66 protein-coding genes, 1 pseudogene and 2 riboswitches (1 of these 69 cut by a window edge) are annotated in these 56,002 nt (G+C 41.4%); of the genes and pseudogenes, 55 read left to right on the top strand and 12 right to left on the bottom strand.

All coding sequences use genetic code 11. The features are described from left to right. On the bottom strand, positions 1-1,121 hold the 5' portion of the coding sequence (locus tag AOQ70_RS15460; RefSeq protein WP_059377165.1) for a CoA-disulfide reductase. Its footprint begins 208 nt before the window's first position; 1,121 of the gene's 1,329 nt are visible here — the first part of the coding sequence; it begins with the start codon at positions 1,119-1,121; its stop codon lies off the left edge, out of view. 188 nt (positions 1,122-1,309) lie between these two features. Between AOQ70_RS15460 and coaA the strand changes: the two genes are divergently transcribed. Next, the gene (gene coaA / locus AOQ70_RS15455) at positions 1,310-2,269 is read left to right on the top strand and encodes a type I pantothenate kinase (protein ID WP_059377161.1); all 960 of its coding nucleotides are present in this window, start codon (positions 1,310-1,312) and stop codon (positions 2,267-2,269) included. 34 nt (positions 2,270-2,303) lie between these two features. On the opposite strand, the gene AOQ70_RS15450 is transcribed toward coaA, so the two are convergent. From AOQ70_RS15450 to AOQ70_RS15435, 4 genes are all read right to left on the bottom strand, one after another. Then, positions 2,304-3,539: an MDR family MFS transporter gene (locus tag AOQ70_RS15450; RefSeq protein WP_059377158.1), complete on the bottom strand. Its 1,236-nt coding sequence runs from the start codon at positions 3,537-3,539 to the stop codon at positions 2,304-2,306. A gap of 194 nt (positions 3,540-3,733) precedes the next feature. Then, positions 3,734-4,078 carry a YolD-like family protein gene (locus AOQ70_RS15445; RefSeq protein WP_047202242.1) on the bottom strand — a complete coding sequence of 115 codons (345 nt, stop codon included), beginning with the start codon at positions 4,076-4,078 and terminating at the stop codon, positions 3,734-3,736. A 15-nt stretch (positions 4,079-4,093) separates the two neighbouring features. Beyond that, on the bottom strand, positions 4,094-5,326 hold the full coding sequence (locus AOQ70_RS15440; protein WP_059377155.1) for a DNA polymerase IV: 1,233 nt from the start codon (positions 5,324-5,326) through the stop codon (positions 4,094-4,096). Between the two features lie 152 nt (positions 5,327-5,478). After that, positions 5,479-5,928: a YfmQ family protein gene (locus tag AOQ70_RS15435; RefSeq protein WP_024422888.1), complete on the bottom strand. Its 450-nt coding sequence runs from the start codon at positions 5,926-5,928 to the stop codon at positions 5,479-5,481. A gap of 274 nt (positions 5,929-6,202) precedes the next feature. Here AOQ70_RS15435 and AOQ70_RS15430 point away from each other — a divergent pair, with 274 nt between their 5' ends. The 5 genes from AOQ70_RS15430 (at position 6,203) to AOQ70_RS15410 (ending at position 9,874) form a co-directional block, all read left to right on the top strand. Next, the gene (locus AOQ70_RS15430; protein WP_024428048.1) at positions 6,203-6,682 is read left to right on the top strand and encodes a GNAT family N-acetyltransferase; all 480 of its coding nucleotides are present in this window, start codon (positions 6,203-6,205) and stop codon (positions 6,680-6,682) included. Further along, the gene (locus AOQ70_RS15425) at positions 6,679-7,647 is read left to right on the top strand and encodes a GNAT family N-acetyltransferase (protein ID WP_059377151.1); all 969 of its coding nucleotides are present in this window, start codon (positions 6,679-6,681) and stop codon (positions 7,645-7,647) included. The genes AOQ70_RS15430 and AOQ70_RS15425 overlap by 4 nt, the downstream gene beginning before the upstream one ends. A gap of 85 nt (positions 7,648-7,732) precedes the next feature. Next, positions 7,733-8,059, top strand: a complete 327-nt coding sequence (locus tag AOQ70_RS15420; RefSeq protein WP_047202238.1) for an iron-sulfur cluster biosynthesis family protein — start codon at positions 7,733-7,735, stop codon at positions 8,057-8,059. A gap of 12 nt (positions 8,060-8,071) precedes the next feature. Further along, complete coding sequence (locus tag AOQ70_RS15415; RefSeq protein ID WP_024422884.1) at positions 8,072-8,311, top strand: YqkC family protein; 240 nt, start codon at positions 8,072-8,074, stop codon at positions 8,309-8,311. A gap of 300 nt (positions 8,312-8,611) precedes the next feature. After that, positions 8,612-9,874, top strand: coding sequence for a response regulator aspartate phosphatase (locus tag AOQ70_RS15410; protein ID WP_024428051.1), 1,263 nt, complete (start codon positions 8,612-8,614; stop codon positions 9,872-9,874). 26 nt (positions 9,875-9,900) lie between these two features. Here AOQ70_RS15410 and AOQ70_RS15405 read toward each other — a convergent pair whose 3' ends face one another. Beyond that, the gene (locus tag AOQ70_RS15405) at positions 9,901-10,827 is read right to left on the bottom strand and encodes an alpha/beta hydrolase (RefSeq protein ID WP_059377149.1); all 927 of its coding nucleotides are present in this window, start codon (positions 10,825-10,827) and stop codon (positions 9,901-9,903) included. A gap of 123 nt (positions 10,828-10,950) precedes the next feature. Here AOQ70_RS15405 and AOQ70_RS15400 point away from each other — a divergent pair, with 123 nt between their 5' ends. Together AOQ70_RS15400 and AOQ70_RS15395 are read left to right on the top strand one after the other, a co-directional pair. Next, positions 10,951-11,175 (top strand): YqkE family protein, encoded by a 225-nt coding sequence (locus AOQ70_RS15400; RefSeq protein ID WP_059377147.1) that lies wholly within the window; start codon positions 10,951-10,953, stop codon positions 11,173-11,175. A gap of 176 nt (positions 11,176-11,351) precedes the next feature. Continuing rightward, positions 11,352-11,756 (top strand): antimicrobial peptide LCI, encoded by a 405-nt coding sequence (locus AOQ70_RS15395; protein ID WP_231730883.1) that lies wholly within the window; start codon positions 11,352-11,354, stop codon positions 11,754-11,756. Positions 11,757-11,870: 114 nt separating this feature from the next. Here AOQ70_RS15395 and AOQ70_RS15390 read toward each other — a convergent pair whose 3' ends face one another. After that, the gene (locus tag AOQ70_RS15390) at positions 11,871-12,791 is read right to left on the bottom strand and encodes an aldo/keto reductase (RefSeq protein WP_059377190.1); all 921 of its coding nucleotides are present in this window, start codon (positions 12,789-12,791) and stop codon (positions 11,871-11,873) included. Between the two features lie 168 nt (positions 12,792-12,959). On the opposite strand from AOQ70_RS15390, the gene AOQ70_RS15385 reads away from it, so the two are divergent. The 23 genes from AOQ70_RS15385 to lysA all read left to right on the top strand — a co-directional run bounded on the left by AOQ70_RS15385 (position 12,960) and on the right by lysA (position 31,119). After that, entirely contained in the window at positions 12,960-13,517 is a 558-nt protein-coding gene (locus AOQ70_RS15385; protein WP_034622377.1) for an NUDIX hydrolase, read from the top strand. After that, complete coding sequence (locus AOQ70_RS15380) at positions 13,514-14,695, top strand: TIGR00375 family protein (protein WP_059377145.1); 1,182 nt, start codon at positions 13,514-13,516, stop codon at positions 14,693-14,695. The genes AOQ70_RS15385 and AOQ70_RS15380 overlap by 4 nt, the downstream gene beginning before the upstream one ends. Next, on the top strand, positions 14,682-15,134 hold the full coding sequence (locus AOQ70_RS15375; protein WP_059377142.1) for a GNAT family N-acetyltransferase: 453 nt from the start codon (positions 14,682-14,684) through the stop codon (positions 15,132-15,134). Before AOQ70_RS15380 ends, AOQ70_RS15375 begins: the two co-directional genes overlap by 14 nt. A 272-nt stretch (positions 15,135-15,406) precedes the next feature. Then, positions 15,407-15,628: a hypothetical protein gene (locus AOQ70_RS15370; protein ID WP_039179694.1), complete on the top strand. Its 222-nt coding sequence runs from the start codon at positions 15,407-15,409 to the stop codon at positions 15,626-15,628. A gap of 111 nt (positions 15,629-15,739) precedes the next feature. Beyond that, complete coding sequence (locus AOQ70_RS15365; protein WP_082700864.1) at positions 15,740-16,870, top strand: S8 family peptidase; 1,131 nt, start codon at positions 15,740-15,742, stop codon at positions 16,868-16,870. A gap of 116 nt (positions 16,871-16,986) precedes the next feature. Next, positions 16,987-17,631 carry a stage II sporulation protein M gene (spoIIM, locus tag AOQ70_RS15360; protein WP_039179689.1) on the top strand — a complete coding sequence of 215 codons (645 nt, stop codon included), beginning with the start codon at positions 16,987-16,989 and terminating at the stop codon, positions 17,629-17,631. Positions 17,632-17,741: 110 nt separating this feature from the next. Continuing rightward, positions 17,742-18,194: a ferric iron uptake transcriptional regulator gene (fur, locus tag AOQ70_RS15355; protein WP_003215577.1), complete on the top strand. Its 453-nt coding sequence runs from the start codon at positions 17,742-17,744 to the stop codon at positions 18,192-18,194. Between the two features lie 117 nt (positions 18,195-18,311). Then, positions 18,312-18,539 (top strand): YqzK family protein, encoded by a 228-nt coding sequence (locus tag AOQ70_RS15350; RefSeq protein WP_024422871.1) that lies wholly within the window; start codon positions 18,312-18,314, stop codon positions 18,537-18,539. A 6-nt stretch (positions 18,540-18,545) separates the two neighbouring features. Continuing rightward, positions 18,546-19,436 (top strand): site-specific tyrosine recombinase XerD, encoded by an 891-nt coding sequence (gene xerD / locus AOQ70_RS15345; protein ID WP_039179686.1) that lies wholly within the window; start codon positions 18,546-18,548, stop codon positions 19,434-19,436. A 153-nt stretch (positions 19,437-19,589) separates the two neighbouring features. Further along, complete coding sequence (deoB, locus tag AOQ70_RS15340; RefSeq protein WP_059377139.1) at positions 19,590-20,774, top strand: phosphopentomutase; 1,185 nt, start codon at positions 19,590-19,592, stop codon at positions 20,772-20,774. An 11-nt stretch (positions 20,775-20,785) separates the two neighbouring features. Continuing rightward, positions 20,786-21,598, top strand: coding sequence for a purine-nucleoside phosphorylase (locus AOQ70_RS15335; RefSeq protein ID WP_047204125.1), 813 nt, complete (start codon positions 20,786-20,788; stop codon positions 21,596-21,598). A 158-nt stretch (positions 21,599-21,756) separates the two neighbouring features. Further along, entirely contained in the window at positions 21,757-22,911 is a 1,155-nt protein-coding gene (locus tag AOQ70_RS15330) for a D-alanyl-D-alanine carboxypeptidase family protein (protein ID WP_371412183.1), read from the top strand. 161 nt (positions 22,912-23,072) lie between these two features. Then, positions 23,073-23,426, top strand: a complete 354-nt coding sequence (gene spoIIAA / locus AOQ70_RS15325; RefSeq protein ID WP_024422866.1) for an anti-sigma F factor antagonist — start codon at positions 23,073-23,075, stop codon at positions 23,424-23,426. Then, positions 23,423-23,863 (top strand): anti-sigma F factor, encoded by a 441-nt coding sequence (spoIIAB, locus tag AOQ70_RS15320; protein WP_024422865.1) that lies wholly within the window; start codon positions 23,423-23,425, stop codon positions 23,861-23,863. The genes spoIIAA and spoIIAB overlap by 4 nt, the downstream gene beginning before the upstream one ends. A gap of 13 nt (positions 23,864-23,876) precedes the next feature. Beyond that, a complete protein-coding gene (sigF, locus tag AOQ70_RS15315) occupies positions 23,877-24,644 on the top strand; it encodes an RNA polymerase sporulation sigma factor SigF (RefSeq protein ID WP_024422864.1) in 768 nt (255 codons plus the stop codon). 114 nt (positions 24,645-24,758) lie between these two features. Then, positions 24,759-25,379: a stage V sporulation protein AA gene (locus AOQ70_RS15310; RefSeq protein WP_059377134.1), complete on the top strand. Its 621-nt coding sequence runs from the start codon at positions 24,759-24,761 to the stop codon at positions 25,377-25,379. Then, complete coding sequence (locus tag AOQ70_RS15305; protein ID WP_039179670.1) at positions 25,369-25,785, top strand: stage V sporulation protein AB; 417 nt, start codon at positions 25,369-25,371, stop codon at positions 25,783-25,785. The genes AOQ70_RS15310 and AOQ70_RS15305 overlap by 11 nt, the downstream gene beginning before the upstream one ends. 20 nt (positions 25,786-25,805) lie before the next feature. Continuing rightward, the gene (spoVAC, locus tag AOQ70_RS15300) at positions 25,806-26,258 is read left to right on the top strand and encodes a stage V sporulation protein AC (RefSeq protein ID WP_059377133.1); all 453 of its coding nucleotides are present in this window, start codon (positions 25,806-25,808) and stop codon (positions 26,256-26,258) included. 12 nt (positions 26,259-26,270) lie between these two features. Then, a complete protein-coding gene (gene spoVAD, locus AOQ70_RS15295) occupies positions 26,271-27,287 on the top strand; it encodes a stage V sporulation protein AD (RefSeq protein ID WP_058837982.1) in 1,017 nt (338 codons plus the stop codon). After that, positions 27,287-27,637: a stage V sporulation protein AE gene (gene spoVAE, locus AOQ70_RS15290; protein ID WP_007501045.1), complete on the top strand. Its 351-nt coding sequence runs from the start codon at positions 27,287-27,289 to the stop codon at positions 27,635-27,637. The genes spoVAD and spoVAE overlap by 1 nt, the downstream gene beginning before the upstream one ends. A gap of 6 nt (positions 27,638-27,643) precedes the next feature. Further along, a complete protein-coding gene (locus AOQ70_RS15285) occupies positions 27,644-28,252 on the top strand; it encodes a stage V sporulation protein AE (protein ID WP_059377131.1) in 609 nt (202 codons plus the stop codon). After that, a complete protein-coding gene (locus tag AOQ70_RS15280) occupies positions 28,206-29,678 on the top strand; it encodes a spore germination protein (protein WP_047204120.1) in 1,473 nt (490 codons plus the stop codon). The genes AOQ70_RS15285 and AOQ70_RS15280 overlap by 47 nt, the downstream gene beginning before the upstream one ends. 115 nt (positions 29,679-29,793) lie before the next feature. Beyond that, the gene (gene lysA, locus AOQ70_RS15275; protein ID WP_059377130.1) at positions 29,794-31,119 is read left to right on the top strand and encodes a diaminopimelate decarboxylase; all 1,326 of its coding nucleotides are present in this window, start codon (positions 29,794-29,796) and stop codon (positions 31,117-31,119) included. A gap of 38 nt (positions 31,120-31,157) precedes the next feature. On the opposite strand, the gene AOQ70_RS15270 is transcribed toward lysA, so the two are convergent. Beyond that, positions 31,158-32,042 (bottom strand): DUF1002 domain-containing protein, encoded by an 885-nt coding sequence (locus tag AOQ70_RS15270; RefSeq protein WP_024422856.1) that lies wholly within the window; start codon positions 32,040-32,042, stop codon positions 31,158-31,160. A 321-nt stretch (positions 32,043-32,363) separates the two neighbouring features. On the opposite strand from AOQ70_RS15270, the gene AOQ70_RS15265 reads away from it, so the two are divergent. Next, positions 32,364-32,801, top strand: a complete 438-nt coding sequence (locus AOQ70_RS15265) for a peptidylprolyl isomerase (protein WP_008359679.1) — start codon at positions 32,364-32,366, stop codon at positions 32,799-32,801. A gap of 31 nt (positions 32,802-32,832) precedes the next feature. Here AOQ70_RS15265 and AOQ70_RS15260 read toward each other — a convergent pair whose 3' ends face one another. Beyond that, a complete protein-coding gene (locus AOQ70_RS15260) occupies positions 32,833-34,032 on the bottom strand; it encodes an MFS transporter (protein WP_059377128.1) in 1,200 nt (399 codons plus the stop codon). 271 nt (positions 34,033-34,303) lie between these two features. Between AOQ70_RS15260 and AOQ70_RS15255 the strand changes: the two genes are divergently transcribed. The 7 genes and pseudogenes from AOQ70_RS15255 to AOQ70_RS15225 all read left to right on the top strand — a co-directional run bounded on the left by AOQ70_RS15255 (position 34,304) and on the right by AOQ70_RS15225 (position 38,653). After that, positions 34,304-34,885, top strand: coding sequence for a TetR/AcrR family transcriptional regulator (locus AOQ70_RS15255; protein ID WP_059377126.1), 582 nt, complete (start codon positions 34,304-34,306; stop codon positions 34,883-34,885). 209 nt (positions 34,886-35,094) lie between these two features. Continuing rightward, the gene (locus tag AOQ70_RS15250; RefSeq protein WP_039179646.1) at positions 35,095-35,331 is read left to right on the top strand and encodes a DUF2164 domain-containing protein; all 237 of its coding nucleotides are present in this window, start codon (positions 35,095-35,097) and stop codon (positions 35,329-35,331) included. Positions 35,332-35,561: 230 nt separating this feature from the next. Further along, complete coding sequence (locus tag AOQ70_RS15245) at positions 35,562-35,906, top strand: hypothetical protein (RefSeq protein ID WP_034623431.1); 345 nt, start codon at positions 35,562-35,564, stop codon at positions 35,904-35,906. A 105-nt stretch (positions 35,907-36,011) separates the two neighbouring features. Further along, positions 36,012-36,153: riboswitch (FMN riboswitch) on the top strand. Between the two features lie 253 nt (positions 36,154-36,406). Next, a complete protein-coding gene (gene ribE / locus AOQ70_RS15240; protein WP_039179642.1) occupies positions 36,407-37,057 on the top strand; it encodes a riboflavin synthase in 651 nt (216 codons plus the stop codon). Between the two features lie 11 nt (positions 37,058-37,068). Then, positions 37,069-37,665, top strand: a pseudogene (ribB, locus tag AOQ70_RS15235) (3,4-dihydroxy-2-butanone-4-phosphate synthase); the annotation flags it as partial. Between the two features lie 56 nt (positions 37,666-37,721). Beyond that, positions 37,722-38,186 (top strand): 6,7-dimethyl-8-ribityllumazine synthase, encoded by a 465-nt coding sequence (gene ribH, locus AOQ70_RS15230; protein WP_029706184.1) that lies wholly within the window; start codon positions 37,722-37,724, stop codon positions 38,184-38,186. A gap of 113 nt (positions 38,187-38,299) precedes the next feature. After that, a complete protein-coding gene (locus AOQ70_RS15225; RefSeq protein WP_039179637.1) occupies positions 38,300-38,653 on the top strand; it encodes a GNAT family N-acetyltransferase in 354 nt (117 codons plus the stop codon). Positions 38,654-38,677: 24 nt separating this feature from the next. Here AOQ70_RS15225 and AOQ70_RS15220 read toward each other — a convergent pair whose 3' ends face one another. Next, positions 38,678-39,202 (bottom strand): DUF309 domain-containing protein, encoded by a 525-nt coding sequence (locus AOQ70_RS15220; RefSeq protein ID WP_039179635.1) that lies wholly within the window; start codon positions 39,200-39,202, stop codon positions 38,678-38,680. A 90-nt stretch (positions 39,203-39,292) separates the two neighbouring features. Beyond that, on the bottom strand, positions 39,293-39,385 hold the full coding sequence (locus AOQ70_RS19405) for a YjcZ family sporulation protein (RefSeq protein ID WP_012010430.1): 93 nt from the start codon (positions 39,383-39,385) through the stop codon (positions 39,293-39,295). Between the two features lie 209 nt (positions 39,386-39,594). Here AOQ70_RS19405 and AOQ70_RS15215 point away from each other — a divergent pair, with 209 nt between their 5' ends. The 15 genes from AOQ70_RS15215 (at position 39,595) to AOQ70_RS15145 (ending at position 53,415) form a co-directional block, all read left to right on the top strand. Next, positions 39,595-40,353 carry a segregation/condensation protein A gene (locus AOQ70_RS15215; protein WP_024422848.1) on the top strand — a complete coding sequence of 253 codons (759 nt, stop codon included), beginning with the start codon at positions 39,595-39,597 and terminating at the stop codon, positions 40,351-40,353. After that, positions 40,343-40,936, top strand: a complete 594-nt coding sequence (gene scpB / locus AOQ70_RS15210; RefSeq protein ID WP_024422847.1) for an SMC-Scp complex subunit ScpB — start codon at positions 40,343-40,345, stop codon at positions 40,934-40,936. The genes AOQ70_RS15215 and scpB overlap by 11 nt, the downstream gene beginning before the upstream one ends. A 113-nt stretch (positions 40,937-41,049) precedes the next feature. Beyond that, the gene (locus AOQ70_RS15205) at positions 41,050-41,529 is read left to right on the top strand and encodes a YpuI family protein (RefSeq protein ID WP_039179631.1); all 480 of its coding nucleotides are present in this window, start codon (positions 41,050-41,052) and stop codon (positions 41,527-41,529) included. Positions 41,530-41,642: 113 nt separating this feature from the next. Further along, positions 41,643-42,794, top strand: a complete 1,152-nt coding sequence (locus AOQ70_RS15200) for a D-alanyl-D-alanine carboxypeptidase family protein (protein WP_041085973.1) — start codon at positions 41,643-41,645, stop codon at positions 42,792-42,794. Next, the gene (locus AOQ70_RS15195; protein WP_039179626.1) at positions 42,782-43,369 is read left to right on the top strand and encodes a nucleoside recognition domain-containing protein; all 588 of its coding nucleotides are present in this window, start codon (positions 42,782-42,784) and stop codon (positions 43,367-43,369) included. Before AOQ70_RS15200 ends, AOQ70_RS15195 begins: the two co-directional genes overlap by 13 nt. A gap of 4 nt (positions 43,370-43,373) precedes the next feature. Further along, entirely contained in the window at positions 43,374-43,910 is a 537-nt protein-coding gene (locus AOQ70_RS15190) for a spore maturation protein (protein ID WP_039179624.1), read from the top strand. Between the two features lie 135 nt (positions 43,911-44,045). Next, positions 44,046-44,780 carry a 23S rRNA pseudouridine(2605) synthase RluB gene (gene rluB, locus AOQ70_RS15185; RefSeq protein WP_024422842.1) on the top strand — a complete coding sequence of 245 codons (735 nt, stop codon included), beginning with the start codon at positions 44,046-44,048 and terminating at the stop codon, positions 44,778-44,780. A 90-nt stretch (positions 44,781-44,870) separates the two neighbouring features. Continuing rightward, positions 44,871-45,401 carry a thiol-disulfide oxidoreductase ResA gene (resA, locus tag AOQ70_RS15180; RefSeq protein ID WP_039179621.1) on the top strand — a complete coding sequence of 177 codons (531 nt, stop codon included), beginning with the start codon at positions 44,871-44,873 and terminating at the stop codon, positions 45,399-45,401. A 1-nt stretch (position 45,402) separates the two neighbouring features. Then, entirely contained in the window at positions 45,403-47,082 is a 1,680-nt protein-coding gene (resB, locus tag AOQ70_RS15175) for a cytochrome c biogenesis protein ResB (protein WP_039179616.1), read from the top strand. Continuing rightward, positions 47,066-48,244 carry a c-type cytochrome biogenesis protein CcsB gene (ccsB, locus tag AOQ70_RS15170; RefSeq protein WP_059377123.1) on the top strand — a complete coding sequence of 393 codons (1,179 nt, stop codon included), beginning with the start codon at positions 47,066-47,068 and terminating at the stop codon, positions 48,242-48,244. The genes resB and ccsB overlap by 17 nt, the downstream gene beginning before the upstream one ends. A gap of 86 nt (positions 48,245-48,330) precedes the next feature. Beyond that, a complete protein-coding gene (locus AOQ70_RS15165; protein WP_003215596.1) occupies positions 48,331-49,053 on the top strand; it encodes a response regulator transcription factor in 723 nt (240 codons plus the stop codon). Further along, positions 49,050-50,831, top strand: a complete 1,782-nt coding sequence (locus AOQ70_RS15160; protein ID WP_039179612.1) for an ATP-binding protein — start codon at positions 49,050-49,052, stop codon at positions 50,829-50,831. Before AOQ70_RS15165 ends, AOQ70_RS15160 begins: the two co-directional genes overlap by 4 nt. 202 nt (positions 50,832-51,033) lie before the next feature. After that, complete coding sequence (sigX, locus tag AOQ70_RS15155; protein WP_039179611.1) at positions 51,034-51,642, top strand: RNA polymerase sigma factor SigX; 609 nt, start codon at positions 51,034-51,036, stop codon at positions 51,640-51,642. Continuing rightward, a complete protein-coding gene (locus tag AOQ70_RS15150) occupies positions 51,554-52,663 on the top strand; it encodes a hypothetical protein (protein ID WP_059377119.1) in 1,110 nt (369 codons plus the stop codon). The genes sigX and AOQ70_RS15150 overlap by 89 nt, the downstream gene beginning before the upstream one ends. A gap of 104 nt (positions 52,664-52,767) precedes the next feature. After that, positions 52,768-53,415, top strand: a complete 648-nt coding sequence (locus AOQ70_RS15145; RefSeq protein WP_059377117.1) for a M23 family metallopeptidase — start codon at positions 52,768-52,770, stop codon at positions 53,413-53,415. A 35-nt stretch (positions 53,416-53,450) separates the two neighbouring features. On the opposite strand, the gene serA is transcribed toward AOQ70_RS15145, so the two are convergent. Then, positions 53,451-55,025, bottom strand: a complete 1,575-nt coding sequence (gene serA / locus AOQ70_RS15140) for a phosphoglycerate dehydrogenase (protein ID WP_024422834.1) — start codon at positions 55,023-55,025, stop codon at positions 53,451-53,453. A 287-nt stretch (positions 55,026-55,312) separates the two neighbouring features. Further along, positions 55,313-55,443: riboswitch (FMN riboswitch) on the top strand. A gap of 183 nt (positions 55,444-55,626) precedes the next feature. Here serA and AOQ70_RS15135 point away from each other — a divergent pair. Continuing rightward, positions 55,627-56,002: ECF transporter S component (locus AOQ70_RS15135; protein WP_231730884.1), on the top strand; the 376-nt coding region annotated here is incomplete at its 3' end.

Here is a 56,002-nt window from a genome sequence, read left to right as displayed (position 1 = left end):
TTCATTTTCTGCGCTTCTGGGTAATACCCTGCGTGATCCGTACTATCAATGGTGATCACGGAGAAAGGAATGTCCGCTTCTTTTGCTTCTTTTTCTGATAAGCCTGTTCTTCCCGCTGTCAAGTCCATAAATTTCATGATGGCTGTTCCAGTCACGCCTTGAAACGCCCGGTTTGTTCCTGTCATATGAAAGCCTGCGATTCTCCCTTGTTTATTCGCAGTTGTGCCAAGCGGAATATAATCCAATGATTTTTTGATGCGGTGATAGGTCGCCGCGCAATCACCAGCAGCATAAATGTCTTTTATATTGGTTTGCATGTATTGATTTACTGCAATAGCGCCATTTTGAAGACGCTTGATTCCGGTATGATGTAAAAAGGAGGTTTGCGGAGTGACACCGATGGCCATGATGACCATATCTGTTTGAATGGTTTGTTTGTCTGTGATAACAGCTGTAACATGTGACTTGCCTTCTAATTGCTGCACTGTTTCTCCAAGTGATACGTGAATACCCTTGGCGTCAGCCTCTTCTTTAAGATATTTTGCCATATCGGAGTCAAAGCCCGGGCCGAGTGCTGCTCCCCGCTGAATGATATGTACGTTTTTTCCGAGCGCTTTTAAATTTTCAGCCATTTCAAGGCCGATATATCCACCGCCAATGATCGTGATATGTGTGATGTCCTTTTCTAAATGTTCTAAAATGGACAGCGCATGCGGGATGGTTTTTAATACGTGTACGCCTTCTAATGGCTGGCTGTCTAAATCCAGTGTGACAGGGCTTGCTCCTGTCGCAATTAAAAGACGGTCATAGTTTTCTGTAAAAGGTTCTTTTGTTTTTGTATGATGACCCGACACTGTTTTTTGCTCTGGGTCAATGGAGGTCACTTCGTGTAAGCATCTGGCGTCAATTCCATATTTCTCACGAAAAGTTTCAGCACTGCGTGCGATCAGCTTTCTGTGATGATCAATGAGACCGCCGATCAAGTAGGGGAGTCCACACTGTCCATATGAGAAAATCTCTCCTTTCTCAAAAGCGACAATGTGTGCATTTGGATCCTCTCTATATATTTGCATAGCGCAGCTCATTCCTGCTGCATCTCCGCCAATCATCACATATTTCATTTGGTGTGCTCCCTTCTATCTATCGTACTGAATACTCTTATTTACCCTCATATCCCTTTTTTTAATGCTTTTTTTTGCAAAAGAAGCAAACTTTAGTTGAAAAATAAAGACAGCGCCTTCATTTTAAGCTACAATCGGATTATCGTCTTTTTGGGTTACGAGTTTAGTGAAGATTGGTGGGAAAGACTTTGAGTGACACGCGACTAGATTTTAATACGTTATACACGCGCCATACGAGAGAGGCCTGGGCCGCTCTTGGAGAATATATGCCGGTATCTGTTTCAGAAGAGGAAGCGAGAGCGCTGCAAGGGCTAAATGACTATTTATCGCTCGAAGAAGTTCGAGATATTTACATACCGCTTATTCGTTTTCTGACATTACATGTCTTTGCAGAAAAACAAAAAAACCAGCATGTGAATGCCTTTTTAAACTACCCGCATCATGCCAAAATTCCCTTTTTAATTGGGATTGCTGGAAGTGTAGCTGTCGGGAAAAGCACAACGGCTCGTATCATTGAAACGCTTTTATCGAGGCTTGGAGATGGGCTGAAGGTAAGTCTTGTGACAACAGATGGCTTTTTATATCCTCAAAAAGAATTAAAGGATCGAGGGCTGATGGAAAAGAAGGGATTTCCAGAAAGCTACGATGTCAAAGCCCTGCTGTCTTTTTTAAATGAATTAAAATCAGGTAAACAAACTGTGCATGCCCCGGTATATTCGCATCTGACCTATGATCGGCTTGAAGGGGTGTATGAAACAGTAGAGGATGCAGATATTGTCATTATTGAAGGAATCAATGTGCTCCAATCACCAGAGCTGGATGATCTGAAGGATGAACCGCGTGTGTTTGTATCAGATTTCTTTGATTTTTCGATTTATGTAGACGCCGCTGAAACGCAAATTCAATTATGGTATAAAGAACGGTTTCGTTTGCTAAGAGAAACAGCCTTCCAAGACCCTGAATCCTTCTTTCATCAATATAAAGATTTGACGGATGAAGAGGCAGATCAGATGGCAAGCACGATTTGGAATACCGTGAATCGGCCTAATTTATATCAAAATATTTTGCCGACAAAATATCGAGCTGATCTCATTTTGAAAAAAGGTGATCAGCACAAGGTGGAAGAGATCGCCATCCGCCGGGTATAAAGAAAAAACCGCTCAAACGAGAGAGCGGTTTTTTTTAATGATCTCCACTTACTTTAACAGCTACGGCCGCTGCCGATCGCTTTTTTAAACGGTAATATCCTATGAGTAAGAATGGAACGCCTGCAACGGTGATCATCGACAAGACCGTAAAAATGGAGAGGGGATGGGCTGCGCCAAAATAGTCAATGCACAGTCCGCCGACAAATGGTCCGATGACGCTGCCGAGCTGAGAAAATCCCATCGCACCAAAGTAAGATCCCTTCACTTCAGGCTTTGCAATATTGTCTACAAAAAGATCCATCATCGCAAACAGCAGAACCTCGCCAATCGTAAACACGACAATGATGAAAGCAAGCATGCCGAGACTTTGTGAAAAAGCAATGGCAAACAAACTGCCGGCAAGGAGAATATTCCCGGTGGTCAGCGACAAAATGGTGGAGTAGCGCTTCGCAATCATGATGAGCGGGTATTGTACGACAATGACAACCACTGCATTTAAAGACAAAAGATATCCAAACAGTTTAGGACCATCCTCAATCATAGGTGACGCTGATAAGTATTGAGGCAGTGTTGAGCTTAAATGCGAATACCCGAACGAACATAAGGTAACGCCGATGAGGATGATGCTAAAGACCGTATCTTTTTGAATAATGGAAAGGGCTTTTTTGACGCTGATTTGTTTTGTGCTTTCTGGAGCAGCAACTGGATGTTTTTGAAATTGCCAGGCCAGTGTTAATCCGTATAACAAATAAATGAAGGCAGCGACAAGAAATGGAAACGTTGTTTTCGATGACCCGAGATATAAGCCAAGCAGCGGGCCGAAGATTACACCAATATTAATGGCCGTATACCGTAAATTAAAAACAAACAACCGAATACTTGATGGGGTGACATCAGATAAGAGTGCTTTAGACGTCGGTTCAAACAGTGCCCGGCACAGTCCATTTAAAGCGTTCATGAGGAAGAAGACCCAAATGGCATCTGCAAACGCAAAGCCAACAAAGACAAATGACCAGCCAAAGATGGATAGAAGCATGACTTTTTTTCTGCCGATTCGGTCAGAAACATAGCCGCCGTAAAAACTCGCAAGGATCCCAATAAGGGAGCTGACGGCAATGATTAACCCAGCTGAAGAAGCTGAAGCCCCTTTGACTTGTGTCAAATAAACGGCCAAAAAAGGAATGCTCATGGACGTCGCCATTCGGCCGAATATGGTGCCGATGATGATCGTCCAACTAAGTGGATGTAAAGTACGTAAATTATTTTTCATGCTGTTTCTCCCCTGAGTGTTAAGATGTTCCAATCATACATGAAAAATTGTGCAAATTAAATACACAATTTGATGGAGGAGACATCCACCATATGACAGAGGAGCTCCGAATAGCCCGCAAATTTGGAGAGCATGTTTTTTCTGCCGATGCTTCTATGTTTTTTTGCTGATTCGTACGATCACTTAAAGACCATTTAATCCAGATCAATCGCGGCAATTTGCTGCAAGGACAGGTGGAGAACATCTTCATCATTGACGATTTTTATGCGCTGCGTTTCATAATGAATGGCTTTCACCCAGCCCCAAAACTGCTGTTTCATACCTGCTGCAGCATATGTCACGCAAATCGCTTGATCCTCTGTAATCGACTGTGTGATCAAAAAATTCATTTCCTCTAGCTGATCAGTGCTCAGCGGAGGAGGCGTGTATTCTTTTTTCTTCCGTTTTTGAGCAAGCAGCTGTTCACGGTGCTCTGGGAGCATCATTCGGCTTGATTCCCACATGATGTTGTATCCAGGTGTTAATTTATTGGGATTCATGGCTGTTCGCCTCCGTTATTTGTAATGTCCACCAATTTTTTCGGCGCGGTGATACGCCTGCCCTGCGCTTGTTAGTGACGAAGCGTGCAAGAGCGCAGCAGGTCCATACTTCATATGGATGGCATCAAATACTTTGCTGAGTCTGTCTTTTTTTAAATGGTGATCAAATAAACTCAGCTGATATTGGCTGTCAGGCTGCAGCTGCGAAAGAGTAATGCCTACACTGCGAATGGGCTGGCCGTCCCAGTGCTGCTGACATAGCCGAATGGCTGCATCTGCAATATCTGTCCCGTACTGTGTGGGTGAATGGAGCTTGATTTGTCTATGAAATCCAGTCGGATGAGAAAAATCAGCGCCTCTTACGCCAACAGACACCGTTTGCCCAACATAATGCTTAAAGCGCGCACGTCTTGCCACTTCTTCACTCAATTCAAGAAGGGCGACTTTGATGTCCTCAAAGGACGCATAATCATGGGGAAGGGTCATATGATGCCCAACCGCTTTTTGCTGATCATGTGTGTGAAGAGTGACCGGGGAAGGGTCGTGTCCTAAAGCAGTTCGCTGCAGAAGCTCCCCGTTGATTCCCCAGCGCTTTTTTAGCCGGTCTAACGGATAAGTAGCAAGTGTCCCAATGGTACTGATGCCCATTCGTTTTAAATGGTGCTCCATTCGTTTACCGACGCCAAATAGTTTTCCAACCGGAAGCGGCCATAAATCAGCCGCCACCCGGTCTGCACGAAGCTCATAGATGCCAGATGTGTTTTTTTTAGCAAAATGGTCACAGGCCATTTTAGCGAGCACTTTATTAGGACCAATGCCAACGCGTGCGTAAATGCCCGTCTGGTTCATAATAGTCGTTTGTATATTTTGGGCGATCTCGCGGGGTGAACCGAGTAGTGTCACACTCCCCGTAATATCGAGAAACTGTTCATCAATTGAATAGGGTTCGACAAGATCTGTGTATTGTTCAAGCAGTTCTGTCATCATGACAGAAACATCAAGGTAGCGCTGCATACGTGGACGTACGACGACGGCTTCAGGGCATTTCTCCTGTGCTTCCCATAATCTTGATGCATTTTGTACGCCCCGTTTTTTAGCGAGCGGGCAGGCGGCAAGTACGACCCCGCTCCGCCGCTCAGGATCTCCTGAGACGATGAGCGGCACATCCTTCAAATGAGGAGCCTCCACTTTTTCGACCGACGCATAAAATGACTGCATATCCACAAGCAGAATGGCTCGTTCATTCATCATTTTCACCTCTTAGAACGTATGTTCTGTATATATTTTAACCGCCAGAAGGTGAAATTGATACTGGTAAATCATTCAAAGAGAAGAGTGTAAATCCATACAAAAAAGACGAAGTGTCTCCACTTCGTCTCATCTGTGTAAAATGAGTCATTTTAAGCATGTGCCAAGTTATTGGATGTTTGGAGCGGCTCAGAACGCAAACGATAGGCCGTTAGTTTTTTCTTAGGCTTATGGGTAAACTGCCGCACCACATCCACGTGGTCATCGTAATGATACAGATAAAGGGTCACATCATGCTTGCCAAGCTTTGTTTGCATGGTAAGCGGCGCTGGTCCTTCCTGCGGATGAAGAAAACGCTCTTCGTCACCAGGATAAATATAATAACGTTCAATAAAGATCGCATCATTAAAATGTTGAATAATTTCAGATGTTTGCTGATCATCAAGTGGACGTCCTTGAAACGTCATCGTTGTTTGATCACTTGTTACTTTTGCATGCACCGCATAACGACTAAAAAGGCGTTCAACAACACCAGAAGGCAGCGAAGTGACAAGCAACTTTAAAAGACTAAACACAACAAGTGAAGTAACAATCCAAACCAATATCATCATCTCCAATAAACTTTTGTTCCATTTCTTATATGAACAATTTTAACATAACAAAAGAATGGATCTTTCGCACAAAAAGTGAACTTTTTGAAATAAGTGTGAAGATTTAAAAGGAGATGACGGCGAAAAGACGAAGAACCAACAAAGCTGAAGGAAAAAAGGCTGATACATCACCTTTACAAACAATTGATCAGACAGGTAGACTATTGAAACAGTTGATTTTTTGTGAAACGGTACAGCTAAAAATGAAAAGGGGCGAGAGGCCATCATGATACGTCAAGTGAAGCCGTCAGATTTTTATGCGGTCACATCCGTCATTCAAAGCTGGTGGGGAGGCAGAGATTTGCGCGCAAAATTGCCAAAGCTATTTTTCGAACATTTTCAGCAAACAAGTTTTGTCGTTGTTGAAAAAGGTGAACTGATCGGCTTTTTAGTCGGTTTTTTATCGCAATCGCATTCAGATGAAGCGTATATTCACTTTGTGGGGGTACATCCAGACCACCGAAAATTAAAGATTGGCAAAATTCTCTATCAAGCGTTTTATGAAGCGGCTGAAAAGGAAGGAAGAACAACGATTAAGGCCATCACAGCTCCTGTCAATAAAGTCTCGATTGCTTACCATACAAAGCTCGGTTTTCAGATAGAAAAGGGAGATAAGACGGTCGATGGCATTTCAGTTTTTTCAGATTACGACGGCATTCATGAAGACAGGGTGCTGTTTGTGAAAAAGCTGGAGGCGAAAGCATGATCATTAGACTGGATCAAAAAAATAAAGAACAAGCAAAAGAGCTGTTACATATCCAATTGGCTGCATATCAGCGGGAGGCAGAGCAAATTGGCTATCAAGATTTACCGCCCTTAAAAGAAACGGTGAAAGACATAATAGAAACAAATGAGATTTTCATAGGATTTGAAAAAGAGGGGCATTTGTTAGGGATCGCTTCATATGAACTGCATGACGACCGAATCATCCTCAGCCGGTTAGCTGTGCACCCTCATCATGTCAATCAAGGAATCGGGACAGCGCTCCTGCAATCCATCATCCAGCATCAAAAAACAATTGAGCTCACAACAGCGGAAGCAAATATACCAGCAATCAAGCTTTATGAAAAACTAGGGTTTAAACAGAAGGATCGTTTGCAGGTGGAAAACAATCTGATGTTAACAAAGATGGAACGTTTGATGCTTCGAAAAGTGGAAGTGATTGAATACCAAGCGAGCTGGCCAAAACAATTTCAAGATGAGCATGACAAGCTGAAAAAGATAGTTGGCGACAACTGGGTATATGGTCACCATATTGGCAGTACGTCAGTCATAGGAATGGCGGCTAAGCCAATTATTGATATATTGCTAGAGGTGAAGCATATCAGTCGCTTAGATGAATGTAACCACCTGTTTCGTCAGCTTGGATATGAACCGCTCGGAGAAAATGGACTCAAGGAAAGACGTTTTTTTAGAAAAGGCGGCTTGAATCGAACACATCACGTTCACGCCTATGAAGCTGGACATGATGATGTAAAAAGGCATTTGGTGTTCCGAGATTATTTAAAAGCTGCACCTGATCGTGCCAAAGCCTATGCCGATAAAAAGCGTCAATTGGCAAAAGCATATCCTGAAGATATGGCAAGTTATATGAAAGGAAAAGATGGGCTCATTAAAGAAATTGAACAAGAAGCGTACAATTGGTCAGAGCAGTTAAAGAAAAACGATTAGACATAAGAGCTGGCAGGACGTGAACATGTTTAATTGATGACTAATATGTTACAATGTAACAATCAACGAAAAAAGGATGTTCGGCATGTATATTCATATAACAGAACCAGCAGCAGCGTTCCTAACAAAACAACAAGCAGCGCATGAAACAAAAGAACTGCTCCTTCGATATGATTCAGATGGGTGCGGCTGTGCGGTAAGCGGTGTCCCAATGATTTGGCTCACAGGTGAAAGAACAGGCGAATGGGAAGAGCTCAAGCATAATCAGCTCTTTAAGCTGTACATACACACAGCACAAAAGGTCTTTTTTGACGAGGAAATGACGATTGATTTTAATGAAAAAGCCAACACACTTATGTTGAAAAGTCCTCAACAAATACTCAGCCCGAGAATGGGTATACTTGTAAAGTAAGGTGGAAATGTAGTGGATCAAAAGCTAAAAGTGATACAAAATACGGCACAAAATAAAACATGGGTGTCGTTTTTAAATAACAATCATCCCTATAGCCTTTTGCACTGGTCAATAGGTGGAATGGATTCGGTGAAAAAGGACGTTTGGCTTCTTCAAGATGAAGTCACATTTGAAACGGAAGAATTTCCAACGCTCGAATTAGCTGTCAATTGGATCAAAGAGAATATGGACCAAGTAACAGATGTATTATAAAAGCCCTTTTTCGAAAGGGTTTTTTCGTGCGTTTATCATCTCATCAAACGGCACGGTTGTCTAATCTGAAAAATGATCTTTTGAAGCGAAAAAAGCAGTTTTTCAACAAACAATTCGACAAAATGAGCAAGCTGGAAATAAAAAAATAATGGCTGTAAATGCCGAAAAATAGGCATTCGCAGCGTTTATTGCGGGATACCGAAAACTTTGCGAAAAATGACATTTCATATTTCTTCCATTCGAGGAAATGTGATAGAATACAACATGTATCGTATATGAGAAGGGAGGTGCTAAAGTGAATTGAAGCTCAAGCTGTCATCGCCTCAGGTTGGAATCAAAATAAACGAATGGTATAGGCAGATTTGCGGATTTCATGTAATGAAAGCAGAGAAGCTGAAGGCGGAGATCGAGCAGGAAATCCTGGAGATGGAGCAGGATCAAAACTTGTTATTGTTTTACCAGCTGATGGATTTTCGCCACAAGGTAATGCTTGAATATTTTGAACCGGCAAAGAAAGCCTCGAATGATGAAGAGATTAAGAATTTGCTAGAAACGATCGAACATTCACAAACGAAATTAACGGATATGCTTGAATACTATGTTCATTTTTTCACAGGAATGTTTGAATTTGAACAGAGAAACTACTTAAGTGCCATTGCTTATTACCGCTCAGCAGAAAAAAAGCTCAATCTCATATCAGATGATATAGAAAGAGCAGAATTTTACTTTAAATTAGCAGAAATTTACTACCACATGAAACAAACCCACTTTTCGATGCACTATGCCTTGCAAGCGTTAGATACGTATTCTGCCTACAGAACGTACACGCTGAGAATCATCCACTGTGAATTTGTCATTGGTGCAAACTATGATGATTTGAAATGCTATGAACATGCATTGCCCTACTTTAAAAATGCTCTAAAGCGAGCACGCTCAATTGGAAACCCTCGAGTCATAGGTTCGGCCCTTTTCAACTTAGGTAACTGTTATTATCAAATGAACGATCTTGCGGAAGCAAGCCGTTATCTGAAAGACTCTATTGAAGTGTTTGAAAAGGAGAATTTAACCCATCTTAATCGCTCTCTAGACCCACTATTTATGCTGACACAAATCCTGTTTAAACAAAAACAAATAGAAGAGTCGTTAACCCTCTATCAACAAGGTATTATGAAGGCCTGTGAATTAGAAGATGAAATTTACATCTGCAAATTTCAGTTCTTAAAAGCATTGTACGTTGATGCAGACATAACAATCATAGACGATACATTAGACCTGCTCGAGGACAAGCGCTTATACCCAGATATTGAGGAATTGGCACTTGATGCGGCTCATTATTACAATGAGCTTGGACTGTTTGAAGTATCTACCCGGTTTTACGAAAGGAAAATTCAAGCCATATCAAAAATTCAAAATGGGGGTCATTTATATGAAAACGAGTTTGATAGTTCTTTTATTGGCAGCAACTGCAGGATTATCGGTCATGAGTCAGCAGCAATCGGAAGAGAGCCATATGGAGCTTGCGGGCAGACACCATACAACAGTGGTGACTATCGCATAAGTTAGCTCAAAAAGAGGGGACGAACTGCTGTTCATTCTCCTCTTTTATTTTCATTCAATTCAAATCTTTGAAGAAATGCTTGAATTTCTTGCTCATAAGCTTCCTTATTTTCGCTAAAAGACATTGCATGCGCACCATGTGGCGCAATAAACAACTGTTTGTCACCCTTTTTTCGTGCATATAACTGCTGACTTTGCTCACAGGGGATATAGTCGTCATGGCGGCTATGAATAAAAAGTACAGGTTCTTTCACATGATCGATCACATCAAGAGGGGAAACTTGCCGGATGCGGTATCCGTCCCGCCATTTTAACACTTGATCACTTAGTGGAAGAATCCATTGCCCTGAAAGGCGAAAATCTGTTTTTAATCGATACAGAAGCTGGTCCTCAAAAGAAGCAAAAGGGCAGTCTGCTATGTAAAAATTGGCGGTTGCTTCCGGCTTCGCAGCATATAACAAGGTCGTGACTGCACCCATTGATTCTCCGTGTATCCCAATGATGGCACTTTCTCCGAGTTTTTGTCTGAGCCACTTTACGATCTTTGCTAGATCTTCTTTTTCATAATATCCATAACTCGTGGTTTTCCCGCCGCTCATCCCGTGTCTTCTATGATCATAAAGCAGCACATTCCATCCGAGCTTTTGGAATAATTTCATATACTTAACGGAATTAATCAAACTGACTGTCACACCGTGGCAAAGTACGATTGTGCGTGTTGTATGAGGATGCGGCACAAAATAGCCATGTAGATTATAACCAAATGCTGAAGGAATACACACTTTCTCTTTCTTAAGCTCCTGAAATTCCTCGTGATGATAATGGCCTCCATCTGATTCTCGTTTGATGAGCTCTTCATCCGTTAATTTTCGAATATACATCATTTTATTGGTGAAAAAAATGCCGATGACAGCGAGTGGACATAATATGAAGGCAAATATAGCGAACCATTTCTTCATCTAGCCGATTCTTCCTTTCCGAAGTTTTTTCTATGACGATCATACCACATCTTGGTAGATTGGCGTGCCTCTTGCTCAGAAAATAAAACGGATGATACACTAAGTCAAAAGGAGAGAGGCACAATGAAAAAGATCAAGCAGGATCAAGCGAAATTAAAGGACGGCATAAAGGACGATGTCAAACAGCAGCTTCTTCAAATGAAACAGAACCTCGCCGTTGAAACAGAAAAAAGAGAAGAACAAAAACGACAAGACCTCCTTCGGCAGCAGAAAGAAAAAGAAAAAAACAAAAGCTTTTCAGAGCTGCTAGATGAAAGCCATTTAGACTGGAGAAAGTATAAAAGCTAAAAAAGGGAGCAATGATGCTTCCTTTTTTTCATGTCATCATCCTTGAGATAGATCCACAGAGAATAAACATAGGTCCATAAAGAGAAAAGCATTTCATATCACTTCATTTCAGAATCGCGACAGTATGATTTTTTAAACGAAATCCCATAGCTTATGTTTGAAACAGAAATAAAAAGGTGAGTATTGATTTATTTAAATTCCTTTTTATTGAAAATATGGTTATTAAGACCCTTTTGGTAGAAGGTCGTTCTTCTTATAATGAAGGTGTGTTACAAAATTTGGGAATGGGGATGATTCACATGAAATTGAGAAAAACAATGGCTGGAGTCGCTTTATCTTTAGGATTGCTTTTACCTGTTTCTGGACAAGCTCTTGCAACAAATGAGTTAACGAATGCAGATGTGAGTACAAAGGCTACTTCAATTGTAGATTGTTCTGTAACTCCTTTTAAAGGTGCAAGTAATCGATTATGTATGCATTCAGATAATGGTTCTTTTGCAAATAGTTTCAGTCGTTTTGGTACCACATTTTATCTTAAAGGCAAATCTGGAAATTATGCATATTACGAAAGTGCAAGATAAGACAACGGGGCTTTTAGCCCCTCCTTATTTTATATAGAGAAAAACATAAAAAAATGTAGAAAAACATGAGTTTTTCTACATTCTGACGAGATCAAATGATGTGATTTTTTCTTATTAGGATCGGTGCGCTTCATACATAAACGGTTTTGTATAGTAAGTTACTGCTTTGACTTCTTGGTCACTTAAAGAACGTGCATTTGCTGCTGCTATGTTTTCTTTTAACTGATCCACCGAGCTCGCGCCAAATACAACGGAACTGACCGCAGAATGTTTCAGTACATATTGAATGGACAGTTCGGTGAGGGACAGGTCATAAGCGACTTTCTTTAAAGAAGGAATGATCTGCTGGAGCTCTTCAAATGAATATTGAAGATAGCCGTTTTTTTGAATCGCTGCACTTGCTTGAGAAAGTGGTTTTTCAGTTAATAATCCTTTCGCTAAAGGACCTCTTGCGACGACGCTAATGCTTTGTTCTTCAAGAAGAGAGAACCATTCTTCCGGGCGGCGGTCGAGTAAGCTATATTGCATCATCACGCTTACGATATTGGACTTTTTGGCATATTCTTTAATGACATTTGGGCGGATAGATGAAATGCCATAATAGCGAATAACGCCTTCCTCTACTAATTCTTCAAAAGCCTCAATCGTTTCATCAATGGGGTCATCAATCGTGCCTCCATGCAATTGATATAAATCAATATAATCTGTTTGAAGCCGCTTGAGGCTTTGTTTTACTGCTTCCTTTATGTACGCCTTTGAAGGGTCCCAGTCCCAGCCTGGTTTGCCTTTTTCAAAGCGGTTGCCGCCTTTTGTCGCCAAAATCAAATCTTGCCGTCTATTTTTGATGGCTTCCCCAACAATTTCCTCATTTGTCCCAAAATCATATAAATCGGCTGTATCCAAATAGTTAATTCCGAGATCAATGGCCTCATCTAATAAAGAGAGCGCTTTTTCTTTATCAGTCCCAAGAGACATGCATCCTAGTGCCGCCTCGCTCACTAAAAGATCTGAGGTGCCAATACGTCTTTTTTTCAATTCCATCACACTCCTATCCTTTCACATTAAGTGAAAAAAATCAGGAATTCAAGCTAGGTGATTTCAAATGGCGCATTGAAGCAAGCGTTTCGCTTTTCGCTTCTCTTAAATCATCTATGTTAAAATAAATGAAGTAAAAAGTGAAAGTAGAACGAGGAGCTGACAAAATTGAAGGACTTTGAAGAAAAAACATTATCGTCGAAAGAATTATACAACGGAAAAATCATTGATTTGGTACTTGAAGATGTAGAATTGCCTAACGGAAAACAAGGCAAACGCGAAATCATTAAACATCCTGGTGCAGTAGCTGTCATTGCACGTACAGACGAAAATAAAATCATCTTGGTCAAACAATACCGTAAAGCACTAGAGAGAGCCATCGTTGAAATTCCGGCTGGAAAACTAGAAAAAGGGGAAGAGCCGGCACATACAGCATTAAGAGAATTAGAAGAAGAAACAGGATATACAACTCAGCAGCTTCAAAAGCTGACGGCCTTTTATACATCACCTGGTTTTGCAGATGAAATTGTTCACATTTATCTAGCAGATCAGCTAGTTCCGCTTGAAGAAAAAAGAGAGCTGGATGAAGATGAATTTGTCGAAGTAATGGAAGTTTCATTAGAAGAAGCCTTGCACCTCATTGAACAGCAGCATATTTACGATGCAAAAACAGCCTATGCCATTCAATACTTACAACTGCAAGAGGTACTTGAGTCAACAAAATGAAGGAATTTTTTGCAGACATCCATATTCATATTGGCAGAACAAGAACAGGCAGAGCTGTCAAAATTACAGGTGCAAGGTCATTGACAATTGACCAAATTCTCATTGAAGCAGCGGAAAGTAAAGGGATGGGGATGATTGGTGTGATTGATGCACAATCTCCAGAAGTCTTAGAAGAGTTAATAGAGGGTGTAGAGGAAGGCCGGTACACGGAACTAAATGACGGCGGTCTATCATTTGGACCGACAGTGCTGCTTTTAGGCAGTGAATTAGAGATCAATGATGACCATTCAAAGGGTCCAATTCATGTGCTGGCATTTATGCCCACACTACACAAAATGTCTGAGTTCTCCGCATGGCTTTCGCTTCATATGAAAAATGTGCATTTGAGTTCACAACGCCTCTATGTTGATGGGAAAACACTTCAGCGCAAAGTAAAAGAGCTAGGAGGATTGTTTATTCCTGCTCATATTTTTACGCCGCATAAAAGTCTATATGGCAAAGGGGTCAGCACTTCTTTAACGGAAGTATTTGATCCTGACCTTATTGATGCTGTTGAGCTTGGTCTTAGCTGTGATACGTCAATGGCGTCCCAGCTGAGTGAGCTGAACCGGTATCCCTTTTTAACGAATTCAGATGCTCATTCTTTAGGGAAAATCGCGCGAGAATATACCAAAATCAAAATGGATCATGCCTCTTTTGCCGAATTCAAGCTAGCCCTTGAAGAAAAAGATGGTAGAGCTGTCACAGGAAATTATGGACTTGCTCCACGGCTTGGGAAGTACTATCATACGACCTGCGAGAAATGCGGGGTAAGACCTCACGCATCAGATCAGGAAGAGTGCCACGAATGCGGACATACCCGGATGACAAAAGGAGTAAGTGAGCGTTTAAAAGAGCTTGCTGACCAAGAAAGTGAAAAAAGAATGAGACCTCCTTATGTTCATCAGCTCCCGCTTCAGTTTATTCCGGGTGTTGGACCTAAAACGCTGGAGAAGCTAAAAGCCGTGTTTCACACAGAGATGAATATTCTGCATCAAGCAACAGAACAAGAACTAAAAGCCGTTTTGCCAGAAAAGATAGCGGGCTACATCATCAAAGCAAGAAAGGGCGAAGTCGGACTAATCGCTGGTGGAGGCGGAGTGTACGGTAAGGTGGATATCAATCATGAGTCACATTAAATGGACATGTCAAACGTTTGAACAATTGTCAAAAGAGGATCTTTACTTGATTCTTATGGAAAGAGTCAACGTGTTTGTTGTAGAACAAACATGCCTTTACCCTGAAATTGATCACAGGGACCAAGAAGCAATTCATCTCATCGCAAAAGAGAATGGCACCATTGTGGCTTATTGCCGAATTTTTCAAAACGGGATCGTGTACAAAGAGGCGTCCATCGGCCGCGTTCTTGTGACGCAGGCCGGCCGGAAAAAAGGGTATGGAAAGATGCTGCTCATCAAGGCTTTGGAAAAGCTTAGTGAACTAGGTGAAACAAGTGTCAAAATACAGGCGCAGGCCTACCTGAAGTCATTTTACGAATCATTTGGTTTCAAGGCCGTCTCAGATGTTTATGATGAAGATGGGATTCCGCATCTTGATATGGTAAAAACAGAAAGATAGACGTATTTACGTCTATCTCAGCGTGTAGACAAACCCTTGCATTCGTTGTCAGGTCTGCGCTCCGGTGCTCACGAATGTCAAATTCGCTCCGCTCCAGTGCTCGTCCTTCCTAGACTTCAAAGGTTTTCTATCACGCTGAAGATGAAAGAAGACAAAGGGCTAAAATAAAGATCATTTTAGCCCTTTGTCAACAATCTGAGATAGACGTATTTACGTCTATCTTTTTTATGTAACATCGTGTATCATAACGTCAACGAAAGGGGTTTTGCCAAATGGGAAAAAGCAAAGCAAAGAAAAAACGAGAGCATATCCAAAGACAGCACAGCCGTAATCCAGAACTGTCGAGAGGAAACATGCCGCATTTTAGCACACACGAAAGGAAGACAAAAACAAAACAAGAAGTCTTGCAGCACATGATGAAAAAACATAAAGGACGAAATGCTTATGATCACTATCAAGAGGATCATAAGCATTTTTATTTTGCTTTTTTGTGAAAACTAGATCAAATAAATGGAAAAATTTTTAAAAATAGGACAAACGGTCGTTTCTTTTTGTCTAAAAATGTAGTTAAATGACAAAAAGAAACGAAAGGGAGAGTGAGTATTGTGAACGTCAAGTCATTTGGAGCAGGGCTTTGTATGGCAAGTGTGCTTGTGGCATCGGTCATGTTTGGCGCGTCAGATATTTCTGCAAAGGAACAAGCAAAAAAAGAGTACATGATCGGCTTTTCTTCTTCCGTTCAAGACAAAATACAAAAACAGCTTGTAGAAGAAGCTGGCGGGCATGTGAAAGAATCCATAGAGCAAATAGATATGATGAAAGTGTCGTTGAATGAGACATCAAAAAAGAAACTGAATGAAGCAAAAGAAGTGACCTTCATTGAGGAAGACCAAAAAGCAAAAACAAGCAGTCAAACTGTTCCATATGGCATCAAAAGCATCAAAGCACAAAAGGTACATAAACAAGGATACGCTGGACAGAATGTCAAAGTAGCAGTTCTTGACAGCGGTATCGACGGCAAACATGAGGATTTACATGTCACCGGCGGGGTGAGCTTTGTACCGACAGAGTCCGATCCGCTTGTAGATCCGCATAAACATGGGACGCATGTGGCAGGGACAATTGCCGCTTTAGATAATAAGGTAGGTGTCGTTGGTGTTGCGCCAAAAGCCTCTATCTATGCTGTTAAGGTGGCAGATGAAAATGGTGACGGTTACTATAGCTGGATCATAAAAGGGATTGAATGGGCCATTGAGAATGACATGGATGTCATCAATATTAGTATGGGGGGAGCAAGTGAATCTGAGGCGCTGAAAGAAGCGGTAGATCGAGCGTATGATAAAGGGATTCTCATTGTGGCTTCTGCAGGGAATGAAGGAAGTTATGGCTCTCTCAATACGATTGACTATCCGGCTAAATACAGCTCCGTGATGGCTGTTGCCTCTGTTGACCAAAAAAAGCAAAGAGCTTTTGATTCATCTGTTGGCGAAGAACTGGAAGTCTCAGCACCAGGCGTTTCAACGCTGAGCACCATTCCTCATAACGAATACGGCTACATGAGCGGAACGTCAATGGCATCACCGCATATAACGGGCGCTGCGGCTGTCATTCTATCAAAACATCCGAATCTGACAAACGATGAAGTGCGTGAGAGACTGTCAAAAACGGCGACAAAACTTGGAGAACCTTTTTATTACGGTGCCGGGCTTGTGAACGTACAAAAAGCCGCACGATAAATGAAAAAGAGAAAGCAGTGAGCAGGCTGCTTTCTCTTTTTTCTTTCAATAAAACTGTCATGTTTCGTAATCTCTCTCATAGAATCTAGTAACCTTACGATTTGGGAGGAAGACACATGCGGAAAAAGTCTTGGAAGGAGCATCTTCTTCAGCACGTAAAAGATCATCTCTCGATTTATTTATTTGTCTCTGTACTCTTTTTAATGGGTGTGATCTTCGGTGCCATCATTGTCAATAGCATGACATTCAGCCAGAAAGAGGATTTATTCTATTATTTAAATCAATTTTTTGGTCAGCTGACGAATGAGAAAGCAGCAGAATCAAAAGAAATGTTTTTACAAAGCTTCCTGCATCATATGAAATATTTAGGCCTTATGTGGATACTGGGAATATCCATCATTGGTCTGCCGCTCATCTTTCTCATGATCTTTTTAAAAGGAATTGTTGTTGGATTTACTGTTGGTTTTCTCGTGAATCAAATGGGGCTGAGTGGATTTTTTCTCTCGTTTGTATCGGTGCTTCCGCAAAACATTCTGCTTATTCCAGCCTATTTAGTGATTGGCACCTGTGCGATTGCGTTTTCCATCCGTCTCATTGGACAGCTCTTCATGAAAAAAACCATCAGTCAAGCACCCGTCCAGTGGTTTGGCCGGTATGCATCGGTTCTGCTGATGATTTTAGCGCTTGCTGCACTTTCATCTTTTTTTGAATCGTACATATCATTCATGCTGATGAAAAAGCTGGCAGGTATTCTTTTATAATTGTTATTAATTAATAATCAATTTATTTATCAATTTAAAATGATTATAGTTGGCTCTCAGCACATCATTTGATATAATGATCAAGTAATGTGGCGTAGGAGGGAAAGTCAATGGAAAATAGGATTGATCGAATTAAGAAACAGCTTCATTCTTCCAGCTACAAGCTCACGCCACAGCGTGAAGCCACAGTAAGAGTACTGCTTGAGAATGAAGAAGACCATTTAAGTGCAGAAGATGTATACCTCCTCGTAAAAGAGAAGTCTCCTGAAATTGGTCTTGCTACTGTTTATCGGACGTTAGAATTGCTCACTGAACTGAAAGTTGTTGATAAAATTAACTTTGGAGACGGCGTTTCGCGATATGATCTTCGCAAAGAAGGAGCCGCTCACTTCCATCACCATCTTGTCTGCATGGAATGCGGAACAGTCGATGAGATAGAAGATGATTTATTAGAAGATGTCGAAGAGATTATTGAACGTGACTGGAAATTTAAAATTAAGGATCATAGATTGACATTCCATGGTATTTGCCACCGGTGTCATGATGATGAATCCGGCAAATAATCCGAATTGGAACCTTTTCATTTAAGATGAAGAGGTTTTTTGCATTTTCGCTGTATATTCCTTGTCCTACCTGGCATATGCTGAAGTAATGAGAAGGTGAGAAAGGACTTGAAGATCATGGGAAAATGGCTCAAAACAACAGGTGAAGTGATCAAAGTATTTATCTTGTTCACAGGTTTTACCGTCCTGTTCTATTATGCTATGATATGGATAAATTCAGAATATGAAAGCTACCATCGTTATGATAAACCAGAGGGTGCAGCAATTAAAGTGATGGAAATGGATCAGCCGAATCAAGACAATTGGCAAGACCGATTGATTTATTTTTATCAAAACGGGGAGTAGAAATCATTGAACGATCAATTATCCGACTTTATTCATTTTATGACCGTAGAGAGAGGACTCTCTGAAAATACCATTGTTTCTTATAAAAGAGATTTGCAGAACTACTTGTCTTTTTTAATGACACATGAACAGCTGACGGATATTAGCGATGTCACGCGCCTGCATATCATTCATTATTTAAAGCAGTTAAAAGAGGAAGGGAAATCGAGTAAAACGTCTGTACGGCATCTATCATCGATCCGTTCCTTTCATCAATTTTTGCTTCGGGAAAAAGTGACAACGGATGACCCGTCATGGAACATTGAAACGCAAAAAACAGAGCGGACATTACCGAAAGTTCTATCATTAGGGGAGGTCGAAAAACTGCTTGATACACCAAATCAGCACACTCCCTTTGACTACCGAGACAAAGCAATGCTTGAGCTCTTATATGCAACAGGCATTCGCGTCAGTGAAATGCTGGATCTGACCCTTGCAGATGTGCACCTCACAATGGGCTTTATCCGCTGTTTTGGAAAAGGAAGAAAAGAGCGAATTGTGCCAATCGGTGAAGCTGCCGCAAGCGCAATTGAAGAATATATCGAAAAGGGAAGAAGCAAGCTGTTAAAAAAACAGCCGTCCGATGCCCTGTTTCTCAATCATCACGGGAAAAAAATGTCGCGCCAGGGCTTCTGGAAGAACTTAAAGAAACGAGCCATTGAAGCAGGGATTCAAAAGGAGCTGACGCCTCATACGCTCAGACATTCATTTGCTACACACCTGCTTGAAAACGGTGCGGACTTAAGAGCTGTACAGGAGATGCTCGGACATGCCGATATCTCAACAACACAAATTTATACACATGTGACGAAAACAAGACTGAAAGATGTGTATCACAAATTCCATCCAAGGGCATAAGTAAAGCATGACACGATGAACGGGTGTCATGCTTTTTCATCTTTACACCGTTTATGGTTGTCAACTGGCTTGTAAACGGTTTATACTTGAGATGTCTGACCTCTTACTGTTTGTAAGGTCAAAAGACAAGAATATTGAAGGAGGCGCTTTTTAATGCCTGATTATCAGTATAAACGCATTTTCCTCGTCGTAATGGATTCAGTAGGGATTGGGGAAGCACCAGATGCTGCTGATTTTAATGATGTAGGTGCAGATACACTTGGACATATTGCTGAAAAAATGAACGGGCTTCATATGCCGAATATGGCGAAGCTTGGGCTGAGTCATATTAAAGAAATCAAAGGAATTCCAGCGGATGAAAAACCGCTTGCGTATTATGGAAAAATGCAAGAAGCATCAAATGGTAAAGACACAATGACAGGGCACTGGGAAATCATGGGTCTTTACATAGACACACCGTTCAAAGTCTTTCCAGACGGATTCCCAGATGAACTATTAAATGAATTAAAAGAAAAAACTGGCCGAGGTATTATTGGAAATAAACCTGCGTCTGGTACGGAAATTTTAGATGAGCTTGGCGAAGAGCACATGAATACAGGCGATTTAATCGTTTATACATCTGCAGATTCTGTGCTGCAAATTGCTGCGCACGAAGAAGTTGTGCCATTAGATGAGCTTTACCGTATTTGTGAAATTGCCCGTGAACTCACATTAGATGAAAAATATATGGTTGGACGGATTATCGCTCGTCCGTTTGTCGGAGAGCCTGGTGCTTTTGTTAGAACGCCAAACCGTCATGATTATGCGTTAAAACCATTTGACCGTACAGTCATGAATGAACTGAAAGATGATGGGCTCGATGTCATTGCGATCGGAAAAATCTCTGATATTTATGACGGCGAAGGAATCACATCATCTCTTAGAACAAAATCGAACATGGATGGAATGGACAAGCTGGTCGATACACTTAAAACAGACTTTACAGGACTCAGCTTTTTGAACCTTGTTGATTTTGACGCTCTTTACGGACATAGAAGAGATCCAGAGGGTTATGGAAAAGCATTAGAGGAATTTGACGCACGTCTTCCTGAAGTGTTTGACCTGTTGAAAGAAGATGATCTTCTTGTGATCACAGCAGATCATGGAAATGACCCGATTCATCACGGAACAGATCATACAAGAGAATACGTTCCGCTCATTGCTTACAGCAAAAAGCATCAGGAAGCAAATGAACTGCCAACAGCAAAAACGTTTGCTGATCTTGGGGCAACCGTTGCAGATAATTTCAAATCAGCAATGCCTAAATACGGAACAAGCTTTTTATCTAAACTCAAATAGGGGGAAATCTCGTGGGAGCACAGTTTTCAGAAGCGGCGGCATATATTAAACAAGCATCGACATATGTACCAACAGTTGGATTGATTTTAGGATCAGGGCTTGGCATTTTAGCAGATGAGATTGAAAATCCAATCAAAATAAAATATGAAGATATTCCCGGATTCCCTGTTTCAACAGTAGAGGGACATGCAGGGCAGCTCGTGATCGGAACGCTGAAAGGCACTGTCGTTTGCGCGATGCAAGGACGTTTTCATTTCTATGAAGGGTATGATATGAAGCAAGTGACGTTTCCTGTCCGTGTGATGAAAGAAATTGGTATTGAAACATGCATTGTCACAAATGCAGCCGGCGGAGTGAATACTTCATTCCGTCCAGGAGACCTCATGCTGATCACAGATCATATCAATATGATGGGAACCAATCCATTAATTGGCCCAAATGACAGTCAAGGCGTTCGTTTCCCTGATATGTCTGCACCGTACGATAAAGAATTGCTGGCACTTGCAGCAGAAACAGCCCAGCGTTTAGGTATATCTGTACAGCAAGGGGTTTATGCAGGGATGACAGGCCCTTCATATGAAACACCTGCTGAAGTTCGTTTCCTTAGAACGCTTGGAGCAGATGCGGTAGGAATGTCGACTGTTCCAGAAGTCATTGTTGCGCGTCATGCAGGAATCAAAGTACTTGGCATTTCATGCATTTCCAATGCGGCATCTGGTATTTTGGATCAGCCGCTGTCACATGATGAAGTGATCGAAGTAACGGAAAAAGTGAAAGCAAGTTTTCTTGATTTAGTAAAAGACATTGTCAAACAACTTTCATAGCATGTGCCAAGAGCCTTCTGCTACCCAAGCAGAAGGCTTTTTTTATTTGCAATCATACGATCTCTGAATAAAACAGCCTGTATGAGGAAAAAATAGAAAGGATTACGATAATGGAGGTCTGCCACTTGAAACGTCATATATGTGCATTGTTTATTTTAATGATCCTTATCTCAATGGTTTCACCATCAGCGACAGCAAAAGAAAAGATTGAAAAACCAGGAGAAAAACAAACATCAGAATTGGCACACGAAGCCAAATCAGCGATCTTAATAGAACGTGACACAGGAAAGGTGCTTTACAATAAAAACAGCGATGAAAAGCTTGCACCCGCAAGTATGACCAAAATCATGACGATGCTTCTCATCATGGAAGCCCTTGATCAGGGTAAACTGAAAATGACAGACAAGGTCAGAACGAGCGACTATGCAGCGTCCATGGGAGGGTCGCAAATCTTCCTTGAACCAGGAGAAGAAATGACCGTGAAAGAAATGCTGAAAGGCATTGCGATTGCTTCGGGAAATGATGCTTCAGTTGCCATGGCAGAGCATATTGCAGGATCTGAAGAACAGTTCGTAGAGCAGATGAACAAAAGGGCGAAAGAGCTTGGCCTCAACTCAACAATCTTTCAAAACCCAACAGGACTTCCTGAAAAAGATCATTACAGCACAGCTCACGATATGGCAATAATGGCAAAAGAGCTGTTGAAATATGAACAAATCACCAAATTCACAGGTGTCTACGAAGACTATCTACGGCAAAACACAGATAAAAAATTCTGGCTTGTAAACACAAACCGTCTGATTAAATTTTATCCAGGTGTCGATGGGGTGAAAACCGGTTTTACAGGCGAAGCGAAATACTGTTTAACTGCATCTGCTAAAAAAGGCAACATGCGCGTCATTGCGGTTGTCTTCGGTGCAAGCACCCCGAAAGACAGAAACGCTCAGGTAGTCAAAATGCTGGACTACGCATTTAGTCAATATACGACTCATCCGCTTTACAAACGAGGGCAAGATGTGGCGGAGGTCAAAGTGAGCAAAGGGAAAAAGAAAAATATTCAGCTCGTTACTTCTGAACCGATCTCCCTTCTAACGAAAAAAGGCGAAAATGTGGATCAGATCAAAAAAGAAATCAAATTGTCTCATGATGTCAAGGCTCCATTTTCAAAAGGAACGGAACTTGGTACGATCGTCTTGAAAAAAGACGGAAAAGTGCTGCATGAAAGTCCTGTAGAAGCAAAAGAAGGAATGGAAAAGGCAGGCATTTGGACTTTCTTCAAACGAGCAATGGCTGATTTTGTAAAATGGAAATAAAAGGAGAAAGGCTGCTGAAATGGGCAGTCTTTTTGCTATGAGGAAAAAGAAAAGAACATCTAAATGTGACGAATGGTCACTAGTTTTGTCATGGTGAAGGATTTACTTCATATAAAAGAGAAACACTCTTTATCCGAAATAGAGCAAGGAGGAATAAAAAGATGAGCCTTGGTATTGATTTTCAAGTAAAAGAGAGCGTACTTTGCATTCGGTTAACAGGAGAGCTCGATCATCACTCCGCAGAAACATTGAGACAAAAGGTGACGAATTATTTGGAAACAGAGGACATTCGCCACATTGTGCTGAATCTGGCTGATTTATCATTTATGGACAGCTCTGGACTCGGAGTGATTTTAGGAAGATATAAAGAGATTAAGCAGCTTGGCGGAGAAATGGTCGTCTGTGCCATCTCGCCAGCAGTGAATCGGTTATTTGATATGTCTGGTTTGTTTAAAATCATTCGTATGGAGCCTTCAGAGCAAACGGCTTTGCAAACATTGGGGGTGGCGTCATGAGAAATGAAATGAATCTGACTTTTTCGGCATTAAGCCAAAATGAATCGTTTGCGAGGGTGACAGTCGCGGCGTTTATCGCTCAGCTTGATCCGACTTTAGATGAATTAACAGAAATCAAGACCGTCGTATCAGAGGCAGTGACAAACTCCATCATCCATGGCTATGATGGGAATCCAGATGGCAAGGTGCATATCCATGTCACATTAGATGACCATGTCGTCTACCTCACCATCCGTGACGAAGGCATGGGTATTACCGATCTTGAGGAAGCAAGACAGCCGCTTTTTACAACAAAACCAGACTTAGAGCGCTCTGGAATGGGCTTTACCATCATGGAGAATTTTATGGATGATGTCATGGTGGATTCATCTCCAGAAATGGGCACGACCATCCGTTTAACAAAGCATCTATCAAAAAGCAAAGCGCTTTGTAATTAAAGGAGCTGCTCATATGGATGTGGAGGTAAAAAAGCAAGCTAAAAAAGCCCAGCTGTCAAATGATGAAGTCAAAGAGCTCATCAAAAAAAGCCAAGACGGTGATCAGCAAGCAAGAGACCTCCTCGTAGAAAAAAACATGCGTCTTGTTTGGTCCGTTGTTCAGCGCTTTTTAAATAGGGGATATGAACCAGATGATCTGTTTCAGATTGGCTGTATTGGACTGCTGAAATCTGTGGATAAATTTGATTTGTCATATGATGTAAAGTTTTCAACGTACGCCGTCCCAATGATCATCGGGGAAATTCAGCGATTCATTCGGGATGATGGGACGGTCAAAGTGAGCAGGTCATTAAAGGAACTCGGAAATAAAATCCGGCGGGCAAGGGATGAGTTGTCTAAGTCTCATGGAAGAATGCCGACCGTTCAAGAAATTGCCGAATACCTTGATATCACACCAGAGGATGTCGTCCTCGCCCAAGAAGCGGTCCGCTCACCATCATCCATTCATGAAACAGTGTATGAAAATGATGGGGATCCGATAACATTGCTTGATCAAATTGCCGATCATTCTGAAGAAAGATGGTTTGACAAAATTGCTCTGAAAGAAGCGATCAAGGAATTAGAAGAAAGGGAAAAACTCATTGTGTATTTAAGGTATTATAAAGACCAGACACAATCTGAGGTTGCAGAAAGACTTGGCATTTCACAGGTGCAAGTCTCACGGCTTGAAAAGAAAATTTTAAAGCAAATCCAAATGCAAATGGATCAAAAAGACAGCTAGCCAATTCGGCTGGCTTTTTTTGTGTGGTAATTACCGGTAAATCAAGTTCTATCAGTATGAGAACCATTTTTCACCACATACTATTTTTAACCCCTCGTATAGGAAGTGACTTGGATGGACGGACAAATCTTTATTCGGCTGCGCCATCGAATCAAGACTGGAATAGATCAGCTCATTTATTTAGAGGATGTCGCCCAAATCACTGGTGATGAGTTTGCTGTGCAAAAGCTTAGCAAAATGCCGGTGTATCATGTCAGCAAAAAGGATCGTCACATCGCCGTTCTTGATATCATGCATGTCGTCAAAACGATCAAAAAAACGTGGCCGGATATCGACATTCAAACCGTTGGCGGCTCTGAGGCCATTGTTGAAATTGATACAGGCAAACGCCAGCTTTCTCCCGTTTTATTTGTGTTTGTATGGCTTCTATTATTTGTCGGAGCGGCGCTTGCCATTATGAATTTCCACGAGGATGTCAGTATGCGGCTCGTTCATATCCGCCTATATGAAATGATCACAGGGAAAACGGTTGAGCATCCGTATTTATTACAAATTCCATATAGCTTTGGACTCGGCCTTGGGATGATTTTGTTTTTCAATCATGTATTTAAAAAGCGTTTAAATGAAGAACCAAGTCCGCTCGAAGTGGAAATGTTTAAATATCAGCTCGATCTCGATCATTATGTCGCACTCAATGAAAATAAAGAAACATTGAAGGATATCCATGATCGGTAAATGGCTTTTTGTCGTACTCGTTGGACTTGGCGGCGGTTTAACAGTCGGAGCAGGATTTGTGGCATTTCTTACAGTGCTTGGCATCATTCCCCGCTTAATGCAATTAACCAAAACGCAGCGCTTCATACAAGGGTACGAGGCGGCAGTCATTAGCGGGGCGGTTGTTGGCGGCTGGGCCACCTTAAGTCAAATACATCTGCATTTAACCAAATGGCTGGCGCTGCCGGTCGGTCTTTTATCAGGCATCTTTGTCGGCATGCTTGCAGCTGCACTTACTGAAGTATTAAATGTACTTCCTATATTAACGAAAAGAATTGGAATGGACGGGAAAATTGTTTTGCTGCTCATGGCCATCGTCTTAGGAAAGATATTTGGTTCACTATTTCATTGGCTTATTTATATTTAAGAAATTGGAGGGAACAACACGTGTCGAGTTTAAAAGAGAACTATCCATCTAAGGTGAAAACATATCAGCCCAAACCTCCTTATGTCCTCAACTGCATCAAGGCGTTTTTAGTTGGCGGCTTAATCTGTCTAATAGGAGAGGGGCTGCAAAATTTCTATATCCACTTTTTTGATTTTAATGAAAAGACAGCAGGGAACCCGACGGTGGCAACCCTCATTTTAATTTCTTCTATATTAACTGGAATCGGTATTTACGATAAGATCGGCCAGTTTGCTGGAGCGGGATCAGCTGTACCGGTAACAGGCTTCGCTAACAGTATGACAAGTGCTGCCCTTGAGCATAAAAGTGAAGGGCTTGTTTTAGGTGTTGCCACAAATATGTTTAAACTAGCTGGGAACGTCATTGTGTTCGGTGTCGTCTCGGCATATATCGTAGGGATCATTCGATACATCTTCGAAAAGATGTTTTCGTAGGAGGAATGAAAGGTGAAACTAACAGGTAAACAATCTTGGGTATTTGAGCACAAGCTTTATGTCAATGCAGAAGGAACTGCTGCAGGACCTAAGGAAAAAGAAGGTCCAATTGGACATTTAATTGATAAAACATACGATGAAATGCACTGTGATCAAAAGAACTGGGAAATGGCTGAAAGGAAGCTCATGGATGATGCGATATCAAGTGCTTTATCAAAAGCAAATTTGCAAAAAAGCGATATTGATCTGTTGCTGGCTGGAGATTTACTCAACCAGAACGTCACTGCAAACTATGTGGCAAGAGAGCTGAAGATCCCGTTTCTCTGCTTATTTGGAGCATGCTCGACCTCAATGGAATCGGTCGCCATTGCGTCAGCACTCATTGATGGCGGCTTTGCAAATAGAGCCATCGCAGCAACAAGCAGTCACAATGCGACCGCAGAACGCCAATTTCGAAACCCGACCGAATACGGCGGACAAAAGCCAGATACAGCAACAAGTACCGTAACAGGGAGCGGAGCCGTTATTATCAGCCAAGAGCCCTCACAAATTCAAATTACAAGTGCAACGGTAGGCAGGGTCATGGATCTTGGCATTACAGATCCATTTGATATGGGATCGGCCATGGCACCGGCCGCGGCAGACACCATCAAGCAGCATTTAGAAGACTTAGGAAGAACAGTAGATGATTACGATTTGATTTTAACTGGAGATTTATCAGGCATTGGTTCACCGATTTTAAAGGATCTCCTGAAAGAAGAAGGCATCCAGCTTGGGCGAAAACACGATGATTGCGGTTTAATCATCTATACACCCGATCAAAACGTATTCGCTGGAGGCAGCGGCTGTGCTTGTTCAGCTGTTGTGACATTTAGTCATATTTTTCAAGAAATGAAAGCAGGGAATCTGCAAAGAGTACTCGTTGTCGCAACCGGGGCGCTACTCAGCCCAATGATGGTTCAGCAAAAAGAGACCATTCCAACCATTGCGCACGGTGTCGTATTTGAGCGTGCAGGAGGAGAGAGCTAATGGATTATCTTATCGCTTTTGTGGCAGGCGGACTTATTTGTGTCATTGGCCAGCTTTTGCTAGATGTACTCAAACTCACGCCGGCACATGTCATGACTACTTTTGTTGTGGCAGGTACCATTTTAGACGGATTCGGTATTTATGATAAATTTATTGAATTTGCAGGTGCGGGCGCAACCGTACCAATCGTCAGCTTTGGTCATAGCTTGCTTCATGGGGCAATGCACCAGGCAGATGTACATGGATTCATCGGCATCGGTATCGGGATTTTTGAATTAACCTCGGCTGGAATATCAGCTGCGATTTTATTCTCATTTATTATCGCACTGATCTTTAAACCGAAAGGATAACCGAATATGGGGCAAAGACGGAAAATCATTTTAGTGACAGACGGAGATATATATGCTGCCAAAACCATTGAGCTCGCCGCTAAAAACGTCGGCGGACGATGTATTTCCAGCTCAAAAGGAAATCCAAGCAAACGGACAGGACCTGAACTTGTTCAGATGATTTTAAAAACACCGTATGATCCAGTCTTTGTGATGTTTGATGATTCTGGACTGACCGGTGAAGGAACAGGCGAGACGGCGATGAAACATGTAGCACGCCACCCTGAAATCGAAGTCATTGGCGCGATTGCAGTTGCATCTAAGACGCACCAAGCCGAATGGACAAAGGTCCATGTCTCCATTGACCGGGAAGGTGAACTGACAGAATACGGTGTCGACAAACACGGTCTTCCCGAAATGGAGCCCCATAAAATGAGCGGGGATACAGTGTATTGTCTTGACTCCCTCAATCTCCCGTTCGTTGTCGGGATTGGAGATATTGGCAAGATGGGACGGAAAGATGATCTGAGCAAGGGATCTCCAATCACGATGAAAGCAGTGGAATTAATATTAGAAAGGAGTGGCTTCCATGAAGAAAGACAAGGTAAACGTGTACCGAGACCCGAAGAAAAATGAAGATTACTTCAAAGAAAATGTCGGAATGGGTCTCAGCTTTGACCTTGGTGTTCGGAAAATTTATATACACGATCAGGAAATCCAGCTTTACTATGTAAACGGATTGTGTGATACACAGTATGTCATCTACTTATTAAAAGAACTAATCGAAATCAATGACAACGAACCAGAATCAGATGATCTTGCACATGTAGTCGAGAACCGCCTTGTCAATCAGCAGGTCTCCAAGGTAGAAACGCTGGATGAAGCGGTGGATCAAGTGCTGTCCGGGCTTGTAGCAGTTGTTGTAGAAGGTGAAAACTACGCCTTTATCATTGATGTTAGAAGTTATCCTGGCAGAATGCCTGAGGAGCCGGATACAGAAAAGGTTGTCAGGGGAGCAAGAGACGGTTTTGTTGAAAACATTATTGTAAATACAGCGCTTATTCGAAGAAGAGTGCGGGATGAAAAGCTGCGATACAAAATGCTCAAAGTAGGCGAACGTTCCAAAGCCGATGTTTGTGTTTGCTATATTGAAGATATTGCAGACCCAGATCTTGTAGATATTATAGAAAAAGAAGTATCAGGAATTAAGGTCGATGGGCTGACGATGTCTGATAAAACGATTGAAGAATTTATTATTAAGCAAGGATATAATCCCTTTCCGCTAGTGCGTTATACCGAGCGTCCAGATGTCGCCGCTAACCACATATTAGAAGGGCATGTCATCATCATTACGGATACATCCCCTAGTGTCATCATTACACCAACCACTATTTTTCACCACGTTCAGCATGCAGAAGAATATCGCCAGGCACCTGCCGTTGGTACATTCCTAAGATGGGTACGCTTTTTAGGCATTTTATGTTCTACCTTTCTTTTGCCGATTTGGTTTCTTTTTATCCTTGAACCGAATCTTTTGCCTGACAATTTAAGCTATATTGGGTTTAACAAACCTTCTCATATCCCTGTGATTCTCCAAGTGTTCCTTGCTGATTTCGGGGTGGAATTTTTAAGGATGGCAGCAATTCATACGCCAACCGCCTTGTCGACCGCCATGGGACTGATCGCGGCTGTTTTAATTGGACAAATCGCTATTGATGTCGGTTTGTTTACACCAGAGGTCATCTTATACGTTTCACTGGCGGCTATCGGTACCTTTACAACGCCAAGCTATGAACTGAGTGTCGCCAATAAGATTGTCAGGCTCATCATCCTAGCACTAGTGGCGATCTTCAAGCTGAATGGACTCATCATTGGTTTTACGTTATTACTCATTTATTTAACTTCCATTCGTTCATTGCAGACGCCTTATATGTGGCCGTTCCTCCCTTTTAATGGGAAGGCTCTGTGGCAAGTGCTGATTCGGACGTCTGTTCCTGGCTCAAAAGTAAGACCGAGCATCGTTCACCCTCAAAACAGATCAAAAATTCCGCCAAATTCTTAAGGCTCATTGAAAGTGGCTGAAGATTGTGATATTGTATTTTTAACTTTGAGACAAGGCAAAAGGCAGCTCACGCAGCTGCCTTTTTTCAGCCGAAGCGGAGAAAGAGGGAATGACATTGTATTTACACGGCACTTGCAGACAAAATGAACTCGGTCATTTAGAAATCGGTGGTGTTGATGCCGTTTCTTTAGCTGAAACGTATGGGACACCACTTTATGTATATGATGTGGCTTTAATACGGGAGCGCGCAAAAAGCTTTCAAAAAGCATTTATAGAGGAAGAATTAACAGCGCAGGTAGCATACGCGAGTAAAGCATTTTCTTCCATCGCCATGTTTCAGCTTGCTAAAGAAGAAGGATTATCTCTTGATGTTGTCTCAGGCGGTGAGCTTCACACAGCCATTTGCGCTGGATTCCCAGTAGAAAAAATTCATTTCCATGGCAATAATAAAAGCAGAGAAGAATTAAAAATGGCTTTAGAGCATGGGATCGGCTGTATAGTTGTGGATAATTTCTATGAAATGAAGCTCATTGAACAGCTTGGTCAAGAGCTGTCAAAAAAAGTGAAAGTATTGCTCCGCATCACGCCTGGTGTCGAAGCGCATACGCATGATTACATTACGACAGGTCAAGAGGATTCAAAATTTGGCTTTGATCTTCACAATGGACAAGCAGATGAAGCGGTGAAACAAGTGCTTCGTTCAGAAGTGATTGAGCTTTTAGGTGTTCATTGTCATATCGGTTCACAAATTTTTGATACGGCTGGTTTTGTCCTTGCGGCAGATAAAATCTTTTTGAAGCTGGATGAATGGAGAGAATCATTTGGTTTTATTTCTACAGTGTTAAACTTAGGCGGCGGCTTTGGGATTCGTTATACAGAAGAGGATGAACCACTTCCTGCGACAGAATATGTCGAGAAAATAATCCAAGCTGTGAAAAAGAACGTGGCCCGCTATGAGTTTGATATGCCGGAGATTTGGATAGAACCAGGCCGTTCTCTCGTTGGAGATGCAGGGACGACTCTTTATACGATCGGATCATCAAAACACGTACCTGGCATCCGCGATTATGTTGCGGTAGATGGCGGAATGAGTGACAACATTCGTCCGGCTTTATATCAAGCGAAATATGAAGCGGCAAGTGCCAATAAAATGAGTCAAACGCATGATCAAACCGTTTCAATTGCCGGTAAATGCTGTGAAAGCGGAGATATGCTCATTTGGGATATCGATCTGCCAGAGTTATCACAAGGGGATTTATTGGCTGTCTTTTGTACCGGAGCTTACGGCTATAGTATGTCAAACAACTATAACCGCATTCCGCGCCCAGCGGTTGTGTTTGTAGAGGACGGGGAAGCGCAGCTTGTGGTTGAGCGTGAAACCTATGAGGACATTGTCAAACTTGATTTACCGTATCAATCAAAAGTGAAAACATCTAATTAAAAAAGCTGCCTGGGGTACAGGCAGCTTTTTTTCATGGATTATTTTCCTCCAGTGAATACAGAGACGATCGCGTTCCAGATGGAGACAAAGAAATCCCAAATCTTTTGAAGAAGGTTTTTCCCTTCATCTGATTCTATGAATTTTGTAATCTTGTCTTTTGCTTTATCAATTTGAGACCCTACTTGATTCCAATCAATATTGATGTTTTTCATTTTATCAAATAACGAGACAAGCTGATCTTTTTGATCCTGCGTCAGATTTAAGTTCAAATCAGAAGCCGCCTGATCGACTTTTTCTTCTACTTCTTTTGTGGTTTTAGGGACACCGTTTTTTGCAATGTCATCTTTGATTTTTGCAATAAGGGCAGAAGCGTTGTCTTTCCCGATGGAGTCACCCAATTTAGAAGTTGTCACAAGCTCTTCGTTCGCCACCTGCTTCACATCTTCTGGAATGGCTTTGTCGCTTGACACTTCATACGCTTTAAGTAAGCCCGTCAGTGCGGCTGTACCAGATACTTCAAATGGAGCAGTGACGACAACCTTGGCATCCTTGACACCTGCTGTCATTAAAGCATTTAAATACATCTCATCTGTAATGGTCTTGATGTTGTGTGTATCCACAGTCAGACCAGTACCTGATTTCTCAATGGTGATAGATGAAGATGATAATGCTCTCGTCCCGATAGAAGAACGAGGGATATACTTTCCTAAATATTCGTGCTCTTCTTTATTGGTTACTTCAATTTTTGTCGCATTTTCAGGTGGATTCAACTCGTCAAGCACCTTTTGTCGATCAGCTGGTGTTAAGTCTTGCCCGAGTGTGACGATGACATCGCCGACAGCTGCATCCGCTAAGCTGACTTTTGGCGCACCAATTAGGAAAAGGAGCGCTGCCATCATACCAAGCATCATTTTTTTAAACATGTTGACCTCCTTCAAGTCGAAAGCGTTCCTCTTTCAAGAGAAACTCAGCTTTTGAGTACACGTACAGAAATGCACTCCATCATATAGACGTAACAAATTGACTCGACGTTTCAATTTTCTTTTTAAGATGTGTTCCTTTTCCAATAAATGAAGACATGTCATTTCGTCACATATCATTTTATGAGGAAAAAAGAATCAAGCAATCCTATTTTATCAATCATCAGTTAAGAGGTAAATGACAATCGAAGAGCAGGGGATGTTTAACATCACCGAAAATGTGCTATAATGAGCGTTGTTTAACCTGAAAGGAGAATGTGAAAAATGGCGAAAAAAGGATACATACAATTAACGAATGGAAAGAAAATTGAGTTTGAACTTTACCCAGAGGCTGCTCCAGGTACAGTAGCAAACTTTGAAAAATTAGCGAATGAAGGCTTCTACGATGGATTGAAGTTCCACCGCGTGATTCCAGGCTTCGTCAGCCAAGGCGGGGACCCAAACGGCAATGGAACGGGTGGTCCTGGTTACACAATTAAATGTGAAACAGAAGGAAATCCACATCAGCACGAAAGAGGTTCATTATCAATGGCACATGCTGGTAAAGACACAGGCGGCAGCCAATTCTTTATCGTACATGACCCGCAGCCGCACTTAAACGGTGTTCACACTGTTTTTGGCAAGGTAACATCTGGTATCGAGGCTGTACTTGATATGGAGCAAGGCCAAGGCATGGAAAAAGTTGAAGTTGTGGATGCGTAATCCAAAACACCGCTTAATCGCGGTGTTTTTTTTATTTTGTTTCTGAGTCAAATGTGATTTGTTTCGTTAGGCGATAGGTGATGATCCAATACAAAATGGCTAAAGCGCTGATAGAGGCACCAAAAAGACATACTCCGCTCCAGCCATAGGCTGCGTATATGCTGGTTGAAACAATTGAACCGGTCGCACTGCCGATGGAGTAAAAAATCATGTAAGCAGCCGTAAGCCGGCTTCTCGCCTCAGGCCGCACTGTGAAAATCATAGTCTGATTCGTTACGTGTACTGCCTGCACAGATAGGTCAAGAATGATAATGCCAATGACTAAGGCAATAAGTGAATGTTCAGTCAAACTGATGAAAAACCATGAAATGAATAATAGGACAAGGGCTATACCGCTTGTGAACTGTCCAAAACCTCGATCAGCAAGGCTGCCAGCCCGAGCAGCCCCTAATGCTCCGGCTGCTCCAGCAAGACCAAATGCGCCAATAGCAGTATGTGAAAGAGAGTGTGGCGCAGTACTGAGAGGCAGCACGAGTGAAGTCCATAACGTACCAAAGACGATAAAAATCAGAAGAGCTAGAATCCCGCGGATACGCAGGATTCGTTCTTGTATGAACAATACAAACATTGAACGAAGCAGATGAGCATAAGATAATGACTCTCTTTTGCTGTCATCACGCGGGAGCACTCGGAACAATACGCCAGTTAGGATCAGCATGATGACGGCAGAAACAAGATATACAGACCTCCAGCCAGCAAAATCGGTTAATACACCAGCAAAGGTTCGGGCGAGAAGAATACCGATGACGATTCCACTTTGCACCAAGCCGACGATACGGCCGCGCTCTTCTGGAGCAGCCCAACTTGCTGCAAACGCAACGAGTACCTGAGTGACTACAGCGAGCAGTCCGACCAATGCTAATCCTATAAATAGGACGGTGACGATAGGAGCGATGCCGACTAGAATAAGGGCAAGCACAGATAAAAGCATCTGACCAATGATGAGCCGGCGTCGATTCAACAGATCACCAAGTGGTACGATCAGTAGCAGCCCCGCCGCATAACAAAGCTGAGTAATCGTAATGACAATACCGATGGATGAATACGTGATATCGAACTCGGCTGCCAGTGAATCTAGTAACGGTTGTGCGAAGTATATGTTTGCAACAGCCATCCCGCAGGCTGCTGCAAAAAGTAGTGCCATATAGTGAGTCATTTTATCTTTAACCATTCATTGCATCCTCTCCTTTTTATACTAAAAAGAATAATATACTAATCGGTACAAAATGATTCCTGTTAAGGATAACCATCAAAATGTTTTAAAGTCAAGAATTTATTCTGTGTTAATCTTGAAAGAAGAAAGACGGTTTGACAATTTTACCTGAACAAAATACAATCATAATGTACTGATTAGTAATGAAAAGAAAATGATATCCTGATAAATAAAGAAATAGACAATTGTTATCGTGAAAGGATTTTATTGTTGAAAAGAGGAATTGATGATGGTTCGACAGCGTGAGTTTGATGAGGAAAAAGCGTTGAATGATGCAATGATGCTTTTTTGGGAAAAGGGGTATAGAGCTACAACGTTAAGCGATTTGACTGCAAAAATGGGAATACAGCGGCCAAGTTTATACGCAGCCTTTGGAGATAAAGAGGAATTATTTGAGGCTGCATTACGCACATATACAAAGCAGCATGCAGCCCGTATTCGAACAAAACTTCAAAACAATCGATCTGTAAAGGAAGCATTTCATCTATTATTGACAGATGTAGTGGAAGAGGAATATGGAGATGGCCCAAGTAAAGGCTGTTTTTGCATTAATACAATAGTGGAACTTGCTCCACACGAAGAGAAATTTGAAATTTTGACAAGAGAGCATCAGATGTATCTTTCGGTCATTTTTGAAGAAAAGATCGTGCAAGGTATTCGCTCAGGTGAGCTCGAAAGCGGCTTAAATGCTAAAGCCTTAGCACAGACACTGGTCGTTTCTTTCATCGGGCTCACCGTCCTCATGAAGTCACGTCCAGAGCGTTCATTTGTAGATCATTCTATAGCGACGATCCTATCTATTTTAAAATAAAATGGATAACACGCTATGACAGCTTCTGTGAAAAAATCATACAAAATAGTGAAGCGTATTTTGATCCATTACATTAAAATACGCTTTTTCTTTTAGGGCAGTCATGCACAGAATCTTTTTTTATGATATGATAAGAGAACAAACATTCGTATTTGTGAAATGCAAGCACATCCAGCTGCAAATGAAGAAAATAGAAAGAAGGGGAGACTTTGAAACCACTCACTAAAGAAGAAAAAAATCAAATGATGATGGCCATTCAGCGTTACTTTGCCGAAGAACGAGAAGAAGAGATTGGTGAATTAGCAGCCATTAATATACTAGAATTTATCACAAAAAACCTTGGAAGCTACTATTATAATCAAGGGGTTCGCGACAGCCGCAGCATCGCTGTTCAGCGGTCACAATTGTTAGAGGAAGACTTATTCGCACTCGAAAAAAGAATATAATCGAAAAGCCTGCAGTATCGTGTGGGACGAACTGATAAATAGGAAAAAGACCCCCTTAATAAAGAACGCATATTCGTATCATATGTAATGATTAAGAGGTGGAACCAAAGGGCCATCTGAATCGTTATATAAGTAACCATTAATGAAAATCAGCTTTTTTGGTTTTATTTCAATAAAAGAAGGAATAAAACATACAAATAGGCGAAGTGCAGATGATGGAGGTTCTAAATATGGGGAAAATTAAATTAAAAATGGCAATCTTATTTGTTTTACTGCTTTGTTTAGGCGCAGGTTATTTATACATGAATGGCATGAAAATTGAAGATGTGCCAACAGCCATTGGCGAGAGCTTAACAAATAATGATAAAGATTACACTATCTATGAATATACCATTACGAAAATTGATGGAGATGAATATTACGGTCAAGCAAAGAATGGCACCAAAATCATTTTTAATGGAAAGAAATTTGAAGATGATGTGGCCGATCTGAAAAAAGGCGATCGTATTAAAGCCTACTTTAGTAATGAAAAAAGAATAGATGGACTGATAAAAGTAGTAAAAGTCGTTAATTAACATGTCTCCTTTCCTATAAGGAGGCTTTTTTTGTGAAGAATCATGATTGTTGCATTTGAAAACAAGTATCGCTATAATAGCTCCTAAGGACAGCTAAATATCGATTGTATCCTTCGGGGCAGGGTGAAAATCCCGACCGACGGTAATAAAGCAAATGCTTTAAAGCCCGTGACCCGTTAATTTATTAACGGTTGATTCAGTGAAAAGCTGAAGCCGACAGTGAAAGTCTGGATGGGAGAAGGATAAAGAAAGCTATGAACGAAAAATATTTGTTGATCATAGTCTTATTTCTGATGCAAAAAAACCACAGCCCCGGAATTTTTTCCGGGGCTTTCTGTATGTTTTTGTTGTTAATAGACGCATGCAGTGTTTATTAGGTGATCCCTCATCTACCTTGTATGGACCATAAAAAGCGACGAAGGTGCTCAATCGATCACATGTCCCTAACATCGCTTTTTTTAAAAAGTGAGAAATACAAATGAAAAGAAAGGGAGGATCACATGTTTACGGGGATTATTGAAGAAGTTGGCACCGTTCAGTCATTAAGTAAAAAGTCAGCAGATGCCATGGAAATTGTCATTACATGCAGTCGTGTGCTGGAAGATGTTCACCTCGGAGACAGTATCGCCATTAATGGAGTATGTCTGACAGTCACAAGCTTTACAAAAGGACAGTTCGCGGCAGATGTGATGCCAGAGACGGTCAAATCGACATCACTGGATCAGCTGACAAAAGGCAGTCCAGTGAATTTAGAGCGAGCCATGTCCTCAAATGGACGATTTGGCGGCCATTTTGTCTCAGGCCATGTTGATGGAACGGCGGTCATTACCCGAATAGAAAAGAAGAGTAATGCCATTTACTATGATTTAAAGATGGACAAGACCCTCACAGATATGCTCACCCAAAAGGGTTCGATCGCAATAGATGGTGTCAGCTTGACCATTTTCGATTTGCGAGATTCACAAGTCACAGTCTCTATTATTCCTCATACGCTTGAAGGAACTATTTTCCCGACTAAATCTATGGGGGATATCGTGAATATAGAGTGTGACATGATCGGTAAATACATTTATCGTTTTTTAACAAAAGAGCAAGGCGATAAACAGCCATCTCGATTGACCCCATCATTTCTAAAAGAGCACGGATTCTAGGAGGCGATTGTATGTATCATTCTGTTGATGAGGCAATAAATGCCCTTAAACAAGGAAAAATCATTATCGTAGTGGATGATGAAGACAGAGAAAATGAAGGAGACTTTGTGGCACTTGCTGAGCATGCCACACCTGAAGTGATTAACTTCATGGCTTTACATGGAAGAGGCCTCATTTGTACGCCAGTCGATGCGTCGATCGCCAAACACCTAAATCTGCATCCAATGGTTGAACATAATACAGATGCACACCATACAGCATTTACAGTAAGCATCGACCATGTGACAACGACGACTGGTATCAGTGCTTTTGAGCGCTCCACCACCATGCTGGCCATGTTAAATAAAGACGCAAAACCAGACGAATTTGCCCGTCCAGGCCATGTTTTTCCGCTTATTGCAAAAGAAGGCGGCGTACTAGAAAGACCAGGTCATACAGAGGCAGCGGTTGATCTTGCTAAACTAGCAGGCTCAGAGCCGGCGGGTGTCATATGTGAAATTATGAATGCAGATGGATCAATGGCTCGCGTCCCTGAACTAAAGGAGATTCAAAAACAGCATGATTTAAAGATGCTGACAATAGAAGCATTACAGACATATTTAAACAATAATCAAGCAGCGACTATCGAAACAAAATAAAAATCACAAAAAAGGATGATCAACATATGAATACAATACAAGGGCATGTAGTAGCAGAAGGACTAAAATTTGCAATCGTTGTAGCGAGATTCAATGATTTTATTACAAGTAAACTGTTAGATGGAGCAGAAGACACATTGCTTAGACACGGAGCAAATGGTGATGATATCGATGTTGTGTGGGTACCAGGCGCTTTTGAAATCCCGTACATGGCAAAAAAATTAGCTGAAACCAAAAAATATGATGCAGTCATCACACTTGGAACCGTGATCAGAGGCGCAACGACTCACTATGATTACGTTTGTAATGAAGCTGCTAAAGGAATTGCTCAAAGTGCAATGTCAACAGGGGTACCGATTATCTTTGGTGTACTGACAACAGAATCGATTGAACAAGCCATTGAAAGAGCTGGTACAAAAGCTGGAAATAAAGGCAGCGAATCGGCTGCAGCTGCTATTGAAATGGCGAATCTCAATCGAACTTTCTCTTAATTTAGTGAAAAAGAGTTTAAAAACGGTATAAAAATGTTTATAATGTGTGATGAGCAAATGAATCATAAGACATTTGCTGGAAATTAGGATAATTTGAATATTGAGGGGTATATATGTTAATTCGTTACAAGAGGTCTTTTGAAAAAATTGCCATGGGACTCCTGTCCTTTATGCCGGGTGAGAAAGACGTCAAACAGCTTCAGCAGACGATGAAGTCATATGAAATGGATGAAGATCGGCAGCTGTTCCTATGGAAAGATGGCGAGGATATTGTAGGTGCTATTGGTGTGTTGAAAACAGACGACCAAGTACAAATCGAACATATTAGTGTGAATCCATCCCATCGTGATCAAGGAATCGGCAAGGAAATGGTTTTAGCCGTGGAAGACATATTTAAAACCAAAACACTCATTCCAAATGAATTAACGCAAGGCTTCTTTCATAAGTGTCACAGCGAATCAAATTAAATATCACACATGTAAAAGCAGAGGCTACAGTCCTCTGCTTTTTTTACGTTCAATCTGCTTTTTTCGCTCCAGCAATACATCTGTCCGGTCACGGAGTCTATGTTTTTCGATTAAAAATGTATGGGATAAGTTGCTTTCCTGTCCAAAGAGCAGTCCTTCTTTTTGGGCCATTTCTTGGCATAAAGATAGAAGTGCTTCATCTTTGATCGGCAGCATCACACTTTCATAAGGCATATGTTCATCCATTTTCTTTTTCAGCGTTCTCAGAAGCATCAGAAATGCCTCATCATCCAGACCGAGATTCGATAATACTGAACGATTTGCTTCTAACAAGTGAAGACTGTTAGAAATGAGCCGTTTTGCTCCTTTTCCATTTCCCCGTCTTTGATGATACAAGGCAACCGCGAGCTGAATGAGCCCGACCCAATATTCTTTGCGCTGCTCTGGGGGATCTTCCTTCCAATATTCTTCTAGAATTTCATGACACTCAAAATAATCTCTTGTTGTATGAAATTCGTGTAAAAAAGCCACGTACGCTTCAGGATACACAGCGGTCATCTCCTTTTCCACTTTCAGTCTAACATATTGAAAAGAAAAGAAGAAAGAGCGTCCCTTTATTGAAAAGGACGCTCTGTTTCTTTAATAAACCCAAGCCGCGCCAACGATGATCAGCAAGATGAAAAGCACGACAATAAGCGCGAATCCTCCGCCGAAGTTATAGCCATCTCCCATAATGATACGGCCTCCTTTTTCATCAGTTCTGATTACAATGGTATTCTATGTATAAATGCCCTTATTGGTATGGGCGAATCCACTGTTTTTCTTGATTTGCCTAAGGCATCATGGCCGAAATTATATTGGACGAGAGCTTTATCCTGTCTTATACTAAAGGTTAGCCGGTGAAACGGTACTTAGAAGACAGTAGAAATGGTGAGAAAAAGATGCTGGAATATCAGGTGAAAATAGATTCGTTCGAGGGTCCTTTGGACTTGCTTTTACATTTAATTAACCGGTTGGAAATTGATATTTATGATATTCCCGTCGCTAAAATTACGGAGCAGTATTTATTATATGTCCACACGATGAGGGAGCTTGAGCTCGATGTTGCGAGTGAATATTTGGTCATGGCTGCAACCCTCCTGAGTATTAAAAGCAGAATGCTTCTTCCGAAACAAGAGGAAGAGCTGTTTGATGAAGACCTGCTCGAAGAGGAAGAGGATCCTCGAGAAGAGCTGATTGGCAAATTGATTGAATACCGCAAGTATAAAAATGCAGCGCAAGAACTAAAGGAACGCGAAGAAGAAAGGCAAAATGCCTTTACAAAACCACCGAGTGATTTAAGCGAATTTGCAAAAGAATCAGAAGCGAAGGACACAAATTTACACGTAACGGTGTATGATATGTTAGGTGCGTTCCAAAAGGTATTAAACCGAAAGAAAATAACGAAACCAGCACCATCAAAGATTACAAGACAAGAAATCCCGATTGAAGACAAAATGAATGAGATTATGAACCATTTAAGAAAAACAAAAAAGCGGACCAATTTCATGACTCTATTTCAACATGATCAAAAGGAACACCTTGTCGTGACGTTTCTTGCTGTTCTCGAATTGATGAAAAGTCATCAAATCATGTTAGAGCAGGAAGGGAACTTTGAAGACATTTATATCATAGGGAGTGAAACGATTCATGACGCTTGATATCGTGAATTGGAAAGCCATCTTAGAAGCGCTGCTGTATGCAGCAGGTGACGAAGGCTTAACAAGAAAACAGCTCATGTCTGTTCTTGAAGTAGATGAGTCGGTATTACTCGACATTATGTCTTCCGTAAAGGAAGAATATCAAAAACAAGAACGAGGGATTGAGCTCATTGAATATGCAGATTCATATATGCTGCTGACGAAAAAAGAATACAGTATGTATTTAAAAAAATTAGTCGAGACACCATCCAAAGGTTTATCGCAGGCAGCGCTGGAGGTGCTTGCCATTGTTTCTTATAAACAGCCGATTACACGCAGTGAGGTAGAGGAGATTAGAGGCGTCAAATCAGAGCGTGTGCTTCATAGCTTAGTAGCCAAAGCATTGCTCTGTGAAGTAGGACGTGCCGATGGGCCGGGACGAGCAATTCTTTATGGGACAACCCCGACCTTTTTAGAGCAATTTGGCTTAAAAGCGTTAGATGAATTACCACCGCTTCCAGAGAATGTGGAAGCAGATGGTGTGCAAGAAGAAGCTGATCTATTTTTTGAAAACTTCAATCAAACATTTGAAGATATAAAATAGTTCAAACGAAGGAAAAATGTATGATAAAATATAAAAAAGATTTTAGGTCTAAAATCTTTTGATGACAGATAAAATGGTGACAAAGCCATGAGGGGAAGGTAAACAAGAAACAGATGGCACATATGAATGTAAAGGCTCAAGTTGATCAAGCAGGCGTCTTTTTATCAAAGGTTGCAATTGAAATGAATGGTTTTCTGAACGAAGCCACCTTATCAAGCTTGAAACAATTAAACCCCGAAGCGGAAGCCTATTATTGTGACATATTGAGTACATTACGGAAGCTTGCAGTGTACAGCGAGGATGCAGCAGCAGTTTGCAGGAAAATGGGGCAGCAGCAGACATTTCCGCAGCAAGCCGCACAGCAGATGCTTCACCGTATTTATCATCAATGTATTGAAGAATTTTTCACGCCGAAAAAGGATACATGGTATGAAGACAGCCGTTCGGCCTATACAGGAAAAAGCAGCATTGTTTTTCACCATGAAGTATCCGCTGATATGAAACAATTATTTTCTTCATTAGAAAAAGACTTTTTAGCGATGAGAGAAGAGCTGGAATATACGACTTCTCATCAACAAGTGAAAATGGTATAAGTAATTCGAAGAAGCGCCTCTACATGTAGAGGCGCTTTTTTTTATGGACGAGGCATCATAACTTTTTCAGCTGAGCATACACTTGTACAAAACGGACAAGGACGTGAATGAACATGCCCTATTTAAAAATTGGAACAGCAGTCCTTCTTCTATTTACACTCTTACTGCCTTTTTCCTCACATGCCAAAGCAGACATTTCGTTATCAGTGAGTGCAAGAAGTGCCATTTTAATAGATGGACAGTCAGGCAGAGTCCTATTTGGAAAGGACGAGCACGAAAAAAGAAGAATCGCCAGTATTACAAAAATCATGACGGCTGTATTAGCTATTGAATCAGGAAAAATGAAAGATACCGTCAAAGTATCAAAACGTGCGATTCAAGCGGAGGGCTCATCCATTTATTTAAAGGAAGGGCAGAAGGTGAGCTTAGAAGATTTGACATACGGGCTCATGCTGCGTTCTGGAAATGATGCAGCTGTTGCCATTGCAGAGCATGTTGGCGGCAGCTTAGAAGGCTTTATTTTTATGATGAATCAAAAGGCGGCTGAACTAGGAATGGAGAATACGAATTTTCAAAATCCGCACGGACTCGATGATCATAAAAATCATTATTCATCAGCCTATGACATGGCGATCCTAACAAAATACGCGATGAAACATAAACAATATCAAAAAATTGCTGGTACGACTTTCTATAAAGCGAAAACAATGGAAGGTTATTGGAAAAATAAAAACAAGCTGCTCACCGGTTTATACGAATATTCAACTGGAGGGAAAACAGGATATACAAAACTTGCAAAACGTACACTCGTCTCCACCGCTGCAAAAGGGGATGCTGAGCTGATCGCTGTGACCATTAATGCGCCGGACGACTGGAAGGATCATATCTCTATGTTTGAATATGCATTTGATCACTACAAAACGTATGTGCTTGCTGAAAAAGGAAGACTTGCTTCGTTAAAAGGGACCTTTTACGAAAAAAAAGCGTTTATCAAGCGTGATGTGGACTATTTTTTAAATGAAGATGAGAAAAAACTTGTCAAAATTGAAACAGAAATGCTCACCCCTAAAAAGAAATGGAAAAAAAACGCCGAAGCCATCCCGGATGTTGTAGGGAAAATGACGATTTTATTAGATGGACAGGTGATCGAGCAATTACCGATTTTTTATGAGAATAAACGAAACCGCATGCCTCAGAAAAGCTTTCAAGAAATGTTTAAGTCTGTCTTTCAGACATCTATAGGCGGATCTTCATGGTCAATCTAATTTGGGTATTTCTCACTGTCATCGGTCTTGTCTATGCGATGTTTAATGGAACGATGCATGAAGTGAATGAGGCTGTATTTAAGGGCTCAAAAGAAGCGGTTACTATTTCAATTGGTCTGATTAGTGTCCTCGTTTTTTGGCTTGGGCTCATGAAGATTGCCGAAGAGGCAGGGTTGTTAAATTTCTTTAGTAAAATGTGCCGGCCCTTTATTTCAAAGCTATTCCCGGATATTCCGCCTAATCATCCTGCAATGGGGTATATTTTGTCCAATCTCATGGCAAATTTCTTTGGTCTTGGGAATGCCGCTACACCACTTGGGATTAAGGCGATGGAGCAGATGAAAGCATTAAATGGCGGAAAAAATGAGGCAAGCCGTTCTATGATTACATTTCTAGCGGTCAACACATCCTCTATCACACTTGTACCAACAACCGTCATTGCTATAAGAATGACCTATGGGGCAGATCAGCCAACAGACATTGTAGGACCAACCATTTTAGCAACACTCATTTCAGGAATCGGTGCAATCCTCATCGATCGTTATTTCCACTATCGCAGAAGCAGGCGGGGGTGATCTTGTGGCATTTATTAACTGGCTGTCACTTGCTTTGATTCCACTGATCATCGCAGGGATTTTGATTGCTGGAACCATTAAAAAGGTACCAACCTATGAAACATTTGTGGAGGGGGGAAAAGAGGGCATTCAAATTGCCTTTTCCATCATTCCCTATTTAGTCGGCATGCTTGTAGCTATTACGATATTCCGTGCGTCAGGTGCGCTTGATTTTGTTATGGGACTTTTAAAACCAGTCTTTACAACGATTGGTTTCCCTCCAGAAGTCGTTCCGCTTGCGTTTATTCGCCCGATATCAGGAACGGCTGCACTTGGAATGACATCAGACTTGATAGCGACGTATGGTCCAGATTCTTTTATTGGCCAGCTCGCGGCAGTCATGCAAGGGTCAACAGACACCACCCTTTACATTTTGACGGTTTATTTTGGAGCAGTCGGTATTAAAAAAATGGGAGATGCGCTAAAAGTAGGTTTGTTAGCAGATCTCATTGGTGTCATTGCATCTGTGATTATCGTCAGTTTGTTATTTAGCGGCGCCTAATCAGGCGCTTTTTTGTATTTCATGGATGGAAAATCGCTTTTTAGCTGAAATTAGACAGACGAAACGCTTATTTTTCCACGAATGCTTGTTTGTTTTAGGTCAAGCAAGTAAGATAGTACATGAGGTGAAAGACAAATGGAACGTTTACAGAAAGTAATTGCACATGCCGGCGTCGCTTCAAGACGAAAGGCTGAAGAATTAATTAAAGAAGGACGAGTTACCGTTAATGGTCAAACAGTGACAGAGCTCGGAGTGAAGGTGGGCTCTTCAGATAAAATTGAAGTCAATGGCTTAAAGCTTGAAAGAGAAGAACCGGTTTACTTTATGCTTTATAAACCGCGCGGCGTCATTTCTGCTGCCGAGGATGATAAAGGACGTAAGGTCGTCACAGACTTCTTTGATGATGTCCCGCAGCGTCTTTATCCAATCGGCCGGTTAGATTATGATACGAGCGGTTTGATTTTGATTACAAATGATGGGGAATTTGCCCATAAGCTCATGCACCCGAAATACGAAATTGATAAAACGTATGCAGCGAAGCTAAAAGGCATTCCATCAAAGGAACTGCTTAGAAAGCTAGAAAAAGGGATCATGTTAGATCATAAAAAAACAGCACCTGCTCGTGCGAAAATGCTTTCTATTGATAAACGAAAGCAAACTTGTATTGTCCAATTAACCATTCATGAAGGCAGAAACAGACAAGTACGCCGCATGTTTGAAGCGATCGGCCATGATGTGTTAAAGCTAAAAAGGGAGCAATATTCGTTCCTTCATATTGAAGGTATGAGACCAGGAGACCGCAGAGAATTGTCTCCACATGAAGTAAAGCGCCTGAGAGCAATTGCCGATCATGGGAAAAGCGCTTTTTAATTTTCACATAAACTTCAAAAAATGAAGAAGCATCAAAAGAAGGAGAATGCTATAATTTACCTGAATGTCTATGGGGAAGGGGTACTTCAGATGAAAAAAAGACGGTTTTTCATACGGACGGGCATTCTCCTCGTGATGCTTGCTGCACTATGTTATACAATGTATAACTCAGTATTTGCCAAACAGGATCGAGTCAAAGAAGGATCTATTGCGCCAAACTTTGTCCTTCAATCTGTGGATGGGGATCGGATTGAATTAAAGGACTTAAAAGGCAAAGGTGTCTTTCTTAATTTTTGGGGTACATGGTGCGGTCCGTGTAAACAAGAATTTCCTTATATGGCGAATCAATATGAAGTGTTCAAGGATCGTGGTGTGGAAATTGTTGCAGTCAATGTTGCGGAATCCAAGATTGCCGTGAAAAATTTTATGGAATCCTATGGCGTGAATTTTCCTGTTGCCTTGGACAAAGATCGTCAAGTGACAGAGGCATATGATATTACGCCGCTGCCAACCACATTTTTAATTAATCCCGAAGGCAAGGTAATCAAAGTCATAAAGGGAACGATGACAGAACGTAATGTCTATGAATATATGAATTTGATTAAACCAAAGGGGTCATAGAATGAAAGAGGTAAAGTGCGAGTGTGGACATATTAATCCAATCGGTACTGTTCTATGTGAATCATGCGGGAATCCCATTGCGGCTAAAGAGAAAAACTCTTCAAAGCTGCTTGATATGAGATATGACGGCAGTGCAAGACGCTCGCAAACATACAACAAAACGATTGTTGATAAAGTATGGAACTTTTTTTCTTCCGTTAAGGTGGGTGTGTGGCTGATTGTCATTACACTGCTCGCTTCTTCGCTTGGAACGATTTTTCCGCAGGAGCGATTTATTCCGCCAGGTGCATCTGCTTCCACGTATTATGAAGAGCAATATGGATCGTTTGGCAAGCTGTATTATACACTTGGATTCCATGATCTTTATAATTCTTGGTGGTTTTTAGCTCTTGTCGCATCAATCGGAATCTCTCTTGTCATTTGCAGTCTCGACCGCGTTATTCCTCTTTATCGAGCACTCAAAAACCAAGGGGTTATCAAAAAAGAAGGCTTTATGAGAAGACAGCGTCTGTTCAGCGAGACAGACAAAACATTAGATCAGCATACATATGAAGGCATCATCAGAGCAATGAAACAAAAGCGTTACCGCGTGCGAGAAGAAAATGGGTATATTTTAGCCGAAAAAGGACGTTTTTCACGCTGGGGACCTTACGTCAATCACATTGGATTAATCATCTTTCTCATTGGATCGATGCTCCGGTTCGTCCCGGGCATGTACGTAGACGAAACGCTGTGGGTCAGAGAAGGTGAAACTGCACCGATTCCAGGTACGGATGGTCAATATTTCTTGAAAAATAATGCGTTTTCAATTGATCGTTATGAAACTGGAAATGAAAAAGAAGTGTTTGAGAATGCCATTGAAAAAGCTGGCGACGGTCAAGTGGTGAAAAGCTATAAAACGGATGCCATCTTATACAAACGTGAAGGAGAAGTTGTATTTGGTGAAAAGCCCAAGCTGAAGCAGGTCACAGAACACGATATCAAAGTGAATGAACCGCTCAAGTTTGACAATTTCTCATTGTATCAAGTGGATTTTAAACAAAATGAACTCGATCAAATGGTCTTTCAGCTGATTCGTAAAGATACAGAAAAATCTTTCGGTACAGTGAAGATTAATCTGCTGGAGCCTAAGTCGGAATATGATCTTGGTAGCGGTTACAAAGTCAAAGTGATGAGCTATCTGCCTGATTTTTATTTTGACGATGATGGAACACCAAGTACGAAAACAAGGAATCCCAATAATCCTGCTTTCGTGTTTGAAATGATTTCTCCTGAAAAACCTAAAGGTGAAAAAAGCTTTGTCGCCATTCAAGAGACAGTAGAGGGTTCTGATAACAATCTATATAAAATGAAGTTTGATCGGGTTGAAACGAAAAACGTCACAGGGTTAACTGTTAGAAAAGATTTAACACTAGGGGTGCTTATTGTAGGCGGAATCATTTTCATGATTGGTGTCGTGCAGGGGATGTATTGGCAGCATAGAAGAATCTGGCTGTCGGCAAAGGATGGAAAAGTATTGGTGGCAGGACATACAAACAAAAACTGGTTCGGCTTAAAGTCCGATCTTAACGTGTTACTGAGCGGCAGTGGCATCAAACAGCCAGTTGATCAAAAAGAGCTGCCTGATACAACAAGTATCAGCAAAAGCAAGGGGGAAGGATTAGATGGCGGCAGTCAGTGAAAATCTGTTATTTGCAGCTTTTCTATTTTATTTAGCGGCAGTTCCTTTTTTTGGTGGTGCCATTAAGGGAAAAAAGAAAGAAGAAGGACCGCGCAGGAATAAGGCGGCACTCATTGGCATTACGCTTACCATCATCGGTTTTTTGAGCCAGCTGGGCTATTTTATTTCAAGATGGATCGCATCTGGTCATGCACCAGTCAGTAATTTGTTTGAGTTCACTACGGCTTTTGGGATGATGCTGGTGCTCGCATTCATCATTTTATATTTTGTGTATCAAGTGTCTGTACTTGGTTTATTCACACTTCCAATCGCTTTATTGATTATTGCCTATGCGAGTATGTTCCCATCGGATATTTCACCGCTGATTCCTTCACTTCAAAGTAATTGGCTTTATATTCATGTGACAACAGCAGCACTTGGCCAAGCCATTTTAGCCATCAGCTTTGTGGCAGGTGTCATCTTTCTATTAAAGCATGTGGATCAAACAAAGCCAGGAAAGAAGACGTTTGGTTTAGAGCTTGTCATGTTTATGATTGTGGTGACACTTGCATTTATCGCTGTCACGTCTATCTTTAGAATGACAGGATATGAAGCGACATTTAATTGGATCGATAAAAATAAAGAAAAAAGTGTGATGGTCTATGAGCTGCCAGCTCTTGTCGGACCTCATAAAGGGGAGCTTGTGACGGAAGATCGTTTGGAGCCGTTTGTTGAGCTGCCGCCTGTTTTTTCAGGCAGAAAGGTCAATACAGTATTATGGTCATTTAGCGTAGGGCTGATTATATACGGACTCATTCGATTGATCATTCGAAAACGACTGAGCGCACTGCTTCAACCGCTAGTGAAACAGGTGAACCTAGATTTAGTCGATGAAATTGGGTATCGGGCTGTTTCGATTGGTTTCCCTGTATTTGCATTAGGCGGGCTGATCTTTGCCATGATCTGGGCGCAAATTGCATGGACTAGGTTTTGGGGCTGGGACCCGAAGGAAGTATGGGCATTGATTACGTTTCTCTTTTATGCAGCCTATCTTCATCTTCGCTTGTCGCGAGGCTGGCATGGTGAAAAGTCCGCTTGGCTTGCTGTGATCGGCTTCGCCATTATTATGTTTAATCTCATCTTTGTCAATCTTGTCATTGCGGGGCTTCATTCCTACGCATAATTACAAGGAAAAGGCCAACTTTTATGATTCAATTCGGCTTTTTGTTAAAATGAATGTAACAACGGAGAAAGCAGGAGGACTGTCTAATGGAACACACAACTCAAACGAAAATATTAGTCGTAGATGATGAGGCAAGAATTCGCCGCCTTTTAAAAATGTATTTAGAACGTGAAAATTATGAAATCGATGAAGCGGAAAATGGTGATGAGGCGATTCAAAAAGGGCTTCAAACCGATTACGACCTCATTTTGCTCGATTTAATGATGCCTGGTACAGATGGAATCGAAGTGTGTAATCAAATTCGAGACAAAAAAGCGACTCCAATCATTATGCTGACGGCAAAAGGAGAAGAGGCCAACCGCGTTCAAGGATTTGAGGCAGGAACGGATGACTATATCGTCAAACCTTTCAGCCCGCGTGAAGTTGTTTTACGTGTGAAGGCATTGCTCAGAAGATCGTCTCAAACGTCTTATCTTAATACTGGGACAACAACAAAAGATGTTCTTGTGTTTTCTCATCTTTCTATTGACCATGATGCCCATAGGGTGACGGCTGATGGCAAAGAAGTCAGCCTCACGCCGAAGGAATATGAGCTTTTATATTTCCTTGCTAAAACACCGGATAAGGTTTATGACAGAGAAAAACTGTTAAAAGAAGTATGGCAATATGAGTTCTTTGGAGACTTACGAACAGTCGATACCCATGTCAAACGACTTCGTGAAAAATTGAATAAAGTGTCACCAGAAGCTGCGAAAAAAATCGTTACTGTATGGGGTGTCGGGTACAAATTTGAGGTCGGCGCTGAATGAAACTGTGGAAAAGTGTTGTAGGAAAGCTATGGTTAACCATTCTTTTCCTCGTCCTGATCGTTTTATCTATTTTAACTGTGCTTCTTTTAGAGTTCATTGAGAATTATCATGTAGAAGAAGCAAAATCTGATTTAACACAAATGGCGAACAAAGTAGCGGTCATTTTAGAAAGCCATGAGGATCAATCGCTTGCAAGATCGATAACATCAGAACTCGCTGACAAATTGACGAGTATTGCGATCATCCAAGAGGACGGGCTAGAGTGGTATTCGTCTGAAAAAGGCGGGAAGCTTCCTGCGATTACAAAGAAACAAATTGAAGCGGACAGAGATTTAAACCAAGCACTGAAAGATCGTAAAAAAATCAGTAAACGTGCAGAACCTGATGCAGGCAATCAAAAAGATGAACGAATTGTAGTCGGTGTTCCATATGAGGCGAACGGAAAAAAAGGCATGGTCTTTCTTTCACAGTCACTCCTCGCTGTAGAACAAACAACGAAACATACGACGCGATACATCTTCTTAGCCGCTGGAATTGCGATTGTACTGACCACTATATTCGCTTTCTTCTTGTCAACACGTGTCACCTATCCTCTTAGAAAGATGAGAGAGGGTGCACAAGATTTGGCGAAGGGGAAATTTGATACAAAGATTCCTATTTTAACGCAAGATGAGATTGGAGAGCTGGCGATCGCCTTTAATCAAATGGGGAAGCAGCTTAAATTCCATATCACAGCCTTAAATCAAGAAAAAGAACATTTGTCTAATATTTTAAGCAGTATGGCTGATGGCGTCATCACGATCAATATTGATGGAACGATCTTGATGACCAATCCTCCTGCAGAACGATTTTTGCAGGCGTGGTATTATGAGCAAAATATGAAGATCAAAGATGGAGATGAACTGCCGCCAGAAGCGCGAGAGCTATTTCATACAGCTGTCAGCACAGAAAAGGAGCAAATGATCGAAGTTACGCTGCAAGGGCGTACGTGGGTTCTTCTCATGTCTCCGCTTTATAATCAGCAGGATGTCAGAGGAGCAGTTGCAGTCCTTCGTGATATGACGGAGGAACGAAGACTTGATAAACTGAGAAAAGACTTCATTGCCAATGTCAGTCATGAACTTCGTACACCAATTGCCATGCTGCAAGGGTACAGTGAGGCGATTGTAGATGATATTGCAGGATCAGAAGAGGAAAAGAAAGAGATTGCGCAAATTATCTACGATGAATCACTTCGAATGGGACGTCTTGTAAATGATCTTCTAGATCTAGCGAGAATGGAAGCAGGTCATATTACACTGAATCTTGAATCAACAGATACGGAAGAGCTGACTGAGAAGATCTACCGCAAGTTTCTAGGGATTGCGAAAGAAAAACAAATCGATCTTACGTATAATATTCAAGTGGATGAACCGTACTTTGTATTCGATCCAGATAAGATTGAGCAAGTGTTTACGAATCTCATTGATAATGCCATTCGTCATACACCAGAGGGCGGAGAGGTTCACTTTTCGGTTCAATCGGTGGAAAACGGGCTGAAAATGGATGTGAAAGATTCGGGAAGCGGAATTCCAGAAGAGGATCTGCCCTTTATTTTCGAGCGCTTCTATAAAGCTGATAAAGCAAGAACAAGAGGACGTTCTGGTACTGGGCTTGGCCTTGCGATTGTGAAGAACATCGTCGAAGCGCATCAAGGCTCTATACATGCTCACAGCAAAACGGGTGCAGGTACACACTTCACCTTCTATATTCCGAGAAAAAAGCAGGAACTCGTCTAATCTTGACGAAGAATCTTGTTACATGAGAAACACTTCTTTTCGAAAGAAAATGAAGTGTTTTTTCTATTTTGAAATTTTTAAGGAGAAGTTAAACAAAAAGCCCTTTCCAAACTGTCGAACTTGTAATATATTTGTCATAAAGTTGTAATGTAACGTTTTATAAGAGTCACTCGACAAAAATAAGTGAACGGAGGGGTTTCCTATGCATGAAACCTTTCAAAAAATATATGATTCGTACCATCAAGATTTGTACCAGTTTTTATTTTATATGGTTAAAGATAAAAATCAGGCAGAGGATCTCGTGCAGGAGGTTTACATTCGGGTACTTCACTCATATAAAACTTTTGAAGGAAGAAGCAGCGAGAAAACATGGCTGTTTTCAATTGCAAGGCATGTGGCGATTGACTGGTTTCGCAAACAGCAAACCATTAGACAACGGGTGCTCGGCACGTTTGATTGGGATAAGCAGGATGTAAAAGATCCAGACTTACTCCCAGACGAACTAGCTGTACAGGATGAAAATACAAAAGAAATTTATGCCGCACTTGATCACTGTACGATTGATCAAAGAGCTGTCATCATTTTAAGGTTTATCCAGGGCTACTCAATCATGGAGACGGCAAAGGCGCTAAAGTTCTCGGAAAGCAAAGTCAAAACAACGCAGCACCGAGGCCTGAAAGTGCTCCGAAAACATATGGAGCTTTTGAAGGAGGAGCTAGTGAATGAAAACGAACAGGTCCGATTGGAGCGAAGAACGAATCAAGGTGTTACTAAGTCAGCTTCCAAAAGTGGAGGACAACCGTTCATCTAAGCAGATATACCAGCAGATGCTGATGGCAAGCGGGAAGAAAAAGAAAAGTGTCAGATGGATCGGTCCAGCGGTGGCAACCGTTGTGGTTTTATTTATGGCGTTTTTAATTTCTCCTCATTTATTTCAGCCGGCAGCTCAAGAACAGCATCAACAGATGAAAATGGAATCAAGTGCTGACAAAGGACAGGCGAATGCCACATTAGAGCCGGTCAAACAAGCAAATGGTACCGCGCACGTTGTTTCTCATGAAGACAAGCAAAAGTATATGACGGTTGCATACATAGATGAATCAACATCTCAAGTGGTTCCCATTAGTATTGAAAAAGAAAATGAACATGACCATTTGCAGGAAATGATGAACACATATGAACAGGTGCAGTTGCCTGAAATGACAAAGCCGCTTCAATCTTATCTTGAGATGGTGGACCTTCGTGAAAAAGGGAATACACTTGTCTTTCAGTTAAAAAATGATTTGTCCCTTGATACGATAAAGGAAGCCAATCGGTTTAAAGATATGGTAAAAGAAACGCTGAAATGGAGCAGGTATAAGCAAGTGGAAGTCAAATCTGTCAAAGGCTCTCAGCTTCAATTAGGGGCAAGTGGAAGCATCGGCAGGGTATCGATTGATAAACAAACAAAGCAAGCTTATTACGTATTAGAAAATAAGAGCGGGACTTTTTTGGTGCCCTCAAAAACGCATTATTCTTCTTATGAAGAGGCGGTAGAGGCCATGAAACGGACGAGTGATTCTGGGCTCGAACCATTAATTAAAGAAGAATCCATTAAAGAAGTGACATCAAAAGGTAAGCATGTGACGATCACGTTTGGAGCATCAGCAAAATTATCGGACTCAATTGATCATATTCTACTCATTGAAGGTCTGCTGCTCACAGCGAAAGATTTTGGTTTTACAGATGTCACCATTCAATATGCAGGAACAGATCAAGTAGGACCTTATGAATTAAACGAACCAATAGAGGTACCGGCTCTGCCGAATCCAGTTGTCATCAAAGATCGTTAAAGGACGCAAGTAAGTCATTGCGTTCTTTTTTAATGTATAGAAAATAGCCTTCTTGCTGTATACTAAGCTGCCATGAAAAGAACCTCAAAGAAGGGGAGTCACTGATGAAAAGGTATTGCTTCATAGGTGCAAGCTGTTTTTTGTTCTTCATCTTAGCACCATTTGCCCATGCGCAGCAGACAAACGAATGGGTGGAGCCAGTGAAAGGAGAAGTCACTGACTTGTTTGGGACAAGGGGCGGCTCGCATAAGGGATTAGATATAGCTGCGCCAGAAGGAGAATCCATTTTTGCTGCAAGTGAAGGTGTGGTTACGCGTTCGTATGTATCGGCTACATATGGAGAGGTTGTGTTTATTCAGCATCCAAACGGATACGAAACCGTCTATGCTCATTTACACGAGCGTTTTGTGAAAAAGGGTGACCATGTACAAGCAGGGCAGCCGATTGGCATCATTGGCAACACAGGAGCCTCTAGAGGCACTCATTTGCATTTTGAGGTACATCGTGGCAATTGGTCAGTCAGCAAAGAGGATGCGATAGATCCGCTCAAAATGATTGCAGTGGAACGTTTCAAAGAGCCAGCTCTTCATGTAAATGGACATGAAAAAAATACATATGTCATTCAAAAAGGGGACACTCTTTGGTCAATAGCAAAGGCGCATGAAATGACTGTGGAACAATTGAAAAAGATCAATGAGCTGACCACTCACCTCATTCGAACAGGAGACCGTTTAATGGTTTCAAAAAAATAAACCTCATGCTTTTGCATGAGGTTTATCACTGTTTTTTAAAGGTCAATCAGGCGGACAGATAGAATATCCTGTACTTCCGTTAATTTTTTCACAATTTCATCCTCTAGATGCTTATCGAACGAAAGCATCATAATGGCTTCGCCGCCTTTTTCTTTACGTCCTACCTGCATTGTTGCGATGTTGACATCATGGTCGCCTAAAATCTGTCCAACCTTTCCAATCACACCAGGTGCATCTGTATGCTGGATGTAGACAAGGTGTCCATCTGGATAAAAATCAATATTAAATCCATTAATAGAAACAACGCGTTCCCCTAGATGCGGGATGTAAGTCGCTTTTAGAGTAAAGGTTGAAAGGTCACCTTTGACTTCAATAGAAATACTGTTTTCGTAGCCAGATTCGCTGGAAGAAATTTTCTCACTAAAGCTAATGCCGCGTTCTTTTGCGACCATTCCAGCATTTACTTCATTCACAGTTGAATCAACGCGCTCTTTTAAAAAGCCTGAGAGGAGACTTTTTGTGATAAAGGATGTTTCGAGTTTTGAAATAGAGCCTTCATAAGAAATGCCTACTTCTTTTACAGGTTCTCTCATTGATTGAGAGACAAGACGTCCAAGTTTTCCTGCAAACTGATGATAAGGCTGAATCTTTTTGAATTCGTCTTTTGTCATCGCTGGTAGATTAATAGATGACATGACAGGAAGGCCTTTGGCAAATTGAAGGACTTCTTCAGATACTTGCGCTGCTACATTTAATTGTGCTTCTTTTGTAGAGGCACCAAGATGCGGAGTTGCAATGACGTGTGGATGATCCACAAGCGGATTATCAGTTGGGGGTTCTACCTCGAATACATCGAGCGCAGCTCCTGCGACATGGCCGCTTTCAAGTGCCTCAAGAAGGTCAGCTTCGTCAATAATGCCGCCGCGTGCACAGTTTACAAGGCGAACACCTTTTTTCGTTTTTGCAATCGTTTCTTTATTGAGAAGTCCTCTTGTTTCTTTTGTTAATGGCGTATGTACAGTAATAATATCTGATACTTCGAGTACTTCATCGAGTGATTTCGCATTGACGCCAATTTTTTCTGCACGTTCCTTTGTGAGAAATGGATCAAACACGTTGACTGTCATGCCAAACGCTCTTGCACGCTGGGCGATTTCACTTCCGATTCTGCCTAAGCCGACAATCCCAAGAGATTTTCCGTAAAGCTCAGCACCAACATATGCACCTCTGTTCCATTCTTTTGATTTGACAGAAATATTGGCTTGCGGAATATGACGCATAAGTGATGAAATCATGGCGAACGTATGCTCAGCTGTCGAGATCGTATTACCGTTTGGTGCATTGATCACAATGACGCCATGCTTGGTTGCTTCATCAATGTCAATATTGTCTACTCCCACACCGGCACGGCCGACAATTTTTAATGAAGTCATTTTTTCATAAAGCTCTTTCGTTACTTTCGTGGCACTTCTGACAAGTAAGGCATCAAACGTGTGTAATTCATCTTCTGCTTCTGCTACATTTTTTTGGACAATTTCAACAAAATCTGATTCTAAAAGTGGTAGAAGACCATCATTGCTCATCTTATCTGAGACTAATACTCGAAACATCGTAAGATTTCCTCCTAAAATAAACGTCATAAATATCTGATAATTTACCATATTCCTTTTCACTGTGTCAATCAAATTAAAGCAGTAAAGTGAAAAAGAAAACACGAACATTTCTTTGTGTCTTTATAAAGAATGAACACCTTTAAACAAAAGATAACCAATTTTTGCGCATTTGTCATTAGAATTTTTGTGTTTTTTACGATTTCTTAAAACTGATGAATTTGCTCAGGATTTTTATCTGTACAAATGCTCATATATCATATATAATGATGTCGAATTGAATAATGATCAATCTTCGGGGCAGGGTGTAATTCCCTACCGGCGGTGATGAGCATAGTCTCTAAGCCCGCGAGCCTTTTTGGCAGGATTCGGTGTGATTCCGAAGCCGACAGTATAGTCTGGATGGGAGAAGATGGAGGTTCATAAACGTTGAAAACAATGATGTTTACACGTTTATTTGTCTAGCCCAATTTCCCCGCTCCTGTTTTTAAGGGCGGTTTTTTTGTGGCTAAAATGGAACAATCCTCTTTTCGAAAGATTTGATCGAAAAGGAGAGAGAATATTGAATCAAAGTAAAGTAAAGCGTTTAGTCGTTACCAGTATGCTCAGCAGTATTTCGTTTGTATTAATTTTATTGGATTTCCCTTTCCCGGGTCTTCCAGCGTATTTGAAAATTGATTTCAGTGATATCCCGGCGATTATCGCAATTTTAATTTATGGACCGGGTGCAGGAATTGCTGTTGAGGCATTAAAAAATGTACTGCATTACCTCATTCAAGGCAGTATGTCCGGCGTTCCAGTTGGGCAAGTCGCGAACTTCATTGCAGGCACATTATTTATCTTGCCAGTCGCCTTTATGTTCAAAAAAATCAAATCAGCAAAAGGGATGGCATGGTCTATGATCGCGGGTACATTGCTTATGACTGTGATGATGAGCATTTTAAATTACTTCTTATTCCTGCCAGCTTACACATGGT

The organism is Bacillus sp. AM 13(2015) (assembly GCF_001518755.1).
Taxonomy (GTDB): Bacteria; Bacillota; Bacilli; order Bacillales; family Bacillaceae; genus Bacillus; species Bacillus safensis.
The sequence above is the reverse complement of the archived record's forward strand: the minus strand, read 5'-3'. Positions and strand labels throughout refer to the sequence as shown.

Excerpts from the sequence above, each read along its gene's own strand:
- AOQ70_RS15450 (WP_059377158.1), bottom strand. The coding sequence starts at position 3,539 with ATGAAAAATAATTTACGTACTTTACATCCACTTAGTTGGACGATCATC.
- AOQ70_RS15445 (WP_047202242.1), bottom strand. The coding sequence starts at position 4,078 with ATGAATCCCAATAAATTAACACCTGGATACAACATCATGTGGGAATCA.
- AOQ70_RS15440 (WP_059377155.1), bottom strand. The coding sequence starts at position 5,326 with ATGAATGAACGAGCCATTCTGCTTGTGGATATGCAGTCATTTTATGCG.
- AOQ70_RS15430 (WP_024428048.1), top strand. The coding sequence starts at position 6,203 with ATGATACGTCAAGTGAAGCCGTCAGATTTTTATGCGGTCACATCCGTC.
- AOQ70_RS15425 (WP_059377151.1), top strand. The coding sequence starts at position 6,679 with ATGATCATTAGACTGGATCAAAAAAATAAAGAACAAGCAAAAGAGCTG.
- AOQ70_RS15420 (WP_047202238.1), top strand. The coding sequence starts at position 7,733 with ATGTATATTCATATAACAGAACCAGCAGCAGCGTTCCTAACAAAACAA.
- AOQ70_RS15405 (WP_059377149.1), bottom strand. The coding sequence starts at position 10,827 with ATGAAGAAATGGTTCGCTATATTTGCCTTCATATTATGTCCACTCGCT.
- AOQ70_RS15400 (WP_059377147.1), top strand. The coding sequence starts at position 10,951 with ATGAAAAAGATCAAGCAGGATCAAGCGAAATTAAAGGACGGCATAAAG.
- AOQ70_RS15380 (WP_059377145.1), top strand. The coding sequence starts at position 13,514 with ATGAAGGAATTTTTTGCAGACATCCATATTCATATTGGCAGAACAAGA.
- AOQ70_RS15375 (WP_059377142.1), top strand. The coding sequence starts at position 14,682 with ATGAGTCACATTAAATGGACATGTCAAACGTTTGAACAATTGTCAAAA.
- AOQ70_RS15370 (WP_039179694.1), top strand. The coding sequence starts at position 15,407 with ATGGGAAAAAGCAAAGCAAAGAAAAAACGAGAGCATATCCAAAGACAG.
- spoIIM (WP_039179689.1), top strand. The coding sequence starts at position 16,987 with ATGCGGAAAAAGTCTTGGAAGGAGCATCTTCTTCAGCACGTAAAAGAT.
- fur (WP_003215577.1), top strand. The coding sequence starts at position 17,742 with ATGGAAAATAGGATTGATCGAATTAAGAAACAGCTTCATTCTTCCAGC.
- AOQ70_RS15350 (WP_024422871.1), top strand. The coding sequence starts at position 18,312 with ATGGGAAAATGGCTCAAAACAACAGGTGAAGTGATCAAAGTATTTATC.
- deoB (WP_059377139.1), top strand. The coding sequence starts at position 19,590 with ATGCCTGATTATCAGTATAAACGCATTTTCCTCGTCGTAATGGATTCA.
- AOQ70_RS15330 (WP_371412183.1), top strand. The coding sequence starts at position 21,757 with ATGATCCTTATCTCAATGGTTTCACCATCAGCGACAGCAAAAGAAAAG.
- spoIIAA (WP_024422866.1), top strand. The coding sequence starts at position 23,073 with ATGAGCCTTGGTATTGATTTTCAAGTAAAAGAGAGCGTACTTTGCATT.
- spoIIAB (WP_024422865.1), top strand. The coding sequence starts at position 23,423 with ATGAGAAATGAAATGAATCTGACTTTTTCGGCATTAAGCCAAAATGAA.
- sigF (WP_024422864.1), top strand. The coding sequence starts at position 23,877 with ATGGATGTGGAGGTAAAAAAGCAAGCTAAAAAAGCCCAGCTGTCAAAT.
- AOQ70_RS15310 (WP_059377134.1), top strand. The coding sequence starts at position 24,759 with ATGGACGGACAAATCTTTATTCGGCTGCGCCATCGAATCAAGACTGGA.
- AOQ70_RS15305 (WP_039179670.1), top strand. The coding sequence starts at position 25,369 with ATGATCGGTAAATGGCTTTTTGTCGTACTCGTTGGACTTGGCGGCGGT.
- spoVAE (WP_007501045.1), top strand. The coding sequence starts at position 27,287 with ATGGATTATCTTATCGCTTTTGTGGCAGGCGGACTTATTTGTGTCATT.
- AOQ70_RS15285 (WP_059377131.1), top strand. The coding sequence starts at position 27,644 with ATGGGGCAAAGACGGAAAATCATTTTAGTGACAGACGGAGATATATAT.
- AOQ70_RS15280 (WP_047204120.1), top strand. The coding sequence starts at position 28,206 with ATGAAGAAAGACAAGGTAAACGTGTACCGAGACCCGAAGAAAAATGAA.
- AOQ70_RS15270 (WP_024422856.1), bottom strand. The coding sequence starts at position 32,042 with ATGTTTAAAAAAATGATGCTTGGTATGATGGCAGCGCTCCTTTTCCTA.
- AOQ70_RS15265 (WP_008359679.1), top strand. The coding sequence starts at position 32,364 with ATGGCGAAAAAAGGATACATACAATTAACGAATGGAAAGAAAATTGAG.
- AOQ70_RS15260 (WP_059377128.1), bottom strand. The coding sequence starts at position 34,032 with ATGGTTAAAGATAAAATGACTCACTATATGGCACTACTTTTTGCAGCA.
- AOQ70_RS15255 (WP_059377126.1), top strand. The coding sequence starts at position 34,304 with ATGGTTCGACAGCGTGAGTTTGATGAGGAAAAAGCGTTGAATGATGCA.
- AOQ70_RS15245 (WP_034623431.1), top strand. The coding sequence starts at position 35,562 with ATGGGGAAAATTAAATTAAAAATGGCAATCTTATTTGTTTTACTGCTT.
- ribE (WP_039179642.1), top strand. The coding sequence starts at position 36,407 with ATGTTTACGGGGATTATTGAAGAAGTTGGCACCGTTCAGTCATTAAGT.
- ribH (WP_029706184.1), top strand. The coding sequence starts at position 37,722 with ATGAATACAATACAAGGGCATGTAGTAGCAGAAGGACTAAAATTTGCA.
- AOQ70_RS15225 (WP_039179637.1), top strand. The coding sequence starts at position 38,300 with ATGTTAATTCGTTACAAGAGGTCTTTTGAAAAAATTGCCATGGGACTC.
- AOQ70_RS19405 (WP_012010430.1), bottom strand. The coding sequence starts at position 39,385 with ATGGGAGATGGCTATAACTTCGGCGGAGGATTCGCGCTTATTGTCGTG.
- AOQ70_RS15215 (WP_024422848.1), top strand. The coding sequence starts at position 39,595 with ATGCTGGAATATCAGGTGAAAATAGATTCGTTCGAGGGTCCTTTGGAC.
- scpB (WP_024422847.1), top strand. The coding sequence starts at position 40,343 with ATGACGCTTGATATCGTGAATTGGAAAGCCATCTTAGAAGCGCTGCTG.
- AOQ70_RS15205 (WP_039179631.1), top strand. The coding sequence starts at position 41,050 with ATGGCACATATGAATGTAAAGGCTCAAGTTGATCAAGCAGGCGTCTTT.
- AOQ70_RS15200 (WP_041085973.1), top strand. The coding sequence starts at position 41,643 with ATGCCCTATTTAAAAATTGGAACAGCAGTCCTTCTTCTATTTACACTC.
- AOQ70_RS15195 (WP_039179626.1), top strand. The coding sequence starts at position 42,782 with ATGGTCAATCTAATTTGGGTATTTCTCACTGTCATCGGTCTTGTCTAT.
- rluB (WP_024422842.1), top strand. The coding sequence starts at position 44,046 with ATGGAACGTTTACAGAAAGTAATTGCACATGCCGGCGTCGCTTCAAGA.
- resA (WP_039179621.1), top strand. The coding sequence starts at position 44,871 with ATGAAAAAAAGACGGTTTTTCATACGGACGGGCATTCTCCTCGTGATG.
- resB (WP_039179616.1), top strand. The coding sequence starts at position 45,403 with ATGAAAGAGGTAAAGTGCGAGTGTGGACATATTAATCCAATCGGTACT.
- ccsB (WP_059377123.1), top strand. The coding sequence starts at position 47,066 with ATGGCGGCAGTCAGTGAAAATCTGTTATTTGCAGCTTTTCTATTTTAT.
- AOQ70_RS15165 (WP_003215596.1), top strand. The coding sequence starts at position 48,331 with ATGGAACACACAACTCAAACGAAAATATTAGTCGTAGATGATGAGGCA.
- AOQ70_RS15160 (WP_039179612.1), top strand. The coding sequence starts at position 49,050 with ATGAAACTGTGGAAAAGTGTTGTAGGAAAGCTATGGTTAACCATTCTT.
- sigX (WP_039179611.1), top strand. The coding sequence starts at position 51,034 with ATGCATGAAACCTTTCAAAAAATATATGATTCGTACCATCAAGATTTG.
- AOQ70_RS15150 (WP_059377119.1), top strand. The coding sequence starts at position 51,554 with ATGAAAACGAACAGGTCCGATTGGAGCGAAGAACGAATCAAGGTGTTA.
- AOQ70_RS15145 (WP_059377117.1), top strand. The coding sequence starts at position 52,768 with ATGAAAAGGTATTGCTTCATAGGTGCAAGCTGTTTTTTGTTCTTCATC.
- serA (WP_024422834.1), bottom strand. The coding sequence starts at position 55,025 with ATGTTTCGAGTATTAGTCTCAGATAAGATGAGCAATGATGGTCTTCTA.